Consider the following 57,136-nt stretch of genomic DNA (forward strand, 5'->3'; position numbering starts at 1 on the left):
TGGTGCGCCGCGGGGGCGCGGGTGCGGGGGGGTTCTCGGTGGGGAATGCGTTTCATGTAGTCCATTCCTGTGGCTTCGTTGACCTTAAGGAGTCCGACGTCCCGGGCGCGGACCTCATCGGCGTCACGGCCGACGGAGACCGCGTACAGGCGGTCGGCGCCGATGAGCCGGGAGTTGAGACCCCGTGCGTCCAGGTCCTCCCGGCGGACCCAGCACACCGCGAGGTCGAGGCTGCCCTCCGCGACCCGGGCGGCCTGTGTGTGCGAGGGCGCGACCCAGGGATCCACGTCCACACGAGCCACGGCCGAGGTCCGCGCGGCGAGGTCCGTGGGCAGCCAGCTGACGTAACCGAGCCGGACCGGCTCCGAGCCGGCGATCCGCGCCGCGCGGTGGCGTAGGTCGTCGGCGCTGTCCAGAAGGGCGCGGGCGTACGGGAGGAGCGCCGCTCCGGCCGGGGTGAGGCTGACCGAGCGGCGGTCCCGGTCGAACAGGCGCACACCGAGGTCGCGTTCCAACGCCTTGATCTGCTGGGACAAGGACGGACCCGCGATCAGGAGGCGGCCCGCGGCCCGCCCGAAGTTCAGCTCCTCGGCGACCGCCAGGAAGTACCGCACCTGACGCAATTCCACGCCGGTCATGCTACGCGTGGTGAGAGGCCTGACCTCCCAGTACGGGAAGGATCTTCGCTCTTCCCCCGAGGGGTGCCGGCGGGTGAGTCCCACAGAGGCGGCGCACGTGGCGCAGCCTCCGCTCCGGCTCACCTCGGTCATGCGGAGGGCGGGTTCCCTCGCACCCGGGAGGCCAACCGGCGGAGGATCTGCGCGGCGGGCGCGCCGTCGCGTGGCGGTAGCCCGTGCCTGCCCGCAGATTGATCCTCTCCGGATCGTTCGCCGCTGTTGCGGCGCCGTGCCTGGGGCTCGTCAGGTGGGGCGGGGCGGGGTGACCGTCCGTGGCCGGGCCGCTGTGCCGATCGGTGAGGTCGTCGCGCAGCGCTCGCGCCGGGCGGCCGGTGAACGCCCGCGTCATCACGGTCTGACGGCGTGCCGGGTCAGCAGCGCGGCACGGTACGGGACCGGGGTCCCGGCTTCGTCGGCGCGCGGCAGGACAGTGCCCACCCTGACCGCAGCGGCCCCGGCCGCAAGTGCCAACAAGGCGCTGGCCATCCCATAGGCGGCCCGGATCAGGGGCATCGTCGACGCCGTCGTCCACCTCGAGAACGCGGGCGCCGCTGCATGAAACCGGCCGAAAATCAGACGGCCACTTCGTCCGGACGGCGTGCGGAGAGCAGCGACAAGCAGTTGTCCCACAGGGCTTCGAGGTGCTGGGTGTTGTTGTAGAGCTTGGCGAACAACACCTGGCCCTCGAGCTGGGCGACCACCGACCGGGCGGCCTCCCGGGTGTCCCCGACGGTGACGTCACCGCGCTGCCGAGCTTCGGCGATGACCTTGTCGACCATCTCCACCTGGGCCTCGAAGATCTGCTGCAGGCGTTCGCGGATGGGCTCGGTCTGGTTGCTCAGCTCCAGGGTGAGGTTGCCGAACATGCAGCCGGAGACGGTCCCGCAGGTCTGCTGGCCTGTGCGCAGGTCGGCCTCGGTCTCCTCGAAGAGCCGGCGCAGCCGCAGCAGCGGCTCCGCATCGCTTTGCAGGGCCCGCACCCAGTCAGCGCGCTGGGCTTCCCAGTGCTCGTCCAGCACGGCCAGGGCGAGAGCCTCCTTGGACTCGAAGAAGTAGTAGAAGCTGCCCTTGGGCACGCCGGCGGCCTTGCAGATCTCAGCCACGCCCAACGCTGAGTAGCCGCGCAGCTCGATGAGCGACTGCGCGGCGGTGAGGATCTTCTCCCTCGCATCACTGGTGCGTCCCATGGCTCTGAGGATACGACCGATCGCCTATGATTAATAGACCGGTCGGCTAGTCGCCTTCTCAGGGTTGGGGGGACGGCCTTGGTGGTGTCCGCGGGTCTGCGGGCTCCTTCTCGCCCTCCCTGTCGGGGACCATCGGGTGATGGTTGCCGGTGGCGATCCTGGCGGCCATCGCGGCGAGCTGCGCGCAGGCCCGCGCGATCTCCTGCTGGGCCTGGGTTCGCTCGCTGATGACCGCCGCGAGGAGGAGCGCGGTCAGCGCGGCAGAACCGTTGAAGGCCTGCAAGGTGATCATCCTGGTGAGCAGGTCCTGACCGGCGAACGGACCCGATCTCTCGGTACCGGCGATGATCGCGAAGGTCGACACGGCCAGCGCGCAGAGCGCGGCCCCGGCCAGCTGGAAGCGGAAGGCCGCCCAGATGAGCAGCGGGAACCCGAGGAACAGCAGGGGCGTGTGACCGGTCACGAGGAATCCGACGCAGGCCGTGGCCGCCACGAGCAGCAGCCCCTCCGCCCACCGGTACGGCCGCACGCTCTTCGGCCGGTGTACCGAGCGGAGGACCAGCAGGACCGGCGTGACCACCAGGACGCCCATCGCGTCGCCGGTCCACCAGACCGACCACGTCGGCCAGAAGTCGCCGCGGCTCAGCACCCCGGCGAGGACCAGGGTCCCGCTGCCCGTCGTCGCGCTGACCAGCATCCCGGTGAACGCGCCGAGGAAGATCAGCGCGAGCGCGTCCCGCAGACGGTCCAGGTCTTCCCGGAACCCCGTACGGCGGAGCAGCAGGTAGGAGCAGACGGGCGCGAGGGTGTTCCCCGCCGCGATGGCGAGGACGGCCGGGAGCGACGGTCCCAGTGAGATGTTGACCAGGAACGCGCCGAGTGCGATACCCGGCCAGACCCGCGGGCCGCGCATGAGCAGGCTCGCCACCGCGATACCGCTCGGCGGCCACAGGGGGGTGACCTGGCCGCGCACCAGTTGCTGGAGCAGCCCAAGCCTGGCCGAGCCGTAGTACAGCGCGGCGATGACACAGATCTCCAGGAAGGCCGCCGGACCTCCGCGCCGGAGCCATTGATGCCGCGCGACAGACATCGGGCGACCTCCGATTTGACATCGCTCTGAAACCCATCATCCGCCGGATCCCCCGGATCCTCCACGGCAGGCCGACCGGCCCGGGAGCGGCACCGAGCGGGTTCCCCAGGGGGTCAGGCGGGCGGGGGTGCCCCAGGGGGTCAGGCGGGCGGGGTGCGCAGGGCGAGGATGGCCATGTCGTCGTGGCCGTCACTGGGGTGGCGGTCGGCCAGTGCCTGGACGAACTCCGGCAGGGGAAGGGCGGCATGGGCCTCGGCGAGACCGGCGAGTTCTCTCAGGCTCTCGTCGATGGGGTGGCCGGGGTGCTCGATCAGCCCGTCGGTGTAGAAGACGACGGTCGCCTCCGGGGGCAGGAGGCGGGAGTGGTCCGGGCGCGGCTGCTCGGTGTCGACACCGAGCGGCAGACCGGGCTCGGCGAGCAGATAGCTGACGTGGTGCTCACGGGTGATCAGCAGCGGCGGAACGTGGCCCGCGGTGCTCCAGCGCAGTCGCCACCCCGGTCCCTCCGGTTCGATGCGGGCCAGGGTGGTGGTCGTGACGCGATTGTTCGTGATCATCTCCAGTGTCCGGTCGAGCTGGGCGAGGACCGCGCCGGGCGGACTGTTCTGGTCGAACACGAGAGCGCGCAGCATGTTGCGCGTGGCGGCCATGGCGGCCGCGGCCTGCAGATCATGGCCGACCACGTCGCCGATGACGACCGCCACGACGTCGTCGGGCAGGGGGATGGCGTCGTACCAGTCCCCGCCGAGCTGACTCGGCTCGGCGGCGGGCCGGTAGATGGCGGCGGCGGTGAACGGCCGCAGATCGGGCAGAGTGGGCAGCAGGAGCCGCTGGAACTGCTCGGCTCCGAGGCGAATCCGTTCGAAAAGGCGGACGTTCTCGATCGCGATGCCGGCGGCGCCGGCCAGGGCGACGACGACGTTCTCGTCGTGCTCGTCGAAGGGCTGTCCGTCGTACCGCTCGGAGAGGTAGAGGTCGCCGTAGATCTCGCCGCGCACGCTGATGGCGACGCCGAGCAGGGTGCGCAGGCGCGGGTGGCCGGCCGGGAATCCGGTGGAGGAGGGATGGCCGGGGATGTCGTCGATCCGCAGGGGGTCGGGGTAGCGGATCAGGTGGCCGAGGACGCCCAGACCACGAGGCAGTCCGGCCGTGGCAAGAGCCTTGCGTTCCTGCTCGGACAGACCGGCCGTGATGAACTGCTCCAGTCGTTCCCCGGACTCGTCGAGCACGCCCAGGGCCCCGTAGCGGGCGCCCACCAGGTTCATGGCGGTCGTCACGATACGGTGCAGCACCGCGGGCAGTTCCACCTCACGGCTGATGGCCACCACCGCGTCCAGCAGGCCCTGCAGCCGGTCCATGGAGGACAGCAGGGCACGCAGCCGCTCGTCGATCCGGCCCAGCTCGGAGCGAAGACGTATGTGCAGGTCGGGGAGGTACGGCCGGCTCGGCTGTCTCCCCGCCTTGTCTCCCGCCATTCCGGCCTCCTGACACGACCCCGGTCCATGCGGGACGGCAGCGTCACTTCGATTGTGGCATCGGTGCCCTGGACGGGCGGTATGACGGCGGCCGGCACGACAGGAGAGAGGGCCTCGCCGGCGCTGCCGGCGAGGCCCTCTGCGATGATGCGGGCGGTTTCAGGCGGTTTGGACGTCCTGGCGTGACACGGCGAGGTAGCCGACCAGCGCGAGAATGGCCACCGTCCAGGCCAGCGTCACCGGGCCCAGGCCGAAGTCCAGGCCGCCGCGCCTGCCCGGCAGCGCGATCCAGTCGGCGAGGGAGGCGCCCAGCGGGCGGGTGATGACGTACGCGGTCCAGAACGCGGTGACCGCGCCCAGCAGGCCGGCGCGGTGGGCGACGGCCGGGACGCAGATCGCCACGGCGAACAGGACGGCCGAGCCCAGGTAGCCGAGGCCGATCGTCGCGGTGAGGTCGCCCGCGGCGGTGCCCAGCGCGAAGGTGGCGAGGACGGCCGCCCAGTAGAAGAGCTCGCGGCGCCGGGTGCGGATGGAGTGGATGGACAGGGTGCGCTCGGACTTGTACCAGAAGACGAAGACGGCGGCCAGGGCGATCATGAACAGCGGGGTGGACAGGGTGTACGGGACGCCGAGGACGACGTGGAACGCATCCGCGGCCATCGTGCCGAACACGCTGACCATGACGATCGCCGTCCAGTAGATCCAGGCAATGTACCGGCGGACGGCGAACTGGAGCACGAGCGAGGCGAGGAACGCAAGGCCGCCGAGGCCGACCGCGGGGATGTTGCCCAGCGTGCGGGCCAGGAAGTCGAAGGCGGTCTCGCCCATGCCGGTGGTGAGGACCTTGATGATCCAGAAGTAGACGGTGACCTCCGGCACCTTGTTCGCGCTCTCACGTATGCGCGCGCGTGCGTGCCCGCGGGGGCGGTCGTCCAGGACCTGCTCTGTGCTCATGGCCTGCACTTTCGCACGCCCAACTGACCTTGCCCCAGATGCCTTTGCCATTGTTTTGGGGCTTCTGGTGCAGATGTTGTCACAGGCCGCCGTGGGCCTGACCGCAACCTGAACGCGTCGGGGAAAGCCCTGGCCGACGGCCTGACCGGCCTGATAGACAGGCGGGTCAGACGGCCGCCGACGTCAGAAGCTCAGGCCCATGTGCGCGAGCGCCTGCTTCAGCAGCACCCCGTGCCCGCCCGGCATCTCGCTCTGCACCGCCGGGGAGGCGGCCTCCTGCGGGCTGAACCAGACGAGGTCCAGCGCGTCCTGCCGGGGGCGGCAGTCGCCGCTGACCGGGACGATGTAGGCGAGGGACACCGCGTGCTGGCGCGGGTCGTGGTACGGCGTGATGCCCGCCGTGGGGAAGTACTCCGCCACCGTGAACGGCTGCAGGGACGGCGGGACCCGGGGCAGCGCCACCGGGCCGAGGTCCTTCTCCAGGTGGCGCAGCAGGGCGTCGCGGACCCGCTCGTGGTGCAGGACGCGGCCGGACACCAGGGTCCGGCTGACCGTCCCGTCCGGGCCGATCCGCAGCAGCACACCGATGCTGGTGACTTCGCCGCTGTCGTCCACGCGCACGGGCACGGCCTCGACGTACAGGATCGGCATCCGGGCCCTGGCCATTTCCAGCTCGTCACTGCTCAGCCAGCCGGGCGTCGTCTCGGTGATGTCAGACATTGCTTGATCATACTTTCCGGGTGGGGAGTCCGCTGGGATCGCGGGCCGGGTCGGATACGGGCGGTCCGTAGAGGCGCAGCGCGTTGTCGCGGCCGGTCCAAGCCGCGATCCGCAGGGCGTCGGACAGGCTCAACTCGTCGGCGTCGACGCGCGTTTGGAGCAGACCGGCGAGCCCCTGCCGGAAGCACAGGGCGCCGAGGTGGTGGAATTCGGCCACCCCGTAGGCGTCGGAGCTGTAGAGCATCTTCCGGAACGGGGTGATCTCCAGCGCCTCCTCCAGCACCGCCCGGCAGCGGGCCGGGCCCGTGTGGTGCAGGGCGAGACCCACGTCCAGGTACACCTGCTCGAACACCGCGGCGAGGTAGGCGGCCTGGCGGTGGTACGGCCAGCAGTGCAGCAGCAGCACCGGGACCGTGCCGGACGTCAGCCGCAGCCAGTCGGTCAGCAGGGCCGGGTCGGCGTGGTGCAGCCGCAGGTCGGCGTCGCCGAAACCGGTGTGCAGCTGCAGCGGCAGACCGAGGTCCACGGCGGTCCACAGCAGGTGCCGTACCAGGACCGGATCGGTGAGCCGGCCGCCGTCCGCGAGCCAGCCCCGGGCGGCCCCGGTCACCTCGGCGTCCGCCGGGCGCGCCGGGTCCAGGGCGAAGCCGGTGCGGTAGGCGGCCACCGACTTCACCGCCACCACGCCCGGCCGGCGTACGGCGTCCTCGGCGGCGGCACGGAAACGGACCGCGTACTCACCCGGCTCGACGCCCCGCGCGGCCACCGCCTCCGCCACCTGCTCCAGGCGTACGACCTCGAACGCGGCGGCACCGGAGGCCTCCGCCAGCTCGGCCGGGGAGGTGAGCGGATGCGGGGCGTAGCCGGTGTCCACGAGGAACGCCCGTGCTGCCGCGGCCCGCAGGAAGCGACGGTTGACCTCCTGCGGGCCCAGTTCCGTGCGGCGGGCCACATAGTCGGCCGGCGGCGCGTGCCGGGGCAGGTCCAGCAGGGGCGCGCAGTGGCGGCGTACGGCCAGACCGGCCGGGGTGTCGAAGGGCGAGACGCCGGGCCAGGCCTCGCCCTCGGTCAGCAGCGAGGCGAACTCCGCGGGCGCGAGGCCGGCCGTCACGGCGCCGTGGCAGTGGTGGTCCACCAGCTCCAGCTCGGCGAGGGCCTCGTGGACGGGTCCCGGCGTCGCCATGGTCAGTACACCCAGCGGTAGGCCGCCGCCACCCGCGCGTCGTCCAAGCCGTCGACGGCCGCCGCCTCGCCGAGCCGTACGGCGGTCACCGCGTCCGCGAGCACCGGGCCCAGCGCCGCCCGCAGCACCTCGTCCGCCCGGAACTCCCGGGCGGCCTGGGACAGCGACTCGGGCAGCCGCCGTACGCCGAGAGCCGCCGCCTCGTCCGGGCCGTACCGGGCCGGGTCGCCGGTGATCTCCTCCGGGAGGGCGAGGGAGGACCCGATCCCGTCCAGACCGGCGGCGATGACGCAGCCGAGGGCGAGATAGGGGTTGGCGGCCAGGTCGACCGGCTTCACCTCCAGGTTGGCCTCCTGCTCGCGGCGGCCCGCCGAGCCGGTGATCACGCGCAGCGCCGTCTCGCGGGTCTCCCGGCCCCAGGCGGTGAACACTCCGGCCCACTGGGACGGTTTGAGCCGCAGATAGCTGGCGGGACTCGGCGCGGTGACCGCCGTCAGCGCGGGCAGGCGGGCCAGGATCCCGGCCGCGAAGGACTCCGCCTCGGGTGTCATGCCGTAGCGGCGCTCCCCGCCCGCGTGCAGGTTCACACCCTCGCGCCAGCAGGAGACGTGGACATGTCCGCCGTTGCCGACCCCTTCGGCGGACACCGCGGGCGAGAACGACACCCTGAGGCCGTGCCGCTGCGCGACCGCCCGGATGGTCTGCCGGACCAGCACACTGCGGTCGGCCGCCGCCACCGGGTCCAGGGCGCCCGCCGAGACCTCGAACTGCCCGGCCGCGTACTCGGGATGCAGCTGGTCGACGGGCACGCCCTGGGCGTCGAACGCGGCCAGCAGATCGGCGGTGTAGTCGCTCAGCTCGACCTGCCGGATCGCCCCGTACGCCGGTCCCGACACCGCCGGCACGAACTCCCCGGGGGGTGCCGAGCCGAACCCGACCGCCCACTCGACCTCGATCGCCGCCTTGAAGGCGAGGCCGTGCCGGTCGGCGGCGTCGGCGACGATCCGGCGCAGAAAGGTTCGGGCGCAGCCGGGGTGGCGCTCTCCCTCCTGGGTGATCCGGTCCACCGGCGCCCACGCCCAGCCGGGCTGCCCGGCCAGCTCCACCAGCCGGTCCAGGTCCGGGTAGAGCCTGAGGTCACCGTCCGGGGAGCCGAGGACGTCGGTGGTGACGATCGAGTCGCCCGCGAGGAAGGTGTCGAACACCGGGGACATGCCGACACCCCAGGACACGGCCGCCTCCAGCCGCGCCGTCGGAACCGTCTTCACCCGGCAGACACCCGCGGTGTCCACATAGGCCAGCACGATCCCGCGCACGCCCCGCGCGGCGAGGTCGGCGGTGAGTCCCGCGACCCGGCGCAGATCCTCCGGGCGCCCACCGGGCACGGGGTCGGCAAGGGCGGTCATACGTCCTCCTCGGCCATACGTCCTCCTCGGTGTCGGTCCCGCCTGCGTCCTGCTCGGCGTCGGTCCGTCCGTGCCGGCGTCAGGGTTTCACGGCCACGGCACCGAACTGCGGCACAGCGGCGGCGGATTCCGCCCCGGCGCGCCACTGCGAGCAGGGCACCAGACCCGGCTCGAGCAGTTCCAGGCCCTCGAGGAAGCCGGCGATCTCCGCGCGGCTGCGGGCGGTGATCGGCGGGGTGGCGTTGGCATTCCAGAACTCCATCGCGGCCCGGTTGCCCTCGCCGCCCACGTCACTGTCGTAGGTCGGGTGGGTGAGGACCAGGTGGCTGCCCGAGGGCAGCGCCGCCATGAGCCGCCGCACGATGTCCCGGGCCTCGCCGGTGTCCAGGACGAAGTTCAGGATGCCCAGCATCATCAGCGCGACCGGCCTGGTCAGGTCCAGGGTCTCGGCGGCGCGCAGCAGGATGCCGTCCGGGTCGCGGACATCGGCGTCGACGTAGTCGGTGACGCCCTCGGGTGAGCTGGTGAGCAGCGAGCGGGCGTGCACGAGCACGATCGGGTCGTTGTCGACGTACACGACCCGTGACTCCGGGGCGATCCGCTGCGCGATCTCGTGGGTGTTGTCGACCGTCGGCAGGCCGGTGCCCACGTCCAGGAACTGCCGCGTCCCGCGCTCGGCGGCCAGGAACCGCACCGCCCGGGCCAGGAACTCCCGGTCCGCGCGGGCCACCGCCCGGATCACCGGGAACATCCCGGCGACGCGATCACCGACCCGCTGGTCGACCTCGTAGTTGTCCTTGCCGCCGATCCAGTAGTTCCACACCCGGGCGTTGTGCGCCACGGAGGTGTCCAGTTTCTCCGGTCCGGCTGTCGGGGAGTGGCCCTCGGTCACGTCGCCGCCCTTCTCCGGTTCTCGGTTCTCCGTCGTCATTGTGCCGCCCGGTGATCGCGCTGTCCCGGGAAACGCGCACCGTGGGCGGTTCGGGCCCGCTCCGGGACGTTTCGGTCCATGAACAACCGGTTCCGGGACGTTTCGGCGCACAAGGAACCGGTTCCGGGACGTCGCGGCCCATGAGGAACACTGGACCGGTACGCCGTCCCCGACCGGAAGCAGGACATGCCCGCCACGCCCACGCCCCTCCTCGACACCCCCGGCCTGCCCGCGGGCCCCGCCGACATCCGGCTGATCGTCACCGACATGGACGGCACGCTGCTGGACGACGACAAGCGGATCCCCGACGGGCTGTGGCCGATGCTCGCCGAACTGCGCAGGCGGGGCGTGCTGTTCAGCCCGGCGAGCGGCCGTCAGTACGCCACGCTGGCCGAGCAGTTCGCCGAGGTCGCCGAGGGCATGGTGTTCATCGCGGAGAACGGCACCTACGTGGTCCGCGACGGCGTGGAGCTGAGCTCCGACACGATGGACAGGGCCGCCGCCGCCGGGGTGGCCCGTACGGTACGGCGGCTGGTCGCGGGCGGCGTGGACGCCGGCGCCGTGGTCTGCGGCAAGCGGGCGGCCTACGTCGAGCGGACCGACGAGGCGTTCCTGGCGGAGGTGCGCAAGTACTACGCCGTGCACCGCATCGTCGAGGACGTCACCGCCGTCGAGGACGACGTGATCAAGGTCGCCCTGTTCGACTTCGGGTCCGCCGAGAACTCCACCGCCCCGGCCCTCGCGGAGTTCACCGCCACCCACCAGGTCGTCGTCTCCGGCGAGCACTGGGTGGACGTGATGAACCACACCGCGAACAAGGGCACCGCGCTGCGCGGTCTGCAGCGGGCGCTCGGCATCACGCCGGCGCAGACCATGGTCTTCGGCGACTACTTCAACGACCTGGAGATGCTCGACGCCGCCGAGTGGTCCTTCGCGATGGCGGGCGCCCACCCGGAGGTCGTCCGCAGGGCCCGCCACCTCGCCCCGTCCAACAACGACAACGGCGTGCTGCGCACCATCGCCCACGTGCTCGGGATCAGCGTGTAGCGGTGTGCGCGACCCCGGCCGGTGCCGGCCGGCGAAGGACGCCGACTCCGCCGTACAGCGAGACCGGCCCCGCGCCGTCCGCGGCTCGCTCGCCGCGCCAGGCGTCGACCGGTACGACGCCCGGCTCCAGCAGGTCGAGTCCCTCGAAGAACGCGGCCACCTCGTGCCGGGAGCGGGCGACCAGGGTCACTCCGCCCGCCGCGTACGCGGCGATGCCCTTCCGGACGTTCTCCGGCTCGAAGTCGGCCGTCATCATCGACAGCACCAGGCAACTGCCCGGCGCCAGCGCCTCGACCAGGGTCGACACGACCTCGTGGGCGCCGTCCTCGTCGGCGACGAAGTGCAGCAGCGCGATCAGGGACAGGGCCACCGGACGGCCGAAGTCCAGGACGTGGGCGGCCTGTTCGAGAATGGCGTGCGGATCGCGGGCGTCGGCCTGCACATACTCCGTCACGCCCTCGGGGGTGCCGCGCAGCAGCGCGCCCGCGTGGGCCAGCACGATCGGGTCGTTGTCGACGTAGACCACCCGCGCGTCGGGCGCCACCGACTGCGCGATCTGGTGCAGGTTCGGCTCGGTCGGTATGCCGGTGCCGATGTCCAGGAACTGGCGGATGCCGGCCTCGGCGAGCGCGCGCGTGGCCCGGTGCATGAACGCCCGGTTGGCGCGGGCGGCCCGCGGCGCGCCGCCTCCGTCCACGGCCGCGATCTGCCGGCCGAGCCGCTCGTCGACGGGGTAGTTGTCCTTGCCGCCGAGGAACCAGTCGTACACCCTGGCCGGATGGGGCCGTGTGGTGTCGATCTCCTGCGCGGCCGGCTCGGTCCCCGTCACGTGCTGCTCCTTCACTCCCGCCGGGATGCGAGCAGCAGTCTGACACGATCATCCGGCGCGGCGCAGACAGTCTTGGGCCACCTCCTTGTCGAGTGCGGCCCGCACCAACGCGGCGGCCAGCACGGCCGGTTCGGTGTCCCCGGCGAGCTCGGTCAGCTTGCCCGCGTCCTTCGGCAGGCCGAGCCGCTGGGCCCCGGAGAGCGCCTTGTCGTCCAGGTAGGGCGCGATCTCGTGCCAGACGCGCTGGGCCTCGCGCAGGAAGATGTCGGCGCCGGCCGGGCCGATCCCCGGCTCCTCCTGGAGCAGTTGCCTGAGCTCGCCGGTGTCGCCGTGCGCCTCCTCGTGCAGCCGGCGCAGGTCGCCTGACCAGCGGTCCAGCAACAGCTCGGCACCGTCGCCGAGTTGGGTGGCGGTGCGCTCGTCGTAGCGCCGGTAGCCGCCGCGGCCGAGCGCGTCCACCCGCTGCTGCCAGTCCGCGTCGGCCATGCGGCGCGGGCTGTCGAGGTGGTCCTCGTGCAGGGCCTGCGCGGCGGCCACCGCGACCGAGGCGCGGATCCGGGCGCTGAGCAGCAGGGACAGCACGAGCAGCCGGTACAGCGGCTGCGGGGTGTTCGTCAGCCTGATGCCGGCCTCCTCGGCGTAGGTCTGCCCGTACTCCGACAGCAGCTCGCGCAGGACTCGTTCGTCGCGGTTCATGGCTACGGCTTGAGCGGGTCGTGGCCCAGTGTCATCAGCCGGTGCCGGCGGCGGGTGTCCTCCGGCGCCGTCTCCGGCTCCGGCTCGTCCTCCATGTCCACCAGGTCTCCGACCGTGTCGACGACCTGGTGCATCACGCGGACGTCGTCGTCGGTGAGATCCGTACGGCGCTTCTGGAGGATGGCGAGGACATGCTGCCCGGTCTCCGTGCCCGCCTGCTCGGGCAGCGGCTCGGTCTCCTCGTCGGCGTCCCGGACCCGCAGCCAGGCCGCGAGCTCCGCCGAGGTCATGTTCACCACGCGGTGGAAGTCCTCCCACAGCGCTTCGATTTCGAGGGAGTCGGCCATGGGTCGCCCCTTCCGTGCGGGGGTGTCGTACTAGCTGGAGGCGGTCGCGCGCGGCTGGTTCTCGGCCTCGAACATCCAGCGCTGCTTCTCCAGGTCGGCGGTGACGGAGATCAGCAGGTCCTGCGTGACGGGGTCGGGCTTCGCCGTGGCCGCGATCCGTTCGCGGAGCCGCCCGACGATCGCTTCGAGCGCCGACACCATCAGCTCCACGACCTCGGTGTCGCGCAGCCGGCCGTCCTTCGTGCCGGGCAGCGCGAAGGTCGCGGCGACGGTCTCGGGCCGGCCGTCCGGGGGCACGCCCAGCGCGGCGGCGCGCTCGGCGACCGTGTCGGAGTGGGCGCGGGCCGTCGCCACCACCTCGTCGAGCTGGAGGTGGATCGACCGGAACCGCGGTCCCACGATGTTCCAGTGCGCCTGCTTCCCGATCAGCGACAGTCCGAGCAGGTCCACCAGGGTCTCCTGCAGGGCGGTCCCGGTGACGCCGAGCGCCTCCTCGGGCAGCGTGCTCTTCATCACCGTCATGGTGCGTCCGTCCCCTTTCGTCGCTTGCGTACGGTCGTGTCCGCAAGGGCGGGTGCCCAGCGCTCAGGGGAGCAAACAGGCCTGATCAGAGGGGCAGTGACCGGTCCAGGAAGCGGATCACCTCGGCGAAGACCTCCTTCTTGTCCGTCTCGTGGAACACCTCGTGCCGCGCCCCGGCGAAGATCCGCTCGGTCAGCCGGGAACCGGCCAGCCGCTCCACGCCGACCCGGCTGCCGGGCAGCGGCACCAGCCGGTCGTCGTCCCCGTGCAGCCACAGCAGCGGCAGCGCCCCGATGTCACCGCCATGTTCGACGGTCCGCAGAGTGCGTGCGAACGCCTCCACCGTCGGCCGCTTCATCGGCCCGTGCCACACCAGCGGATCGGCCGCGTAGGCGGCGCCGACGGCCGGGTCCCTCGAGAGCGCGGCCGGGCTCACCGGGGTGTCCGGGATCTCCGGCAGGGCCAGCAGCCGCCCGGGCAGCTCCCAGGCGCCGATCACCGGCCCGGACAGGATCAGCGCGCTCAGCTCGGCGCCGTACCGCTGGGCGTACCGGGCCGCGATCAGCCCGCCCATCGAGTGGCCGATCAGGACCAGCGGCAGGCCGGGGTGCTCGGTCCGGGCGAGGTCCGCCACCGTGTGCACATCGGTGACCACGTCCTCGAAGTCCTCGATCAGCACCCGCTCCCCGGCCGACCTGCCGTGGCCGACGTGATCGGGCCCGTACACGGCCGCCCCGTGCCCGGTCAGTACCGCGGCCGGCTCGTCGTACCGGCGCGCGTGCTCGCCGTACCCGTGCACCACCAGGGCGAGGTACCGGGGCGCCGGGTGCGGCCACTCGTGTACGGCGACCGGTCCGTGGGTGCCGTCGACGCTGTGCTCGCGGACGTGGGGCATGTCTCCTCCGGGTGACGCGGTGAAGGTCCGGGAGGATCTTCCCAGCAGGCCGGTCGGCGGTCTATAGTCCAAAACTAGCAGTGCTAATTAAGTGTTCCCGAGTGTCACGTGTTCCCGTGTGGTCCGCTGATCGACAGTGCCGTCGATCGGTCGTAGGTCAGGAGTCGAAGCCGTGCGTCCCGTCCACTTCGCGGCCGCCCGCCGCACCCCCATCGGCAAGCTGCGTGGAGCCCTCTCGTCCGTTCGCCCCGACGACCTGGCGGCGACCGTGATCCGCCACGTGGTGGCCGACGTGCCCGCCCTCGACCCGGCCCGGGTCGACGACGTCTACTGGGGCGCGGCCAACCAGGCCGGCGAGGACAACCGCAACGTCGCCCGCATGGCCGCCCTGCTCGCCGGGCTGCCCGAGTCCGTGCCCGGCGCCACCGTCAACCGGCTGTGCGCCTCCGGCCTCGAAGCGGTCACCACCGCAGCCCGCACCATCGCCGCCGGGGAGGCCGACATCGTGATCGCGGGCGGCTCGGAGTCCATGAGCCGCGCCCCCTTCGTGCTGCCCCGCCCGGACGAGGCCCTGCCACAGCGCATCGAGACCCACGACACCCGGCTCGGCTGGCGCCTGGTCAACCCGGCGATGAAGGAGCTGCACGGCCTGCTGTCCATGGGGGAGACCGCCGAGGAGGTCGCCGAGCGGTACGGCATCTCCCGTGAGCGGCAGGACGAGTTCGCCCTGCGCAGCCACCAACTCGCCGCCGCCGCACGCAAGAACGGGCACTTCGACGACGAACTCCTGCCCGTGGAGCGGCCGGACGGCATCGTGGTCGAGCAGGACGAGTGCGTCCGCGAGGACACCTCGCTGGAGAAGCTGTCGAGGTTGAAGCCGGTCTTCCGGCAGGGCGGCACGGTCACCGCGGGCAACGCCTCGCCGATGAACGACGGCGCGGCCGGGCTGCTCCTGGTCAGCGAGGAGGCCCTGAACGAGCTGGGCCTGGAATCCCTGGGCCGCTATGTCGCCGGCGCCTCCGCCGGGGTTCATCCCGACGTGATGGGCATCGGCCCGGTCCCCGCCACCCGCAAGGCGCTCGCCCGGGCCGGCTGGGGCATCGCCGACCTCCAGGAGGCCGAGTTCAACGAGGCGTTCGCCGCGCAGGCCCTCGCCTGCGTCGACCAGCTCGGCATCGACCCCGGCCTGGTCAACCCCACCGGCGGCGCCATCGCCCTCGGGCATCCCCTCGGCTGCTCGGGCGCCCGCATCCTGACGACACTCCTGCACCGGATGCGGCGCACGGGCGCCGAGCGGGGTCTCGCGACCATGTGCGTGGGCGTGGGGCAGGGGAGCGCGGTCCTGGTCGAGCGGCACTAGCGCTCTTGCGACGGGGGGATCTGGTCAGTCGAGCCGCAGCTGGGAAACGGAGCAGTACTCCATGGCAACCTTGTCCGTCGCCGCCATCCTCGCCGAGAACGCCCGGCGTCGCCCCGACAGCACCGCGCTGGTCGAGGGGGACCTGCGGCTGTCCTTCGCGGAGGTGTGGCGCAGGGCCCTGGCCCGGGCGGGCGCGATCACCGGGCTCGGCGTACGCCCCGGTGACCGGGTGGCGCTGATGGCCCCGAACACCGCCGAGTTCCCGGTCGCCTACTACGCGATCGCCGCGGCGGGCGGAGTCGTCGTCCCCGTCCACCTCCTGCTGTCGGCCGGCGAGGTCGAGCACGTGCTCAGGGACAGCGGGGCGACGCTGCTGCTCGTGCACCCGGCCCAGGCGGCGACCGGCCGGGCGGCCGCCGAGGCCACCGGCGTCCAAGTGGCCGTCCTGGGCGAGGAGTTCGACAAGCTGGCCGCCGGCGCCGAGCCGCTGCCGTCGTACGTCACCCGCGCCGCCGACGACCCGGCGGTGATCTTCTACACGAGCGGGACGACCGGCGTGCCGAAGGGCGCCGTGCTCAGCCACTTCAACCTCGTGATGAACGCGACTGTCAACGCCTTCGACGCCAACGACATCCGCGCCGACGACATCGCCCTCGGCGCGCTGCCGCTGTTCCACGCCTTCGGGCAGACGGTGTCGCTCAACTCCACCTGGCGGGCGGGCGCCACGCTCGTGCTGCTGCCCCGCTTCGACGCGGCCCGCGCCATCGAACTGATGGTCAAGGAGGGGGTGAACACCTTCCACGGCGTGCCGACCATGTTCGTCGCCCTCGCCGCGGCCGCCCCGGACGCCGGCGCGCTGCCCGCCCTGCGCGTGTGCGTCTCCGGCGGGGCCTCGCTCCCGGTCGCCGTACTGGAGCGGTTCGAGGAGGCGTTCGGGGCGAAGATCTACGAGGGGTACGGGCTGTCGGAGACCTCGCCGACGGCCACCGTCAACCAGCCCGTGTTCGGCACCCGGGCCGGCACCATCGGCCACCCGCTGTGGGGCATCGACGTGGAGATCGCGCGGGCCGAGGTGGAGCGCCGCATCGAGCTGCTGCCGCCCGGTGAGCTCGGTGAGGTCGTCATCCGCGGCCACAACGTCTTCTCCGGCTACCTCGGTCGGCCCGAGGCCACCGCGGAGGCCCTGGTCGACGGCTGGTTCCGCACCGGTGACCTCGGCACCAAGGACGAGCAGGGCTTTTTGAGGATCGTCGACCGCAAGAAGGACGTCATCATCCGCGGCGGCTACAACGTGTACCCGAGGGAGGTCGAGGAGGTGCTGATGCGTCACCCCGGCATCGCCCAGGTCGCGGTCATCGGCCTGCCCGACGAACTGCACGGCGAGGAGGTCTGCGCCGTCGTCGTACCGGCACCGGGCACCGCCCCCGACGCCGCCGCGATCACCGAGTGGTCGAAGGAGCACCTCGGCCGGCACAAGTACCCGCGGCGCGTGGAGTTCACGGACTCCATGCCGCTCGGGCCCAGCATGAAGGTGCTCAAGCGGGAGCTGCGGGCGCAGTACGCGGAACGGCCATAGCGGGCGGAAGGGATCGCGGCGAGGGCCGCGGTGCGGCGCGGCGGGGGGCGCGGCGGGTCGGGACGGGGCCAACTGGCGAGACGGTCCTTACGCCGGAGCTTGTCCGTACATAACATCGGTCCCCGCATGAACACGATGACGCTCTGGCACATATCCGGCTGGGGGTTCGCGGCGCTCGCCTTCGCGGCCCTGCTCGTCGGCTTCTCCAAGACCGCGGTGAGCGGGGCCAACACGGTCAGCCTCGCGATCTTCGCCGCGGTCCTGCCCGCCCGCGCCTCCACCGGGATCCTGCTGCCCGTCCTGATCGCCGGTGACGTGCTCGCCGTCCTCACCTACCGGCGGCACGCCCACTGGCCCACCCTGTGGCGGCTGTTCCCGGCCGTCGCGGCCGGGGTGGTGGTCGGCACACTGTTCCTGGTGTGGGCCGACGACGGGATCGTACGGACCTCGATCGGCGCGATCCTGCTGCTGATGGCGGGGGTGACGGTGTGGCGGCGGCGCACCGCGGACGCCGGGGAGGCGCCGGAGCAGGTCACCTCGCGCGCCGGCCGCGCCAAAGCCCGCTCGTACGGCGTGCTCGGCGGGTTCACCACGATGGTCGCCAACGCGGGCGGCCCGGTGATGTCGATGTATCTGCTGTCCGCCGGCTTCCGGAAGCTGGGCTTCCTCGGCACCTCCGCCTTCTTCTTCCTCATCGTGAACGTGTCCAAGGTGCCCTTCAGCGCGGGCCTCGGTCTGATCGACGGGCGCTCGCTGCTCCTTGACGCGGCGCTCGCGGTGTTCGTCGTGCCCGGAGCGTTGTTCGGCAAGTGGGCTGTGAACAGGATCAACCAGCGACTCTTCGAACAACTCGTGATCGCGGCGACGATCGTGGGCGGAGTGCAACTGCTCCTGCGCTAGCTCTCGGTGTCCTGGGCGAGCCCCAGCAGGGCCGGCAGGTCCGCGAAGGAGTCCAGCACGTGGTCCGGTGTGCCGCTCGCGTGCTCAAGGGTCTCCGGCTGGAACTTCCCCGTCCTGACGAGCACACCCGTGATCCCGGCCCGCTGTGCCGCGAGGACGTCCGACTCGATGTCGTCGCCCACCATCAGCGCCCGGTCCGCGCTCACCCCCAGCCGGGCCAGCGCCGCCTCGAAGAACGCCGGGGACGGCTTGCCCGTGACCTCCGCCTCCACCCGAGCGGCCTTCTCCAGCCCCAGCAGGAACGCGCCCGAGTCCAGTTGCAGCCCCTCGTCGGTGCGCCAGTACAGGTTGCGGTGCATGGCGACCAGCCGGGCTCCGCGCTGGAGATGCCCGAAGGCCCGGTTGAGCGCCGTGTAGTCGAACTCGGGCCCGGCACCGCCGAGAACGACCACGTCCGGATGCTCCTCGACGAGGGTGAGGTCACCGAGGTCCTCCCCGATGTCTCCGCTGTTGAGAAGGGCACAGCGGGCGCCCGGGAAGTGTTCGGCGAGGTGGGCGGCCGTGACGGCGGGCGCGGTGAGGACGTCCTCGGCGCGCACGTCGAAACCGGCGCCGCTCAGCGTCTCGGCGATCGACGCCCGGGTCCGGGACGTCGTGTTGGTCACCAGCGCCACGCCGAGCCCCGCCGCGCGGATCGCGCGCAGCGCCTCCACCGCGCCCGGCAGCGGCTTCCAGGAGACGGTGAGCACACCGTCGATGTCGATCAGCACGGCACGCACGGATTCGATGACCTCCATGACCGAAGACCGTAGCGACCCGCACGGCGGACCGTCCCGTACGACCTCGTACGCTCACCCCTATGCCCGCGCACGTCCTGATCCTCGGCGGCACCACCGAGGCCCGCCGCCTCGCCGCCGACCTCGCCGCCCGGACCGGCGTCCGGGTGACCACGTCCCTGGCCGGCCGGGTCGCGCGGCCCGGAGCGGTGGCGGGCGAGGTGCGGACCGGCGGCTTCGGCGGTGCGGAGGGCCTGGCCGACTGGCTGCGCGCGCACCACGTCGACGCCCTGGTCGACGCCACCCACCCCTTCGCCGAGACGATCACGGCCAACGCGGTCCGGGCGGCGGCGGCCACGGACGTTCCCCTGGTCCTCCTGCGCCGCCCCGGCTGGCGGCCGGGCCCCGGCGACCGCTGGTACGACGTCCCGTCCCTGGCGGCGGCCGCCGGCGTGCTGCCCGGCCTGGGCCGCCGGATCTTCCTGAGCACCGGACGCCTGGGCCTCGCCGCGTTCGCTCACCTGACGGAACTGCACTTCGTCGTACGGTCGGTCGACCCGCCCGAGCCGCCCATGCCGCCGGACACCGAACTGGTCCTCGCACGCGGCCCGTTCACGGTCGCCGACGAGACGGAGCTGCTGCGCGCCCACCGCATCGAGTTGCTGGTGACCAAGGACAGCGGCGGGGAGGCCACGGCCGCGAAGCTGACGGCGGCGCGGGAACTGGGCCTGCCCGTGGTCGTCGTACGGCGCCCCCCGCTTCCGCAGGGCGTGGCGGCGGTCTCCGATGTGGCGGGCGTACTGGACCGGCTCGGGCTCAGCCCGGAGTGAGGACCGACCGGCACGGTCGCGCCGCCGCCAGCACGCCCGGCGCAGCTACTGATCCCCTGGGTTTCTGCGCAGCAGATACGTGTCCATGATCCAGCCCTTGCGTTCGCGTGCCTCGGCCCGCAGCCGCTCGATGCGCGGACCGGCCTCGGCGATCGGGCCGGAGACCAGCAGCTCGTCCGGAGTGCCGAGGTACGCGCCCCAGTAGATGTCGATGTCGTCCTCGGCGTACTTCCGGAAAGCCTGGTGCGCGTCCAGCATCACGACCACGTCGTCCACGCCCTCGGGGAACCCCTCGGCCAGCCGCCGCCCGGTGGTGATCTGCACCGGCCGGGCCACCCGGTTCAGGCCCGTGCGGTGCCGCGCGACCAGGGCGGAGACACTGCTGATGCCGGGTATCACGTCGTACGCGAACGCTACCGCGCCGCGCTCCAGCACCTCCTGCAGAATCCCGAGCGTGCTGTCGTACAACGCCGGGTCGCCCCACACCAGGAAGGCGCCGGTGCCGTCCTCGCCCAGCTCGTCGGCGATCAGCCGCTCGTAGATCCCGGCGCGGGCGCTGCGCCAGTCCTCCACCGCCGGCGAGTACGCCGACCCGCCCGCCTTCCGGTCCCGCTCCGGGTCACGGGCCTCCACCACCCGGTAGGACCCCTCGGGCAGATGCGCGTCCAGCATGTCCCGGCGGAGCTGGGTGAGATCGCTCTTCACCTCGCCCTTGTCGAGCAGGAAGAACACGTCCGTGCTCCGCAGCGCCTTGACCGCCTGCAGGGTCAGCTGGTCGGGGTCGCCCGCGCCGATACCGATGACATGAATCTTTCGCACGCCCCGAGTCTGCCGCATGCCACTGACAGCGGGAGACGGGCCCGTCAGGAAAGGAGCCGGGGCGCCTCCTCCCCGGCGTCCACCGGCCGGTCCCGGGCCCCGCTCTCCACCCGCCCCGCCAGCTCCCGCGCCCACCGGACGAGCCCGGCGAGGTCGATCCCGTACGGCCGGTCCTCGCCCTGCCCGCTCTCCCATTCCGCGAGCGCACCCGCGCCCCGCCGCAGCAGCCGGGCCCCGCCGACGGCGTTCCCGCGCGCCGCGTGGGTGAGGCCCACCGCCAGCTGGGCGAGCCCCCGCCACAGCGTGCGCTCCTCCTCGGGCCCCGACTTCCAGGCGTCCTCGAACACCTCGTGCGCGTGGAACGGCCGCCCGGCGTCCAGCAGCGCCTGCGCCTCCGTGACCGTCTCCTGCGGCTGCCGCACGACACCCTCCGGCTGCCGGGGGACGCCCTCCGCGCCGTAGGGCAGCGGCCGGCCGAGCCCGTCCCGGGGCCGCGCGTTGCGTGCCCGCCCGTCCGGGTCCCGGTCCCTGGCATCCGATGCGCCCGCGTTCGTCATACAACCGATTGTCCCCGGCTCACCCCCGGCCCTCTTCGGCCCACCCCCGAAGGTGGGGTAAAGTGCTGTTCGCGCGATCACGCGGGTCACCGCGAGTGAGCGCAACGGGACGTGGCGCAGCTTGGTAGCGCACTTGACTGGGGGTCAAGGGGTCGCAGGTTCAAATCCTGTCGTCCCGACGGGAGCATCGCTCCAAAGTCGCAGATGAGGGCCCTGTTTCACCACGGTGAGGCAGGGCCCTTGATCGTTCCTGCCAGCTGTCGTGTCACATTTCGTCACAGATGCCTGATGATCACCAGAATGCCCCGGGCCACACCCTCAAGATGGCCGGGGCATTCTGCGAGAAGGAGCGAGTTCGCTCAGCACAGCACATAGTGACCGTGGCAGTCGCGTCCGCGATGTTCACGGACTGGTGCCCGGGCCGGGGGTAAGCGGATCCAGTCGAGCCCTGTGTCAGAAGTGTCCCGAAGACACCACTGGTACTGAAGGTGTACTGGCCGTTCCCACGGCAATCAAAGCGGAACGGACGAGCGGTGTTGATCCCGTTCAGAGGCACATCGACTGAAAACCTGCCGGCCTCGATGACGTCCTGTCCTTTGTGGATCTCGAAGTGTCCTGTGATCCGGCAGCGGCTTGCGTTCCAACCGATGGTCTGGCCCGCGTAGCACTTGGCGTCGATCTCGCCGTGGGGCCCACTGTAGTTGCCGACGCAGATCTTCCAATCAGCCGCAGTCCAGTTGTCCGAACTGCGGTTGTCGGTCTTCGGGCTGCATGCTTCCACCGACCGAGCCGCGACGGCCGAGGCCGGGGAGGCACCGAGCGCCACAGTGAAGAAACCCGCCAACAGCGTGCCTCCCCGAACTTCTCCGATCCTGGGGGTCGGGATGGACGTACACCCGCTTGGTGAAAGACAGGTCGCTGTGCCCGGCCCAGGCTGACACGACCGTGTCGGGCACACCGTTGTTGGCCATCCAGGACAGGCAGGCGTGGCGAGCATCGTAGAGACGGACTCGGCGGACGCCTGCCTCCTCCATGAGCTTCTGCGCTTCGCGCCGTAGCTTGTCTGTCTTAAACGGTCGGCCCCACTCGTCGACCACGACATAGCCGGAGTCCTCATAGGCCTCGCCGGCCTTGGCCTTCTCCTGCTCCTGGAGCGCGGCGAAGGTCTGGAGTGCAGTATGTACGGGCTTGGGCAACGGCAGCACTCGCTTGCCGTTTTGCGTCTTGGGCTGCTTCTCAACGACCTTATTTCGCAGGCCCTGCTCCTGGGTCCGGTCGTAGACGATGGTCCGAGTGTTGCCCACAGCGATGGTTCCTGAACCTGTGAGGTCCACGTCCTCCTTCCAGCGGGCCCCACATACCTCAGCGGGCCGCTCGGCGATGAGGGTGAGCAGCATAACGCCGAATAGGCGATGATCCTTGCTGGCCTCGATAAAGGCCTTCACCTCGGTCTCATCTGTTCGGCAACGTTACGAACGATCCAGCTTCGACGCACTGCCAGGTTGATCGCACAACAAATGTCTGGCGACGGGATTTCGAGGCTGTTGAGCTGCTTCAGGCCTATTCGGTGACCTGTAGGAACCCTGCGCGTCAAGGGCTACGCAAGCCGCCTCCGTACCTCCGCCGGCCCTTGACCCGAGAGGGAAGACCGCACGACACCGTCAATTAAGGGACGACTTCGGCGAACTCCACGTCTTCCTGGGCCCCGGCTTCGTCCTGACGGTCCGTCACGCGGACGCCCCCGACCTCTCCGCCGTACGCCGGCGCATGGAGGAGACGGTTGAACTTCACACACATGCCGGAGCTGCGCCGGGCGTTCGGGTATCCGTTCGCCATCGCGCTGATGGGCGTGGTGTGCGTGAGCCTGTACGTCGTCTTCAAGCGCCGCGACTGGCTCTGAGCCGTCCGCCGCCCGGCACATGGCTCGTACCCACCCGTGTTCATGGCGTGTTCTGTGCGTCACTTGATCGGCACAGTTTCAGCACCTGCCCCGCCGTACGATCGACCGCCCGTCAAGTGCGTGACCGTCGAAAGGCAAGAGCCCCCGGCATGGCGTACACAGCTCAAGAGCAACAAACCGCGTCCCTGGCAGATCTGTCGTTCGAGGCTTTCGGTGTGATGACGGCTCGGCGCGGGGCCGAGCAGGTGCCTCTCGGTCCCCCACGGCACCGGGCCGTGCTGGGACTGCTGCTGATCCGGCTGGGCCAGGTGGTGCCCGCCGATCAGCTCGTCGACGAACTGTGGGGCGACAGCCTCCCCAGACGCCCGCAGGCCACCCTGCAGACGTACCTGTCCCACCTGCGGCGGGTGCTGATCGGACAGCACGGGCCGATCGCCCCGCTGCGCTACCAGGCCCCCGGGTACGTCCTGACGGTGGAGCCGGGCACGTTCGACCTGTCCCGGTTCGAGAGCCTCGTCTCGCGGGGGCAGCGCCATGTGGCCGACGGCCGGCTCCAGGACGCCCGCGACGTGTTCGACCAGGCGCTGCGGTTATGGCGGGCCGACCCCTTCCTGGACCTCGCGGCCTACACCCCGCTCGCGGAGGAGGCGGCGCGCCTGAGCCTCCTGCGGACCACCGCCGTCGCGGCCCACGCCGACACGCTGCTCGCGCTCGGCGAGGCCGGTGACGCCGTCGCGCTGCTGCGCCGCGAGGTGTCCCTCCAGCCCACCGACGAACGCCTGGTCGGCAGCCTCATGACGGGCCTGTACCGCCTGGGCCGGCAGGCCGAGGCGCTCCAGCTGTACGACCGGACGCGCGCCTACCTCTCCGAGGAACTCGGGGTCGCCCCGGCCCGCGAGCTCCAGCGCGTCCACCTCGCCCTGCTGCGCCACGAACTCGACGACCAGGCGCCCGCCCCGGCCGCCGTCGAGGTACGCGTCCGGCCCGGCACCGTGGCCGAGCGGGAGGCGGAGGGGCCCGCGCCGGCGGACGGTCCGGCGGCCGTCCCCGAGGCCGGACAGCGGGGTACGGCACCGGCGGCCTGGTCCGCCTTCCCCTGCCGCGACGACGCCCTCGACGCTCTGCGGTCGTCCATCACCGGTGCCCTGCGCGGCAGCGGGCACACCACCGCCGTCGTCGGCGAGGCGGGCGTCGGCAAGACCGAGCTGGTGGCGCGGGCCACGGACCAGGCACGGCCGCCGCACCCGCAGGCGGAGGTGATCCGCGTCAACTGCCGCGGCAGCGAGGGGATGCCCGTCGGCTGGGTGTGGCAGCAGGTGCTGCGCCGGCTCGAAGTCCCGTACGGGGTGTCCTTCGACGGCCTGCGCCAGCAGTGCGTCGAACGCCACCCGGTGACAACGCTGTCGGGGCACCCCGCCGACCCGATGGACTTCCTCACCCAGGACGCGCTGTGCGAGGCGATCCTCCAGTGCGCCGACGACAGCCCGCTCCTGCTCGTCCTCGAAGACGTGCACCGGGCGGACCGGCTCACCCTCGGCGTGCTCGGCCTGCTCAGCAACCGCACGCAGGGGCGACCCGTCAGCGTGGTGATCACGGTCCGCGAACCCGGTCTCGGGGCCGGGCCCGAGACCGACGGCCCGCTCGTCGACCTCCTGGCCGACTCCCGCACCAAGGTCGTGCACCTGGACAACCTCACCGAGGACCATGTTCGGGCCGCGGTCACGGCCCAGGCCGGGCCCGGCGTCGACGCGTCCGTCGTACGGGCGCTGTACGAGCGCAGCGCCGGCAACCCCTACCTCCTCGACCAGTTGCTCGCCGACGCCGGCGGGGCGCGGCGCCTGCGCGATCCCCGTGCGGCCGACGTCGTGCGCGCCGGGATCCCGACGGGCGTCCGCAGCATGCTGCGCCGGCGGTTCGCCGGGCTGCCCCCGCGCGTCCTGCACCTCCTCCAGTGCTCCGCCGTGCTCGGCGGCGAGGCGGCGCTGGCCTCGCTGACCGCCATGCTGGACGACGGCGGCGCCGGCCACGACGTACTGGAGGAGGTCCTGCGGACCGGGCTCATGCGCAGCGACCCCGACGACCCGCACCGGCTCGTCTTCCGCTACGGCCTCATCCGCGACGTCCTCCTGGCGGAGATGCGCCGCCAGGAGCGGGCGGCCCTGCACGCGCGCGCCGTCGGTGTGCTCGGCGCCCGCCACGGCGGCTCTCCCGAGGCGAGCGAGCAGATGGCCGAGCACGCCTGGCAGGCCGCGCTGGCCCTGCCGGCCGAGGACGTGCTGCCGCACCTCAGGCGCGCCGGCGAACAGGCCATCGGCGACGGCGACTACCGGCGTGCGCAGACCTGGTTCGAGCACGCTCACACCCTGCTGGCCGCCGCGCCCCGGGACGGTGACACGGCGTCGGAGCAGACGCTGGACCTGCGCACTCAACTCCTCTCCACGGCGACCGTCACCCGCGGCTACAGCGACCACGAGGTGGCGGCCGAGGCTGAGCGCATCCGGAAGCTGTCCGCCGCCACGGCGGGCCGGACCATCGAGGAGGGCGCCATGCTGCTGCGGCAGTTCGTGGCCGAACTGGTCACCGGCCGGCCCGCCGAGGGCGCCCGGCAGGCGGAGCAGCTGCGCGCCCTCGCCGAGCGGTCCGGCGCCCTGGAGATCCGGTTCTACGAGCGGATCGCCCGCGGACTGCTCCTGTTGCCGAGCGAGACCGGCGACGCGCTCACCGCCCTGACCGAGGCCGAGCGGGTGGCCGAGAAGCTGACCCCCGAACAGCGGGAGGGCATAACCCTCCGCTCCCAGCACGGCCCGCGGTTCATGGCCATGAACCACCGCGTCCTCACCCTGTGGCTGCTCGGCGCCACCGACGAGGCGCGCGCGCTGTGCGAGGAGCTGCTCGTGGCCACCGGCCGGGACGGCACGCCGGTCGACCAGGCGAGCGCGTACTACTTCCACTCCCTGATAGCGGCCCTGGACGAGGACCCCCACGGGGCGGCGGCCTCCAGCGGCCGGGGCCTGGACATCGCCCGCGCCCACGGGCTGAGCCACTGGACCCCCATGCTCCGGGTGTGCCGGAGCTGGGCGCTCCAGCAGACCGGCGAGGCCGCCGCGCTCGACAGCCTGGAGTCGGCGATCGCCGAGCTGCGCGAGCGGCGCCTGCTCATCCGGCTGCCGCTCCACCTGGGCCTGCTGGCCCACGCCCAGCACAGCAGCGGGGCGGTCGAGGACGCCCGGCGGACGCTGCGGTCGTCGGCCGCGGAGGTCAGGTCCCGGGGGGAGTTCGCCTATGTGAGCCGCACTCTGCCGTTCACCCGGCTGTGTCCCCTGATGTCCGCTTCGTAGCGGCCGGGTCGCCGGTTCCCTCGCCGCTCAGCCGGCGGCGGGCCTGACCGGCCTCGGGGTGGCCGAGTCCGTCGAGGATCCGCACCGCCTCCCGCCACAGGGGCAGGGCGGCGGCGCGGTTTCCCCGGGCCTCGTGGGTGTCTCCCATGTGCAGAAGGGTGTCGGCCTCCAGGTAGCGGTCGTTCATGTGCTGGTAGAGCTTCAGGGCGCGCTCGTAGCAGCAGAGGGCCTCCTCGTGGTGGCCCATGTGGTGGTGGGCGTACCCGAGGCTGTCCCAGGCCGCGGCCTCGCCGTTGGTGTCGCCGCTCCCCTGGTGCAGGGCCACCGCCTGGGCGCACACGGCCACGGCCTGCTCGTAGGCGCCGTTCAGGATGTGGGTCCATCCCGTCTCGTTGAGGACGAGCGCCCGTCCGGTGAGGTTGCCGGCCGCCCGGTACAGGTCGAGGGCCTGCGCGTAGTGGCGCAGGGCCGCCTCGTGGTCCTCGCGGACGTTGGCCAGGAAGGCCAGCGACCGGTGCGTGCGGGCCTGGCCGCCCTGATCGCCGAGTCCGGTGAACAGGGCCATCGCCTCCTGGAGTTCGCTGTCGGCCCGGTCGTCCTGGGTGAGGCGCCCGTACGCGAATCCCAGGGCCCGGCGGGCCTTCGCCTCGCGGCGCCGGTCCTGGAGCGCGAGGGCGGCGTCCACGGCGATGGACTGGATGTCGATCTGGTCCTGCCAGCGGCCCCTGCGGTCCAGGTACAGCTCCAGGGTCTGGGCCAGCAGCCAGGCGCGGTCCGGGTAGCCCGTGCTCCCGGCCCGCTCCACGGTGGCCAGCAGCACGGGCAGTTCCCGCTCCAGCCAGGCCGCGGCCGAGGCCGGGTCCGTGAGGGGCTCCAGTTCGACGCCCGGTTCCGCGGGGGCGTCGGGTGCGGCGTCGATGCGGTCGGGCGTCAGCGCGGTCGTGGCGGCGTGGGCGCCGTGGACGTAGTGGTCGAGCAGCCGCCGTACGGCCGCTGCGCGCGTGTCGGCGTCGTCGTGGTCCTGGAGCTGCTCGGACGCGTAGATCTTGAGCATGTCGTGGAAGACGAAGCGGTTCGGCAGCGGCCGGATCATCAGGTGGGCGTCGGCGAGCCTGGCCAGCAGCGTCGTGGTCCGGCGCGGCGGCAGCGCGGCCAGGCTCGCCGCGGCCGAGGCGGACAGATCCGGTCCGGGGTGCAGGGACAGCAGCCGCAGGAGCCTGGCCGCCTCGGGGCCGAGGCCGTCGAGGGACCAGGAGAAGACGGTGCGCAGGTCGGTGTAGGGGTCGTCGTCGGCGAAGGCGTCGAGGCTGTCGTGGCCGGCCCGGAGTTCGGCGGCTATGGAGGCGAGGGAGAAGCCGGGCAGGGTGGCCGCGCGCGCCGCGATGACCGCGAGGGCGAGGGGCAGGCGGTGGCAGAACTCCACGATCGCGTCGACGGCCTCGGGTTCGGCGGCGGTGCGGTCCTGGCCCAGGTGGCGCGCGAGGACCTCACGGGACTCCGCCTCGCTGAGCGGGCCGAGGATCAGGGGGGCGGCTCCGTGGGTGGCGACGAGGCCGCGCAGCTGGGTGCGGCTGGTGATGACGACGAGGCAGGTGCTGCTGCCCGGCAGCAGGGGGCGTACGTGCTGCGAGTCGCGCGCGTTGTCGAGGACGATCAGAACCCGGCGGTCCGCGAGGATGCTCCGGTAGAGGGCCATCTGGGAGTCGAGGTCGGCGGGCAGGTGGCGGGCGGAGACGCCGAGGGCGATGAGGAACGAGCGCAGGGCCTCCGCGGCGGTGACGCAGGGTCCGCTCGCGTCGAAGCCGCGGAGGTTGACGTAGAGCTGGCCGTCGGGGAACCGGGGCGCGAGGCGGTGGGCGAGGTGCACGGCGAGGGCCGTCTTGCCCACGCCGGCCATTCCCTCGATGGTGTTGATCACCGCCGAGCTGGTCGCGGAGGCTTCGTCGAGCTTGTCGAGGGCGCTGGTGATCCGGGCCAGTTCGTCCCGGCGGCCGACGAAGGTGCGCAGGTCCAGCGGGAGTTGGGTGGGACGGACCACAGCCGGCGCGTTCGGCGGCGCGGGGTTCTCCGCAGGCGGGGCTTCCCGGCGCTCGTCCTTCGGTGTCGCGGCCTGTTCCGAGCTGCGCAGCAGGCTCGCGTGGGCGAGGCGGAGCTCGCGGCCCGGCTCGATACCGAGCTCGTTCCTCAGCCGCAGGCTCATCTCCTGGAACAGGCCGACCGCCTCCGCCTGACGCCCCGTCCGGGCGAGCGCCTGGATCAGCCGGGCGTGCACCGCCTCGTCCAGTGGGTACTGTGCGACCGCCCGGTGCAGCAGGGGCAGGACCGGGGCGGGTGTGCCCAGCGCCAGCATCAGGTCGGCGCCCTCGCGCAGGGCCGCCAGGTGTTCGCTGTCGACGGCGGAGAACAGGGGGTGAACCCGGATGTCCGGGGAGACTCCCTGCGCTGCTTCTCCGCGCCAGAGGGAGAGGGCCTGGGTGTAGAGCTCGGCGGCGGCGCTCACCTTGCCGTCGTCGTCGGCGTCGCGGGCGCGGGCGAGAAGTTCACGGAAGCGCAGCAGGTCGAGGGTGGTGGCGTCGGCGTCGATGCCGTACCCCCCGGCGCGGCGCACCAGCAGGGCGCCCGGGGCGCGGGGCGGGAGGTCGGGCTCCAGCAGTTTCCGCAAGGAGCCGATGTGGCGGTGGACGACGTTCACGGCGCTGTTCGGAGGGTCGCCGTGCCACAGGACGTCGACGATCCGGCTCAGGCCGACGGTCTGTCCGGCGTGCAGCAGGAGCAACGCCAGCAAGGCGCGCTGCTTCGGTGGTCCGAGGGGTAACTCGGCGCCTCTTCGCCACACTTTGACCGACCCCAGGACCGCGAACCGCACGTGATGATCCTGGTCTTCTCTCATCTTCACTGGTCCCGGTAGGAGGATCCTGAACGCTCCAACCCTAAAGGCTGTCCCGCAATGATCAACTGAGTCGATCGTTCAGCATCGGGCACGGCCGCCTCCGGCGGTCTGTCCGGCGAGCGCGAGGTTGTGCAGGCGGGCTGTGCCAAGCATGGCGTGATGAACACCGTCTCCCCTCAAGCGGCAGTCGCGGAGGATCTTCCGGTTCTTCACGCGGGCGAAGGCGTGCTCGACACGAGCACGGACCTTGCGGTGTGAGCGGTTGTGCTCCTCTTTCCAGGCCGGGAGTTCCGCCTGGCCGGGCTCGTGACGCTGCGGGATCCCCAGGCCAGTGCCACGGGAACCGCCGTGCGCGATCACCGTGGTGTCGCCGACGGCTGCCTTCGCTCCGGACAACTCCCACGCCCTGCAGTCGTTGATGAGCACGGTGTCCTTGCGGAAGTGTCTGCGCGTCCGCAGGGCGAGCAGCGGTGCGAGGCGGTTGATGATGCGGTCGGCCGCGGACTTCGAGATTCCGAACAGCGGCGCCGGCCGGCGTGGCGTCAAGTCGGTTCGCCAGTACGCCGCGACCAGCAGGAGGCGGTCCTCCAGGGGCAAGCTCCATGGCCGACCACGCCGGACCGCGTCCGCTCCCGCGCGGCGCATGGCGTTCACCAGTTTGCCGAAGCGGCGCGGGCTCAGCCCGGTGAACGGACGTATCCAGGACGGCTTGACGCCGTGATCACACCTGCCACGAGAAGATCGTCCCACCGCGTTGCGAACTGACCGATACGGAGGCGCATGTGGAGACGGACTTGGTGAGTCGTCTGGAAGAGGCGGCGGATCGTTTCGTGATCCCCCTGCGTATGAACGAAGGGTTCGATGAGCAGGCGCTCCTTCAGCTACAGGAGCAGATCGATCGCTGCGGGACGGCGTGGAGGAAGGAAGCCCACGTACCGAAGCGTGCGGCGTTGATCCTCGCCGAACTCCACCCAACGATCGAGGCTTGCGCCTGGCTGTACGAAGGGAACATGCGTCAGCGGATCCAGGAGGCAGGAGTGATGGTGTCTGAGGCAGTGATCGCTGCTCTGGACTGAGCGCCTCCCACGCCGTCGAGATACGTACGTGCAGCAGGCGCTGGGGACGAGCCCAGTGTTGCGGGACAACTCTTGGTTCGTGATCTTCCTCGCCGTGCGGCCCGTCAACGAGGGTGTCTGGTCCGGGACGGGTGGTCGTAGCGCCGTTCGTTGTAACTGAGCATGTCGAGGAGGCCCCGGGCGGTGAGCCGCTGCCGGTTCCCGGCCCGATCGCGCGCCCGGGGAATCGGCACCCCTGCGGGGTCGGCCCAGGTGAGCCGGCCACGGTCGTCGATGCGGGCCCGGCAGCGGTTCGCGTTGTCCTGGTGCAGGCAGAACGGGATGTCGAGGTGCCCGAGGGTGAACGCGCGGACGAGCGCCTTTCCGACATCGCTGCCGAGGGTCAGCGTGTGCGTGATGATCGCCTGGGCCTCCTCGTAGATCCCGGAGTCCGGAATTCCGGCCGGTTCGGCCACCGCCTCCCGCTCGGCCGCCCTCGCGGCGCGTTCCAGGGCGTCGACGTTCTCCGTGATCGACGGGATTCTGCTGGCCTCCACCGCGGTCTTGACGATCAGCCGCTCGGTCCCGGATCTGGCGGCGAGCCTCGCACTCGCTTCGAGCAGCCCGTACGCCCCCTGTCGGCTGCGGGGATAAACGCCCATGTAGGTGTACAGGACGGCGTGCCAGTCGGTGTCTCCGAGCCATTCCTTCGCCAGGGCGCGCAGGGCGTGGATCGCCTCGATGTCCTGTTGCTGATTCGTCTGCTGGGCGTAGCTGACGGAAATGTCCCGCAGTCCGTGTTCGCGGAAGAACAAGCCTTCCAGAATGCTCAGGGAGATCAGCAGGCTCGGCGGGCACAACTGTCCCAGCATGCAGCCGCCGAAACTCTCCAGATGCACCGGTTTGCTGATTCCCGCGAGCATCTCGCAGCATTCCGCCCAGGCGTCGACGGCTTGCGCCAGAGGGACGCGGCTGTACGGCAGACAGTAGGAGACAGGGCCGCCTTCGGTGGCGTCGGCGCCGGCCGCCACCAGTCCCTCGAACAACTCGCGGGGCAACGCCGAGCCGTGCCTCACCTGCACCGGGAAATCGTCGCCCGCGATCCCGGCGAGCACCTCGCGGGTCACCGCCGCGCCGTGGGCCACCAGCGGGAACCCGTTGAGGTCCGCGCCCTTCTCCAGAGCGAGAAGGGCCGAGGCGTGATCGTTCACCCGTGTGTAGCTGTCGACGGTGATGGTGCCCACCGTGGCCGCGTCGACGTTCCTGACCGCATCGAGTCCCGCGCGCATCTGCTCGACCGTGCCGAACCCCATGCGCGGCTGGACGACCACTTTCCCTTCGCTCGACGCCCGCCGGACGAACCGGGTGAAGCGTCCGGGTCCGGTAGGAGGTGCCATCAGGTACTCCGGATTTCCGTGGAGGCGACGCGTTTCGGCGCGGGCGGGCCCAGTCCGAGGCAGTCGAGGAACCGGTCGAGATCGGCGTCCGCCTCGAACACCGCGTCGAAGCCGTTCGCGACCAGTTCCGCCCGGGACCCTGCGTGCCGGGAACCGTGGACGCCGAGCTTTCCGCCGATGACGACTTTCATGGAGGCGAGCCCCGAATGCCCGCGAATCTTTCTGATCAGCCGTAGGCCGTCGATATGGCCGTGCCCGTTGACCGTGCTGATGACCAAGGCGTCCGGACGGATTCTGAGGCATTCGGACATGACCAGTTCGTCCGGAGTGCACGCGCCGAGGTTGACCACCTGTCCGCCGTTCTCCTCAAGCAATAACTGGAGAAAAACGAGGTTCCACATGTGGGAATCCGACGAAACGCTGGTCACGACGAATGTCCTTCCGTTTCCACGGGAAACAGAATTCACGGGCGGTTCATCTCGGCCGCTGCCAGGAACGCGTCATTGTCCTCCGCGGTTCCTGTCGTCACGCGCACGCCGTCACCCGGATAGGGCCGTACGTCGACTCCGGCCGACGCGCACGCGGCGGCGAACTCCTGGGCACGAGCGCCGAGCGGCAGCCAGAGGAAGTTCGCCTCCGAGGGCGGCACGTCGAATCCCAGGGCGAGCAGCGCGGCGCGGACGCGGTCCCGTTCGGCGGCCGTGTCCTGGACGCGGCCGAGGAGCTCCTTCTCCGCCGCCAGCGACGCGACGGCGGCGGCCTGGGCGACGTCGCTGACGCTCAACGGCATGACCATGCGCTGGACGCGGGAGATCAGGCCGGGCTCCGCGAGCAGGTAGCCGACGCGCAGGCCGGCGAGGCCGTACGCCTTGGAGAAGGTGCGCGCGACGATCAGGTTCGGCCACGAGGTGAGCAGGCGGGCACCGAGGCCGGGGTCCCGCGCGTATTCGCAGTACGCCTCGTCGAGCACGACCAGGCACGTGCGCGGGACGGCGTCGAGGAACCGCAGGAGGTCGGCCTCGCCCGACGCGGTGCCGGTGGGGTTGTTGGGGTTGCAGAGCAGCACCAGGCGGGTGTGCTCGTCGACCGCCGCGGCCAGGGCGTCGAGGTCGTGCCCGTCCTCGGCCAGCGGGACGCGTACCGTGCGGAATCCGGCGAGGTCCGCGAGCACCTCGTAGCCGTCGAAGGACGGCCACGAGTAGGCGACGGCTGCTCCCGGTTCGGCGGTCACCGTGAGCAGTGCCTGGAGGAGCGTGATCGATCCGGCGCCCACCGCGACGCGGTCCGGGGAGAGGTCGTAGTGCCGGGCGAGTGCGGCGCGCAGCTCTCCGCAGGCCGGGTCCGGGTACCGGTTGGCCTCGGTGGCGGCGCGGGTGATCGCGTTCAGCACGGACTCGGGGGGCTGGAACGGGGTTTCGTTGCGGGCGAGTTGGTGGGCGGGGGCGGGGTGGTCCGGGGGGAAGCCGTCCTCGCCGCCGAGCAGCCGGGCGAGTCCGGCGTCCTGGGGAGCTCCCCCTCCGGTGCGCTTCTCCAGGAACTCGGCGATGTCCGCCAGCGTCTTGAGGCCGAACAGGTCCTCGTCGGCGATGGTGACGCCGAGGCGCTGGCTGAGCGCCAGGGAGAGTTCGAAGGTGGCGAGGGAGTCCAGGCCCGCGTCCTCGCGGCTCGCGTCCGGGGACACCTGGTCGGCCTCCACGTCCAGCTCCTCGATCATGATCGTCTTCAGCAGTTCGTACACGGGTCCTCCGGTCCGATCGCCGGGCCGCTACGCGTCGGCCGGCTTCCTTCGGGGCGTCTTCCAGCGCTCGGGCACCGCGTTGGTCCGGTGCTCCCAGACGACGTTGTCGTCCCACCACTCCTCGATCCGCCGCAGCTCCGCCCCGGTGTCCGGCTCGGTGAGCCGGAAGACCATCTCGGCGACGGGCCGGCCGAGTCCGGGGGAGCTGCCGTAGAGGCGTCCGACGTCGCCGCAGGGCCGGTAGCTCACCGTCCCCGGCAGCGGGCACGTGTCGGGCAGCGCGCGCAGGACTCCCTTGGCCGGCGGGAACCAGACGAAGCCGAGCCGTTCGCCGGTCGGGCGGATCTCGACCTGGTCACCGCGTCCGGCCTGGCCGAGCAGGCTCGCGCCGTAGAAGTTCATACCCAGCACGGCTTCGTGGACGTCGGTGACGAGGGCCGCGCCCGCCCGGCAGGCGATCTCGCAGACGACCACGCGGTCGTCGGCGGTGTGGAACAGTTCGAGGTGGAAGGCGCACAGGTCGGGTACGGCGGGCAGCGCGGCCACGACCTGCCGCGCGGTGCTGCGCAGCCGCTCGGACAGGGGGTGCTCGTCGGGCATCATCCCCGTCATGGTCGGGGCGTCGTAGGCGACCGAGAACCAGTCGGAGTACAGGTTGCGGGAGGGCACCGCCAGCACCACCTCGCCGTCCTTCATGAGGCCGTTGACGTGGTAGAAGTCGCCCTCGACCCAGGCTTCGGCCAGCCGGGGGGTTCCGGTGGCACGCTCCGGGAGAGCGCGCAGGTCCTCTTCGTCCATCAGGACCACGGTGCCGTTCGACGCACCGGAGTCGAGTTCCTTGACGACGACCGGGAAGCCGACCTTCCACGTGAACTCGGCGAGTTCGTCGTTGGACCGGAACTTGCGCATGGGGGCGACGTCGATGCCCGCCGCCGCCAGGGTCGACTTCATGACGTGCTTGTCCCGGTACGCCGTGGCCGAGGCGAGGCTCTGGCCGGGCAGGCCGAGCTCGGCCCGCATGCGCGCCGCGCGCAGCACCTCGCGCTCGCCGAGCGACAGGATCCGGCGTACGCCGAACCGCCGGGCGAGGTCCAGGAGTTCGGCGTCCGGCAGCTCCCAGAGGTCGGGCACCACCTCCAGGTGGAGGAAGCGCTGAGCGTACGCGGCGATGTCGGCGGAGGGGATGTCCGCTCTCGTGGTCACCACGACCAGCTCCCGCGCGGCGTCGGGGAACCACTCGTGCAGGCGCGAGACGATCTCCTTGGTGTTCAGCAGGAGAAACGGCCCCTGTTCGGCCTTCATGTGCATCCATTCGATCAGTCGTCGTTTCACGGTCTTCCAGGCCGGTCGGGGAAGCCGGCCGCGCACGCGTCAGGCGTCCGTGCCGAAGTAGCGGTCCCCGAAGTCCCCGATGCCGGGCAGCATCCACGCGTCCTCGGTCAGCCGCTCCTCGATGGCGGAGGTCACGATCCGCACCCGCGGGTACTGCTCGCTGACGGCGGTGATGCCCTCGGGGACGGTGATGAAGTTGACGAAGACGATGTTCTCCTCGGGCACGCCGAGGTCCGTCAGCACCCGCAGCGCCGCCAGCGCGGTCCCGCCGGTCGCCATGACCGGGTCGAGCAGCAGGACGTGCCGCCGGGCGATGTCGGCGGGCAGGGCGGTGTAGTAGAGGCGGGCCTCCTTGGTCGTCTCGTCCCGCTGGATGAGGATCTTCCCGATCCTGATCCCCGGGCAGACGTCCCGCAGTTCGCCCTCCATGCTCTCCCCGGCGCGCACCACGGTGACCCCGCACAGCCCGGAGGCGAAGCGCAGCCCCTGGTAGGCGGCGCCGGTCGGGGTGCGGACCTCGTGCGGCTCGAAGGGCAGCAGGTCCATGCCCGCCTCGATCAGCAGGCGGATGATCCGGCGCGCGTAGCGGACGAAGTCCTCGCGGCGGGCGTCCCGGTCGCGGATCGCGGTGTGCAGGGCGCGCAGTTGGTCGGTCTGGGGCAGCAGACGGACGTTGGTGCCGAGGTACTTGTCGATCGAGGGGGCGGTCGGCGCGGTCATGGGGCAGCTCTCCTCAGGCCCTCGGAAGGAATTTCACGGGAAGCGAGTCGAACCCCCACAGCAGGTTCGAGCGCAGGCGGCGGACCTGGCCGGCGAGTTCGGCGACCTCGACCCGCGCCAGGATTTCCTCGAACATCACCGTGAGTTCGAGCTTGGCGAGCGAGGAGCCGATGCAGTAGTGGTTGCCCTGGATGAAGCCCAGGTGGCGGTTGGGTTCGCGCTCGATGTCGAAGCGGTCGGGGTCGTCGAAGACCTTCTCGTCGCGGTTGGCCGAGGGCAGCCACGCGACGACGTGGTCCCCGGCGCTGATCAGCTCGCCGCCGAACTCGACGTCCTCGGTCGCGGTGCGCAGCGCGTGCATGACGGGCGAGGTGTAGCGCACGATCTCCTGGATCGCCGAGGGCATGAGGGCGGGCTCGTCGCGCAGGCGGTGCCACTGGTTCGGGTTGTCGATGAGGGCGAGCAGTCCGCCGACGGTGGCGTGCCGGGTCGTCTCGTTGCCGCCGGAGACCAGGGCGTCGCAGTTGTAGAGGATCTCCTGGTCGGTCAGCGGGGCGCCGTCGATCTCGCCGCACACCAGGGCGCTCATGAGGTCGTCCTTCGGCTCCCGCCTGCGCTGCGCGGCGAGGTCCTGGAAGTGGAGCAGGATCTCGGTGTGGGCCTGGATCTTGCGCGCCTCCTCGGCCTCGTCGAGGGCGGTGGAGCTCCAGGCGAAGCGGGTGCGCTCGACCATGAAGTCCCAGTCGGCGGGCGCGACGCCGAGCATGTCGCAGATGACCGAGACCGGCAGTTTCTGGGCGACGCGCGTGAACTCGCACTCCCCTGCGGCCAGCGCCTCGTCGATGGCCTTGGCGGCCGTCTTGCGCATGGTGGCCTCCAGCCGGCTCACCATGCGCGGGGTGAACGCCGAGCTCACGACCTTGCGGATCTTGTCGTGCCGGGGCGGGTCGGTGATGTTGAGCATCTTGCCGGCCGCGGCGGCGAGGACCTGCGGGTCGGAGTCGAGGCGCATCCCGTTCTGGGAGCTGAACACGCGGGGGTCGGTCAGCATGTCCGTGCACAGGCCGTGGGTCATCACCGCCCAGAAGTGCTCCCCGCCCGCCCGCTCGTTGCGGTAGACGGGGTGTTCGGCGCGCAGCCGCGACCAGACCGGTCCGGGGTCGGAGTCCCGGTACAGGAGCGGGTCGGACAGGTCAACGTTCATCAGCTCTCCCGGTGTCGATCGTGGTGGCGGGACGGAGAACCTCGCGCAGGGCGTGCAGGACGTCGTCCGGGTGTTCTCCCAGGTAGAAGTGGCCGCCGGGGAAGGTGCGGAGCGTGAAGCGGCCCCGGGTCGCGTCGGCCCAGGCGCCCGCGTCGCCGACGCCGACCGCCGCGTCCTGGCGGCCCACGAACGCGGTGACGTCGGTCCGCAGGGGCGGGCCGCCGGCGCGCGGGACGTAGGACTGGACGATGCGGTAGTCGTCGCGGACCGCCGGCAGGAAGGCCGAGCGCATGTCCGGGTCGTCCAGCAGGCCCGCGTTGCCGGAGCCCAGCTCCTTGAGGAGGGCCACGAGCCGGTCGTCGTCCAGGAGGTGGGCGCCTTCCTGTCCGGCGAAGGGGCGCACCCGGTGGGGGGCGCCGCATCCCGAGACCACGAGGTGGCGTACGGCGCCGCCCCGGCCGCCGGCCGTGAGGCGGCGCAGGACCTCGTAGCCGACGACGGCGCCCATGCTGTGCCCGAAGAAGACGGCGGGCCGGTCGAGGAGTCCGCGCAGCTCCTCGGTGATCTGGTCGGCGAGGGTGTGCAGGTCGGGCGGGAACTCCTCCCGGATCCGGTTCTCGCGGCCCGGGTACTGGACGGCCCACACCTCGGCCCCGGCGAGGTCCCGGCCGCCCCAGTCCCGGAAGTAGCTGGCCGCGCCCCCGGCGTGCGGGAAGCACACGAACCGGGCCGGGGCCGACGGCTCCGGCGGCCCGAAGGTGCGCAGCCAGGGGCTGTCGGGCCGCGCGGCGGCGATCTGTCGCGGTGCCACCGCCGGTCAGCTCCGCCCGGCGCGGTCCGCCGCGCCGTCGCCGGTCGCCCGGGTGACGGCTTCGGCGAGTCCGGCGATGGTCGGGGACTCGAACAGCACGCGGGCCGTCATGGCGACGTCGAACCGGGCGCGGATGCGGGCGATGAGGCTCGCGGCGAGCAGGGAGTGTCCGCCCACCTGGAAGAAGTCGGCGTCGACGCTGATGCCGCGGCGGCCGAGGATGTCCTCCCAGATGTCCGCCAGGACCGCTTCCACGGGGGTGCGCGGCGCGATGTGGACGGCCTCGCCGTCGTCGTCGGGTTCGAGGGCGAGCAGGGCGGTCCGGTCGATCTTCCCGTTGGGGGTCATGGGGAAGGCGTCCAGGACGTGGACGGCCGTCGGGATCATGTACCAGGGCAGCCGGCTCCGCAGGTGGGCGATCAGTTCGGCGGCCGTCGGTGCGGTCCGCTCGTCGGCGGTCACGAAGCACACGAGGGCGCTGTCGGGGCCGTCGCCGGTCACCTGGGCGACGGACGACCGGACGTCCGGGTGCTCGGCGAGCACGGTCTCGATCTCGCCGAGTTCGATGCGGTAGCCGCGCAGTTTCACCTGGTGGTCCCGGCGGCCGAGGAACTCCAGGCAGCCGTCGGCGTCCGCGCGCACCAGGTCCCCGGTGCGGTAGAGCCGGCTGCCGGGCACGCCGGAGAAGGGGTCGGGCAGGAACCGCTCGGCGGTGGTCCGCGGCGCGTTGAGGTAGCCGACGGCCACGCCCGCCCCGCCGATGAACAGCTCGCCCGGCGTTCCCGCCGGGACCGGCCGCAGGGCGTCGTCGAGGACGTGCGTGCGGACGTTGTCGATGGGGCGGCCGATCGGGACGGAGTCGTACTCGCCGGCCTCCCAGTCGGCGCCCGGCTCGTGGACCGTCGTGGTGATGGTGCCCTCGGTGGGGCCGTAGACGTTGAACCAGCGGATGTCCTCGCCGACCCGTTTCTTCCAGGTCAGCAGCGCCTGGCGGGCCGCCTTCTCGCCGGCCACGATCATCGTGCGCAGCGCGGACTCCGTGGCCAGCCGCAGCAGGCAGTCCTCCTCCGCGACCCAGCTGTGCCAGAAGGCCGTGGGCACGCTCAGGAAGGTCGTGCCGGTGTCGATGACCTGCTGGGTCAGGGCCCGGAACGTCTGGCGCAGGGGGTCGCTGCCGAGGACGAGGGCCGCGCCGTGCAGGAGCGGCGGGAAGATTTCCTCGGCGGCGGCGTCGAAGCTCAGCGGCCTGCACTGCAGGACGCGGTCGCCGGGGGCGAACGCGAAGTGCCGGGTCACGGCGGCGCTGTGGTTCGCCAGGGAGCGGTGCGTCACCAGGACGCCCTTGGGGCGGCCCGTGGAGCCGGAGGTGTGGATGACGTAGGCGGCGTCCGACGGCAGCGGGACGGGGCTGTCCGGCGCGGGCGCGGTGGGCAGGGCGTCGATGTCCTGCCGGTGCTGGTCGAGGCAGACGATCTCGCCGTCGTAGTCCGGGAAGAGCGGGCGGAGCGGCTCCTGGGTCAGGAGCAGGCGTGCACCCGTGTCGGACAGGACGTACCGCAGCCGCTCGACCGGGTACTCGGGGTCGAGGGGCACGTAGGCGGCGCCGGTCTTCAGGACGCCGAGCAGGGCCGTGATCATCTGCGGCGACCGCTCGACGCACAGGCCCACGAACGCGCCGGGCCCGACGCCGCGCTGCCGCAGGTGTGCGGCCAACTTGCTGGAATCGTCGTCGAGTTGACGGTACGTCAGCTCCAGGTCCCGCCAGATCAGGGCCGGCGCCTCGGGGGTGCGCGCGGCCTGGGCGGCGAACAGGTCGTGCAGGCAGGCGCCCGCGTCCTTCCCGGCGTCCGGGAGTCTCGCGGGCCGGATGTCCCGCCAGTGGGCGCCGATGTACTCCAGGCACTCCCGGCGGCTCGCCGCCCGGTGCGCGACGCGCCAGCCCGGCGGTACGTCGAGGCCGCCGGCCCACAGAGCGTGCCGGTTCTCGCTGTTCACCAGGACCAGAGAGACACCGTTGTCGTCATGAATCGGGTTGACCACGGCTCGCAGTCCCCTTCGGATGCTAAAGGTGCGGCGTACGGACTGGCGTTGTAGCGGGGGAAGCCCCCCGGGGTGGTGCCCGCACAGCATGTCGCCGCGTCCCTGCGAGGACCTCGCCGCCTCGCTTGCCCCGCCCGCGGCGGCGACCGGTCAGCGCGACGGCGAGCCGTCGGCAAGGCCCCGGTTCCAGGCTGGGCCGCGTAGGGACCACCGCGGCCGGCCTCCGCGGGCGGTCCCGGGGCGGATCACGCCGCACCTTGACGGAAAGGCGACCGTACATGCAAGCAACTGGACGGCTGTCCGTATCGGTCCTCGGCGCCGGACTCATCGGTATGGACCTGGTGACCAAGATCATGCGCTCGGACTGTCTCGACCTGCGGCTCGTCGCGGGGCGGCACGACGCCGCCGAGCTGCGGCGGGCGGCCCGGCGCGGGCTGCCGGTGGCGACCGGGGGCATCCAGTCCCTCGTCGACGCCGAGGAGGACTTCGACGTGGTGTTCGACGCCACCAACGCGTCGTTCCACGCCGAGCACGCGGAGAGGCTCGCGGCGTCCGGGGCGATGATCGTCGACCTGACGCCCAGCAGGGTCGGGCAGATGATCGTCCCGTCCGTCAACCGGGAGGACATCGGCTCCCACCGCGACATCAGTATGGTGACCTGCGGCGGGCAGGCGTGCGTACCGATCCTGCACGCGATCGCGAGAGTGCACGAGATCGACTGCGTCGAGGTCGTGACCACGGCCGCCACCCTGAGCGTGGGCCGCGCCTCGCGCCTGAACCTCGACGAGTACGTGCAGACCACGCAGGACGCGATCCGCTGGTTCACCGGCGTCGAGGACGTGAAGGCGCTCGTCAACATCAGCCCCGCCCGGCCCGCGGCCACCTTCAGGGTCGCCATGTACCTGCGGGGCCGGGACCTCACCACCGACTCGGTGCGCGCGCTGGTGACGAGAGCGGCTGACGAGATCCGTACGTACGTCAAGGGATTCGGCGTCAGCGTGTGCACCGTCAACGACTCCACGGCCTTCGTCTCCGTGGAGGTCACCTCGTCCGGCGACCGGCTGCCGCACTACGCCGGGAATCTCGACATCATCAATTCCGCCGCGATCCAGGCCGCCGAGTGTTACGCGGCGGACCGGCTCGCACTGGCAGGCAGGGAGACGGCATGAGCCAGGAAGCGGGCAGGCCGGTCCAGATCCACGACCCGACGCTGCGCGACGGCCAGCACGCCGTGCGGCACAGCCTCGGCGCGGAGCAGTTCCGCGCCTATCTGAAGGCCGCGGACGCCGCGGCCGTCCCGGTCGTCGAGGTCGGCCACGGCAACGGGCTGGCCGCCTCGTCCCTCCAGGTCGGCCGGGCCCGGCTGAGCGACGACGAGATGATGTCGATCGCCCGGGAGACCCTGACGACCAGCAAGCTCGGGGTCCTCATGTTCCCGGGCTGGGCCACCACCCAGGACATCAAGAACGCCCTCGCGTACGAGGTCGACCTGGTGCGCATCGCGACGCACTGCACCGAGGCCAGCGTCGCCGAGCGGCACCTCGGCTTCCTGCGCGACGAGGGCGTGGAGGCGCACGGCATCCTCCTGATGACGCACATGGCGAGCCCCGACCAGCTCGCCGAGGAGTGCGCGCGCCTGGTCGGGTACGGCGCCACCGGCGTGGGCATCCTCGACTCCTCGGGGCACTTCCTGCCCTCGGACGTCACGGCCCGCATCGAGGCCATCTGCGCCGCCGTCGACGTGCCGGTGATGTTCCACGGGCACAACAACCTCGGCATGGCCGTGGCGAACTCGATCGCGGCGGCTCAGGCGGGGGCCGGCATCCTCGACGCGTGTGCCCGGGGCTTCGGCGCCGGCGCCGGCAACACCCAGCTGGAGGTCCTGGTGCCGGTGCTGGAACGGCTGGGGTTCCGGACGGGCATCGACCTGTACCGGCTCCTGGACGCCGCGGACATCGCCGGGCGGGAGCTGATGCCGGCGCCGCCCACCATCGACTCCGTCTCCATCGTCAGCGGGCTGGCCGGCGTGTTCTCCGGGTTCAAGAAACCGGTGCTCGACATCGCAGCGCGGGAAGGGGTCGACCCGCGCGACGTCTTCTTCGAACTCGGCAGGCGTCAGGTGGTCGCGGGCCAGGAGGACCTGATCGTGGAGGTGGCGCTGGCCCTGCGCGCCGCCCGGGACGGGGGAAGCCCGGCGGGCCGTGGGACCGGCTCATGCTGACCGTGAACGAGAACTCCCGGTACTTCGTGCCGGCCCCCGCTGTGGGAAGCATCCTCGGGGAGGCCGAGCTGGCCGCGCTGGGCGAGGTCGTCCGCTCCGGCGAGAGCCTCTCGCAAGGGCGGTGGCGGGACGCGTTCGAGCGGGCGATGCGCGAGCACGTCGGCAGCCGGTACGCGATGACCGTCACCAGCGGCACCGTCGCCGTCGCGCTCGCCGTGCACCTGCTGGACCTCGCCCCCGGTGACGAGGTCATCGTGACCCCGCAGACCTTCAAGGCGACCGCCGACCCCTTGCTGGCCCACGATGTGACGGTCCGTTTCTGCGACGTGGAGCCGGACACCCTGAACGTGGACGTCGACTCGTTCGAGTCGCTGATCACCCCGCGGACCCGGGCCCTGATCCTGGTCCACTACGGCGGCCGGCCGGCCCGCATGGACGAGATCATGCGGGTGGCCCGCCGGCACGGCGTCCGGGTGATCGAGGACTGCGCGCACGCGCTGGGTGCCCTCTACCGCGGCCGGCGGCCCGGCGTGCTCGGCGACATCGGGTGCTTCAGCTTCCACTCCAGCAAGAACATCACGACGCTCGGCGAGGGCGGGATGCTCACCTTCGACGACCCCGAGTGGGCCGAGCGCGTCGACCGCATCCGCTCCAACGCCGCCGACGGGGCCCTCGTGCCGTCACCGCTGCTCGCCGGGCCGTACAAGCGCTCGGAGCCCTGGATGATGTGGGCGGGGGACTCGTACGAGAAGGAGTGCCTGCGCATCCGCCATCCCGGGAGCAACGCCACCCTCAGCGAGGCCGGGGCGGCCGTCGGGCTCGTCCAGCTGGAGCGTCTCGGGGAGCTGGCCGGGCGGCGGCGGTGGATCGCCGGGCGCCTCGCCCAGACCCTGGCCGAGTTCCCGCACGTGCGGCTGGCCGACGTGCCCGAGGACATCCACCACCCCTACCACCTGTTCACGTTCTTCGTCCGGCCGGGGCAGGGGGTGAGCCGCGAGGAGGTGATCCACGCCCTCGAAGACGCCGGGGTCCAGATGCAGGTGCGCTACTTCCCCCTGCATCTGCGCCCCGAGTGGCGGGGCCGGGGCCACCGGCTCGGCGAGTGTCCGGTCACCGAGCGGATCTGGTTCCACGAGCAGGTCAACCTGCCCTGCTACCCGTCGATGACCGACGGCCAGGTCGAGCACCTGGTGCTGGCCCTGAAATCAGCGCTCACCGGACGGCGGGACAACGGCGAGGGCGGCACGTCGAGTTACGAGGAGGCCCGGGCATGACGGAGTCCTATGACGTGGTGGTCGTGGGAGGCGGGCCCGTCGGCCTGGCCGCCGCCTGGCAGGTCGCCGAGCGCGGCCGGCGGGTCCTGGTCCTGGAGCGGCACACGTTCTTCAACGAGTCCGTGGGCACCAGCGGCGCCGAGCGGCACTGGCGGCTCCAGTACACGCAGGAGGACCTGTTCCGCCTGACGCTGGAGACCCTTCCGCTGTGGCGCGCGCTGGAGAGCCGCTGCGAGCGCCGCCTCATCCACGAGATCGGCAGCCTCTGGTTCGGGGACGTCGACGTCGTCACCAACGAGGGCCAGATATCGGGGACCGCCGAGATGATGGACAAGCTCTCGGTGCGCTACGAGTGGCTCAAGGCCACCGACATCGAGCGGCGGTTCGGCTTCCGCGGCCTGCCCCGGGACTATGAGGGGTTCCTCCAGCCCGACGGCGGGACCATCGACGTCAGGGGGACGCTGGCGGCGCTCTTCACCCTCGCCCAGGCGGCCGGCAGTGTCCTGCGCGCCGGTGAGACGGCGACGGAACTCGTGCCGGACGCGGACGGCGTGAGCGTCACCACCGACCGGGGCACCTACCGCGCCGGCAAGGTCGTACTGGCCTGCGGCCCCTACACCAACGACCTGCTGGAGCCGCTGGGGGCGCGCCTGGCGTACTCGGTGTACGAGATGGCCATCGCGGCCTACCGGCAGGCCCGGCCGGTGGACGAGGCGCCGTTCTGGTTCGCCTTCCAGCAGCCGACGCCGCAGGACACCAACCTGTTCTACGGGTTCGGCCACAACCCGTGGGCGCCCGGGGAGTTCGTGCGCTGCGGGCCGATCTTCGAGGTGGACCCGCTCGGCCACCCGTCGGCGGCCACCGGCGTCGCCGACCGGCGCCAGATGGACCGGCTCTCGGGCTGGCTGCGGGACCATCTGCCCACCGTCGATCCCGACCCGGTGCGGACCTCGACCTGCCTGGCCGTGCTGCCCACGGACCCCGAACGGCAGTTCTTCCTCGGCACTGCGCGAGACCTGATGACGCACGGGGACAAGCTCGTCGTCTACGGGGCGGGCTGGGCGTTCAAGTTCGTCCCGCTGTTCGGCCGGATCTGCGCCGACCTGGCCGTGGACGACTCCACCGCGTACGACATCTCACGGCTCGCCCCGCAGTCGGCTGTCTGACGTGGCCGCGAGAAAGGAAGGTGACAGGGCGTGAGTTCATTCCGTCCCGAGGATCCCGGCCTCCCGAGGATTCCGCCGGATCGCGCGCGGGAGTACCGCGACCGCGGGTGGTGGCGTCCCGAGCGAGTCGACCGGCTGGTGCTGCGGCACGTGGACGAGGATCCCGAGAAAGATGCCGTCCGCGGCCCCGGCGGTCGGCTGACCCGGCGCGAGCTGGCGGACGCCGTCGCCGGCGCCGCCGCCCGGCTGTCCGCCCTGGGGATCGCGCGCGGGGACCGTGTCCTGGTCCAGCTCCCCAACGACCTGGAGCTGGTCGTCCTGCCGCTGGCGCTGATGCGGCTGGGCGCCCACCCGGTCATGGCGGTACCCACGCTGCGCCGCCGCGAGCTGCTGGCGGCCGTGGCGGCCACCCGGCCCACGGCCGTGGCCGTACCGCGCCGCTGGCAGCGCTTCGACCATGTCGCGCTGGCGAGGGAGCTGCGGGAGAGCTGCCCGGGCATCCGGCACATCCTGGTCGCCGACCGCACCTCGGACACGGTTCCGGAAGACACCGAGGACCTGGTCGAGCTGTGCCGTCCGGACCCCGGGGCAAGTCCCCTGCCCGACCTGGGGCCGCCGCTGGCCGACGAGCCCGCCGTCTTCCTGCTGTCCAGCGGGACCACCGGCCCGCCGAAGGCGATCGCGCGCGCCCACGAGGGCTACGGCTACATGATCCGCACGGCCGCCCGGTGGGCCGGGCTGTCGCCGGACACGGTCTACCTCGCCGTCATGTCGGGGGCGCACGGATTCGTCCTCAACTGCCCCGGCATCTTCGGCGTCCTGGCCTTCGGCGGCCGGGTGGTCCTGGGCTCGCCGGGAGATCCCGGCGCGGCGCTCGACCTCGTCGACCGGGAGGGGGTGACGCACACGACGCTGGTACCCGCGCTGGTCACCCAGTGGCTGAACGAGGTCCGGCAGCGGGGCCGCGGGCCGACGTCGCTGCGCGTGATGCAGGCCGGCGGCGCCCGTCTGGAGCCCGCCCCGGCGGCCGAGGCGCACCAGCTGCTCGGCTGCACGGTGCAGCAGTGCTACGGCATGAGCGAGGGGCTGCTGACCTACACCGCACTGGACGACCCCGCTGACATCATCACCCACACCCAGGGGCGCCCGGCCTCACCCGGCGACGAGATCCGCATCGTGGCCGAGGACGGCACCGCGGTGACCCCCGGCGAGACGGGGGAGCTGCTGACCAGGGGCCCCTACACGGTCGCCGGGTACTACGCGGCACCGGAGGCCGACGCGCGCGCCTTCACCGACGACGGCTTCTACCGCACCGGCGACCTGGCACGCCTCCACCCCTCGGGCGGGCTGGTGGTGGAGGGCCGGATCGGCGACGTCATCAACCGCGGCGGGGAGAAGATCTCCGCCGGGGAGATCGAATCGCTGCTCGCCGAGCACCCCTTGCTGCGGGCGGTCGCGGCGGTCGCGATGCCGCACCCGGTGTGGGGGCAGACGGTCTGCGTCTTCGCCGTCCCCTCCGACCCGGAGAAACAGCCGACGCTGCTGGGCCTGCGCCGCTTCCTCACCGAGCACGGAATCGCCACGTACAAACTGCCCGAGGAATTAAGGGTGGTGGACGCCCTCCCGATGATCGGCGTCGGCAAGATCAACCGGGTCGCGCTCCGCGAGGCGGCAGCGGACCGGCAGGCCCGAGAGGAACGGGAACCCATCCCATGACCGAGACACTCGACCACGACATTCCGTCGTTCCCGATGGCCCGCGAGTGCCCCATGCACCCGCCCGCCGAGTACCGCAAGCTGCGCGGGCAGGAGCCGGTCAGCCGGGTCCGGATGCCCGACGGGCAGGTGGCCTGGCTGGTCACCAAGCACGAGCTGGCCCGCAGACTGCTCGCCGACCCGCGGGTCAGCGCCGACCGCCTGCACCCGGCGTTCCCGGGCCGGCTGACCGCCGAGCAGCGCGCGGCGGCCGAGCGCGTGCGCCGGCTCAGCACCCGGCGGTCCATGATCCACCTGGACGGGGCCGAGCACGGGGCCCACCGCAAGATCCTGACCGGCGAGTTCTCGCTGCGCCGGATCGCCGCGCTGCGCCCGCGCGTCCAGGAGATCGTCGACCGGAGCATCGACGAGTTGCTGGCCGCGCCGCAGCCCGCCGACCTCGTCGAGCACGTGTCGCAGGCGGTGCCGTCGCTGGTGATCTGCGAGCTGCTGGGCGTGCCCCACGAGCAGCGCCGCGACTTCCACGAGTGGGCGGGCATGCTGGTCAGCCGGTCCGTGTCGATACGGGAGCGCGCCGCGGCCTCCGACTCGCTCAACGACTTCCTGGAGGACCTCGTCACCGAGAAGGAGCGGGGCGAGCCCACCGACGACCTGATCGGCCGGCTCATCGCGCGCAACCGGCAGACACCGGTCATGACGCACGACGAGATCGTCGGCACCGCCGTCATGCTGCTGATCGCCGGGCACCAGACCACCGCGAACATGATCTCGCTGGGCGTGGTCGCGCTGCTGGAGAACCCGGAGCACAGGGCGCGGATCGTGGCCGAACCCGCGCTGCTGCCCCTGGCGATCGAGGAGATGCTGCGCTACTTCAGCGTCGTGGAGAACGCGCCCGCCCGGGTCGCCACCGAGGACATCGAGATCGGCGGCGTCACGATCCGCAAGGACGAGGGCATCGTCGTGTCCGGCCTGGCCGCCGACTGGGACGACGAGGTCTTCGAGCACCCGGACCGGCTCGACTTCGAGCGCGGCGCGCGCCACCACGTCGCCTTCGGGTACGGGGTCCACCAGTGCCTCGGGCAGAACCTGGCCCGGGTGGAGCTGGAGGTCGTGTTCGAGACGCTGCTGCGGCGGGTGCCGGACCTGTCGCTGGCCGTGCCGGCCAAGGAGCTGCCGTACAAGGACGACGCCGGGATCTACGGCATCTACCGGGTGCCGGTGCACTGCTGAGGGAAGGGGCACGCCCGTGCACATCACCACGGACAGGGAGCGGTGCGTCGGCGCCGCCCAGTGCGTCCTGGCGGCGCCCGCCGTCTTCGACCAGGACGAGGAGGGGCTGGTCGCGCCGCTGACGGTGGATCCGGCCGGGGCGGACGGGCCGGCCGTCCGTCAGGCGGTCCACCTGTGCCCGTCGTCGGCCATCCGGATCGACGAGGAGTGACCGGGAGGAGCGAGGGGATCCACCGACGGAAGCCGCCGTCCGAGACAGCTCGGGCGGCGGCTTCCGTCGGTGTTTGGCTGTCGGTGCCCGGCCGGGGTTCGCCGGCTACTCGAAGAAGCCCATGACGACCGACCGCCGCACCAGGCCCCGCCCCGCGCTGACCGGCGCCATCTGGTGCCAGGACGAGGGCGACGCCGAGTAGAACCAGGCGGTGCCTCCCGTCGGGGGCATCGTCGAGGCGGGGCCGGCCGACCTGTCCGGGCCGGACCAGTACTCCTGTTCTCCGCCGCCGTCGGCCGGCCAGTGCTCGTTGGTGTGCAGTTCGAAGGCGAGTCTCTTGTGCTGTTTGCCGACGCTGAGGTCCTCGAAGTCGCCGTCGTAGTGGTGGTAGATCTCGGCCCGGCGGTGGAGCCCGGTGGTGTTCACCCCGGTCTCGCGGCGCAGCCAGTCGGTGAACTCGTCGGACAGCAGGTCGGTGACCAGTTCGCGCCAGGGCGCCGCCAGAGGGAGGTCATCGGGGGTGAGGCCGGTCTTGTTGTCGGCGAACGGCAGCACGGACGAGCGGTAGCGGCGCCGTACGTCACCGGTCGAGGTGTCGATCCGCTGGAACAGGCCCGCGTCCGGCGCGGTGGCGCCGAGGTCGGCCAGGTCGCGCGCGCAGATCAGACCGGCGCCGCGGAAGTGCCTGAAGGGGTGGTCCCACGTTTCGAGCCGGACGTCCAGGTTGATCAAGACTCACACCTCTCAGCGGCCGGCGTGTGCACCGGTTCGGGTATCAGGGCTGCCCCGCCAGTCTCACCGCCGCGCTTGCCGTGTGATGGCGCGCCGGTTTGCGAAGACCTTGCCGATCCCCGGCAGCGGCCGGGCAGCGAACCGACAAGGGGTCGGCAGGGGCCCGCGTACAGGCTGTGGCCAGGTCGGGCCCCGGCCGTCCCGGGACCCCCGCATCGACCCGAAGGAGACACCGTGGTGCTGACGCTCGACTCGGCGCTGGAGGAACGTACCCAGCCGTTCCAGCTCTTCCGCGGCCGTGACCTGCTCGACGACGGGCAGCTGAAGGAGTTGCTCGCGACCATGCCGACCGCCGACGTCGCGAAGATCGCGGTCGAGGACCCCAAGCACGAGAAGCAGTACCGGATGAACCTCGTGGACCTCATCGTCCTGGAGAAGGAAGCCCCGGTCTTCCCCCGCCTGCCCGCGATCTGGCGCGACCTCGTGGAGGACCTGCGGGGCGCCGAGTTCACCGCCTGGCTGGAGAAGTCGACCGGGATCGCGCTGGCCGGCCTGCAACGCAGCATCGGCCTCTACACCCACCGCAACGGCGACTACCTGTCGGTGCACAAGGACAAGCCGACCAAGGCGATCACCGTGATCCTCTACCTGAACCGTGACTGGCCCATCGAGGCGGGCGGGCAGTTCCAGATCTTCGCGTCCCCCAAGGCGGGCCCCACGGAGGAGATCAGCCCGGTCGGCGGCCAACTGCTCGCCTTCCCGCCCACCGACAAGTCGTGGCACGCGGTCTCGAAGATCGAGCACCCGGAGGGGACCGAGCGGATCACGGTCCAGATCGAGTACTGGCTGACCACCGGGCTCGCGGGCTCCGCGTACCGGCCGCAGAGCTGACCGTCCGGCGCCCGGCACCGAAAGGACCCCCCATGGGAAAGATTGTGGACGAACCCCGGAAGATCCTCGTGATCTGGCCGCCGCAGGTGCTCAGCTACTTCAACGCGGGGCACCACCTCGCGCTTTACCAGGTCGCCGGTCACCTGCGCGCCGTCTACCCGGGCGCCCAGGTGACCGCCATCGACGCCAGTGTCGAGCGGCTGACGTGGAAGGACCTCGGCAGCAGGCTCTTCCAGGAGCGGTACGACGTGATCGCCGTGATGAACGAGTTCGACGGCATCGACGGACTGCGCCGGCTCGTCTCCTACGCGCGGGCGCTGAACCCGGACGCCCCGATCGTCACGTTCGGCAGGCTGTCCGGGGTCAACCCCCGCTTCTTCGAGCGCTTCGACATCGACGCGATCGTGGAGACCGGCGACTTCGAGGCCGGTGTCGGCGCCGCGATCGAGACCTTCCGGGGCCGTGCGTCGGACGCGGCGGGGGTGCACCTGCGGCGCGACGGCTCCTGGGCCGCTCCGAAGCGCCGCGGTGACCTGCTTCCGGCTGAGGACTGGTACCTGCCGACGCCCGACGAGATCCCGTACGGGCACTACGACGCCCTCTACTTCGACGACGCGAACAAGTTCTGCGGCATCCCGCGCCGCCGCGAACTGGTCGTCCCGGCGGCTCGCGGGTGCCCGGTCGGCTGCTCCTACTGCGAGGTGCCGCTGATCTACACGAGGAAGGAACGGCGGCTCACGGTCGAGCGGACGCTCCGGTACATCGAGGAGTCGTTCGCCGCGGCGCCGTTCGAGTACGTGGCGTTCTACGCGCCGACGTTCACGCTGGACAAGAAGTGGATTGAGGAGCTCTGCCGGGAGCTGACCGGCCGGGGGTCCCCGTACCCGTGGAAGTGCGCGACGACGATCCACCACCTCAGCGAGGGGATGATCCGGTCGATGGGGGCGGCCGGCTGCGTCCGGATCAGCGTCGGTCTGGAGACGCTCGACCCGCAGGAGGGCGCGTTGCTGCCCCGGCCGAAGCAGAAGTCCGCGATGGACCTCGACCGGCTCTCGGCCTGGTGCAAGGAGTCGGGCATCGAGCTGAACTGCTTCGTCATCGTCGGACTGCCCGGCACCACGATCGAGGGTGCCGAGCGGACCATCGAGGCCGTCCAGGAGCGCGGGGGCCGGGCCCGGCCGACCGTGTACGCCCCCTGGGAGCTCGCGGGCCCCGACCTCCTCGATCACGAGATGGCCGCGTTCAACCGGCAGTTGTTCGTGCCGGGCACCCACGCGCTGACCGACGAGGAGCTGGCCCGGGGCTACGACATCGTCTTCGGCAGCCAGCCGGACGTCACGCAGGTGTTCGAGAACATCCCCGCCCGCGCCGCCGGCCCGGCCCTGCGCCCGGCATGAGGGACGAGACGCTCGTGACGGCGCGGGAAGGGGCGGGCTCCCCCTTCCTGCGGGAGAGCGCCGGCCGGTTCCGCAGCCGGCGCGTCCGGGTCCCCGACGAGATCAACCTCAAGAACTGCGGGCTGCTCGACAGCCGGGCGGCGGCGGTGCACCGGGCCACGCTGGATCGGTTCGACCCGAACGACGTGCTGACCTACCCCATCCTCCAGCCGGTCTACGGCATGCTGGCCGACCGGTTCGGGGTGGACGTCGACTCGCTCGTGCTCACCGCGGGCAGCGATCCGGGGCTGAACCTGCTGACCCGGGCGTTCCCGGAGGTGTCGCGGATCGTCCTGCACCAGCCGAACTTCGACGGCTGGGCGAAGTTCGCGGCGATCTCGGGCTGTGTCCTCGACCCGGTCGCCCCGGACCCGGAGACCGGCCTGTTCGACCTCCGTGACCTGGCGCGGCGGCTGCGCGCGGGTGCGCCGGCGTTCGTCGTCGTCACCACCCCTCACAGCTTCACCGGGCAGGTGCACGGTGCGGAGGAGCTGGCCGAGCTGGCGGACGCCGTGGCGGAGCACGGCAGTCTCCTGGTCGTGGACACCGCCTACCTGGCGTTCACCGAGGGCGGCGAGGAGCTGGTGCGCGGGCTCGCCGGTCTGCGGCACGTCGTCCGCGTCAACACGTTCTCCAAGTGCTATGGCCTGTCGGGTGCCCGGATCGCGGTGACGGTCGCGCACCCGGCGACCGCCCGGCACCTGTTCGACCTGGACCCGGAGGGCTCGGTCTCCGCTCTGGCGGTCGCGCTGCTGCGGCGTTCGCTGGAGGAGCAGGCCGTCTTCACCGGGATCTGGGCCGACGTGCGACGGCTGCGGGAGCGGTTCGCGGCCGAGGTCGAGCGCGCGGTGCCCGGCTGGCGCGCCCGGCCGAGCGGCGGGAACTTCGTGACCTGGGACGTCCCCGACCCGACGGCCGCCGAGGCCGCGAGCCGGCACCTCCTGGAGCGGGGGATCGTCGTACGGGACCTGTCGGGCGCGCCGGGGCTGCCGGCCGCCGTCCGTATCGCGGTCGCGAACGAGGCCGTCGTCCGTCAGGTCGTCGCCGCCCTGAGCGACCGGTACCGCGAAGGGATGGCATGAACACCCGGAGGATCATGGTCCCGGGCCTGCCCAACGTGCGTGACCTGGGCGGGCTGCGCGGTCCCGGCGGGGGGTACCTGCGGCGGGGGCTCCTCGTCCGGGGGCCGGCGCCGTCGCCGGAGACGGCGCCGGCGCTGGGCGGGCTGGGCATCCGTACCGTCGTCGACCTGCGCCTGGAGGAGGAACGCCGGCAGTACCGGGGGCCCGAGTGCACGGGCGCGACCGTGCTGCCTCGGCCCGTGGCCGGCGACATGAGCCGTATCCGGGGCAATGTGCGGCCCCGGCCCAGCGACTACCTCGCGAACTACCGCGACATGCTGACCAGGGCGGCGCCGGTCGCGGCGGAGATCGTGGACCTGCTCGCCGACGGGGCGGAGGTCCCCGTCTACATCTGCTGCGCGATGGGCAAGGACCGCACCGGCGTGGTCAGCGCCCTGGTCCTGCGGGCGCTCGGGGTGCGGACGGCGGACGTCGCCCGGGACTACGCCCTGACCGCCCGCGCCTACCGCGCCCTGCGCGGCGCCGACGCCCGCCCGGGCTGGACCCGCGAGGACACCCTCGCGCAACTGCGGCTGCGGACCTCCACGCCGGCGGCGACGATGCGCTCGCTGATCGCCGGGATCGAAGCCGAACACGGCAGCGTCGCCCGGCTGCTCACGCTCCACGGCCTCCGGGAGGAGACCCGGCTGCGCACGGTCGCCGGCGCGTTCACCCACCCCGTCCACCTGTGAGGAAGAAGACGTGTCCCTCGTCGACATCGAGACCATCAGCGGGGCCGAGCTGGAACAGGACCCGTTCGGCCACGCCGTGATCCCCCGCTCGTTCGTCACGGACGCCGTCGCCGAGAGCCTGCGCGGCGAGTTCAGCGACGACGGCTTCGAGGAGTCCGAGCGCACGGACCTGAACCGGTCCGACAAGCAGTACCGGATGTTCAACCGCAACCTCGTCACCGCCGGCGCGGTCGACGAGGGCCAGGTGCGCACGCTCCCCGCGAACTGGCGGCAGCTCGTCGCGGACGTCGTCTCCCGGCCCTACCGCGAGGCGCTGTCCGCGCTCACCGGCGTGGACCTGGAACGGTGCCTGGTCGAGGCCCGCATGACCCGCTACGCCCGGGGCTGCTGGATCGAGCCGCACACCGACCGCCCGGACAAGGCGGTGACCCACCTCTTCTACTTCAACGACGGGTGGGACCCGCGGTGGAGCGGTGACCTGCGGCTGCTGCGCAGCGCCGACATGGACGACTGCGCGAAGCGGGTGGCGCCGACCACCGGGACGTCCGTCGTGCTCGTCCGCTCGGACCGGTCCTGGCACGGCGTCCCGCCGGTCGCCGACACCTGCCCCGTGGACCGGCGGGCGCTGCTCGTGCACTTCGTCCGCCCGTGACCCCGTTCCGGATCGGCCGGGGGCGGGAGACGCCCGGGAAGCGCACCTACCTGGTGGCGCTGACCGTCGACTGCGTGGGCAACGGCCTGTGGACGCCGGTCGCGTTGATCTTCTTCACCCGGGGGCAGCACCTCCCCCTGGCGCACGTCGGTGCCGCGCTGACGGTCGGCGGGCTCCTCGGCCTGCTGGCGGGGCCGGTGAACGGCCTGCTGGTGGACCGGTGGGGCCCGGCGAACGGCGCGGCCCTGAGCTACGCCGTGCGCACCGGGGTGTTCGCGCTGTTCCCCTTCGTCTCCGCGACTTGGCAGGTCGGCGTGCTCGCCGTCGTCGCGGTCGGCGCGGACCGGCTGTTCTGGACGGCCAGCACCCCGCTGCTGGCCCGGCTGGTCCCGGCCGAGGCGCTCCTCGGCGTGCTGAGCACGGCGAGCGTGCTGAAGGTCGGCGGGTGGGCGGCGGGCGGCGCGATGGGCGCGGCCGCCGGGAGCCTGCTGATCGACAGCGGTACGGGACTGCACCTGGTCGCGTACGCCAACGGCCTCACCTACGCGGCGGCCATGGGCCTGGTGCTCACGGTGCGCCGGCACGTCCGGCCGTCCCCCGGGGCCGAGCCCTCGGCCGACGGGCGGGCGTGGCGGTGGCGCGACCTGCGGGACGACCCCGGGTTCCTGCGGCTGTGCCTGCTGACGCTGTTGCTGGCGTTCGTCTCCGACTGCCTGACGACGATGCTCCCGGTGGTTGCCGTCGTGGTGCTGGGGCAGCCGTCGTGGGTGCCGGGGGTGGTGATCGCCGTCGCCTGCGTGGCGATGGCCGTGGCCCGGCGGCCCGCGGTCGCCTACGCGCAGCGCGTCTCCGCCCCGCCGGCGTTGCGCCTGGCGGCCTGCTTCTTCACCCTGGCGGCCCTGGTCATGGCACCGTCCGGCTGGACGGGGCCGGCCACCACCGCGGTCGTCCTCGGCGCGGCGCTGATCGGCACGCTCGGCGACGCGCTGTTCGCCCCCGTCGTCACCACGACGGCGAACGCCGCCGCGCCGCCCGGTCTGGAGGGCCGCTACAACGCGACGTTCCAGACGTCCTTCGGGATCGCGGGCGCCGTCGCCCCGGCGGCCGGGACGGTGCTGCTGGCCCACGGGACCGCCGTCCTGTGGCTCGGCCTGGCCGTCGTCTGCGCGGGGACGGCCCTGTCGGCCGGGTTCCTCACGCGGCCGACGCGGCCGGTGGCGCCCGGGCAGGCACCGATGCGGCGGATCGTCGTCGGCGGGATCTCCGGCGCGGGCAAGACCACGCTGGCCGCCGCCCTCGCCGGGGCGCTGGACATCCGGCACATCGAGATGGACGCGCTCTACCACGGGCCCGGGTGGACCCACCGCGCGGAGTTCGCGGACGACGTGGAGCGCGCCACGCGGGCACCGGCGTGGATCTGCGACGCCCAGTACCACTGGGTCGTCGGCGACCTGCTCGGCGAGCGCGCCGACACGTTCGTCTGGCTCGACCTGCCCCGCCGGACCGTCATGCGCCGCGTTCTGCGGCGCTCGGTGGTCCGCGCCGCCACCGGCCGGGAGCTGTGGCACGGCAACCGGGAGACCTGGCGGTCGATGCTGCGCAACCCGCGCCACCCGCTGCGCTGGGCCTGGTCCCAGCACGCCACCCGGCGGGCCGAGACGGCCGCTTTCCTCGGCCTGCACCCCGGCCTCGCCGTCGTCCACCTGACCAGTGCGAGTCAAGCGCGGCAGTGGCTGCGTTCGATCGAGCACCGGCCCCTTTCGCCCGTCCCCTCACCACTCAGCGCAGGAGGTACCCCCATGCAGGACCGTCGGCGAGAACCCGCTCCCCCGGGCGAGCCGCTGCTGGAGATCCACGGCGGGAACCGGCTCTCCGGGTCCGTCCGCACCTCCGGGTTCAAGCACTCCCTGGTCACCACGGTGGCCGCCGCGGCCACCGCGAGCGCGCCGGTGCGCATCGGGAACTGCCCGGACATCGTCGAGACGACGGTGCTGGGCGAGATCTTCCGCGCGGCGGGCGCGCACGCGCACTACGACGGGCCGGCCGAGACGTTCACCGTCGACGCGTCCGCCTGGGACCGCGCGGAGCTGCCGGCCGATCTCGTCGGCCGCATCCACGGCTCGCTCTACCTGCTGCCCGCCCTCGTCTCGCGCAACGGCGTGGCCCGGCTGCCCGCGAGCGGCGGCTGCACGATCGGCGAAGGCCCGCGCGGCAGGCCAGTCGAGCACATGCTGGACGTGATGGGGCGGTTCGGGGTCACCACCCGGCTGACGGCGGACGGCTCCGTGGACCTCACCGCGCAGCGGCTCACGCCGTGCACCATCGACATGCTCGACTACACGCGCAACAAGGCGCTCATGAGCGGGCCCTGCTACAGCGGTGCGGTCAAGACCGCGCTGCTGATGGGCGCGGTCACGCAGGGGACGACCACGCTGCACCACCCGTACCTCAAGCCCGACGTGACCGACATGGTCACCGTGCTCCGTGACCTCGGCGCCGACATCGAGTTCGCCGGGCCCGAGACGTGGGTGATCCACGGGCGGGGCCCTCAGGCGCTGGACCGGCCCGCCGACGTCACGCTGATCCCCGACCTGATCGAGGTGGTCACCTGGATCTGCGCCGGCGTCCTGCTGGCGGACGAGCCGCTGCGGATCACCGGCCCGGGCATCGACCGCGCGGTCCACGCGCTCGCGCCCGAGTTCGACCTGCTGGACCGCATGGGGGTGCGCGTCGACGTCGGCGCCGACGAGGTGACCGCGCACCCGCTGGCGAAGCCGTTGCGGCCGGTGGAGTTCACCGCCATGTCGCGCGGCGTGTTCAGCGACAACCAGCCCTTCTTCGCCCTGCTGGCGGCGTACGCCGAAGGCCCCACCCACATCAGGGAGGCCGTCTGGGAGCACCGCTTCGGCTTCGCCCCGGAGCTGGAGGCGCTCGGCATGCGGACGGCGGTCGACGACACGGTCCTGCGCGTCGACGGCCCCTGCCCGCCGTACCGGCCCGGCACCGACCTCCACGCCACCGACCTGCGGGCCGCCGCGGTCCTGCTGCTCGCCGCGCTCGCGGTACCGGGCCGGACCACGCTGCGCAGCCACCACCACCTGGCCCGCGGTTACCGCGACCTGGTCGAGGACCTGGTGAAGCTGGGCGCCGACATCCGGCACACGACGGCGCCCGACGTCCGGCCGAAGCTCACGGCGGGGGCCGGTGCGGACCCGGCCTGACGTCCTGAGCCGCGACCGCGACGGGGCCCTGCTGGAGTAAGGAGGCCCTGGGCGCGCTCGCCACCACCGCCCGTCCGGGCGGGCGCGCCCCAGCCTCATGAGTCCAGGAACCGCTCCTCCACGTACTCGCCGGGCGCCGGGGTCGGGGGGACGTACGCGAGCGCCGACGCACGGTGTTCCGTGTACGGGTGCAGGTCGTCCCTCGTCGTGAGACGTTCCTGGACCCGGGTGAAGAGGGTGGGGTCGCGCATGTAGGCGAGGAAGAGGAGGCCCTGGTCGGCGGGTCCGTTGTCGTACGTGTAGCCCCGGCGGAGCATGCGCGCGCCGCCGTCGTAGCGGGGGCTGGCGGCGCGGACGTGGGCGTGCAGGGGGGTCGTGTAGCGGCCTTCGGGGGTTTTGGAGAAGACGTCCACGTCGTCGTGTTCGTGCCGGCGTCCAAGGGGCGCGCCGGAGTCCCGGTGCCGGCCGATCGTCTGTTCCTGGACGGTGAGGCAGAGGCTCGTGAACTCCTTCACCTTCAGGTGGATACGGCGGACCACGAGGTACGTCGCGTCGTCCGCCCAGACCCGGCGTTCGCACTCCTCGAGGTGGGGTTCTCCGTGCCGTCCTTGAATCCGAGGAGGTTGCGGGGGGTCTGGCCGGGGGGGTGTCGGGGGAAGGTGGGCGGGCTGGCGCCAGCGGGTACGGAGGGTGCCGGTGGCCTCGGTGAGGAGGGTGCAGGCCTTGGCGGTGAGGGCCTCGGGGGTGGTCGCGCAGAGCTGGAGGACCAGGTCGGGGGTCTTGTGGGTGAGGTCGTCGCCGGGGAACGGGGGAAGTTCCCGAAGCGGCTCGGGGGCTGTACGGCCCAGGCACGCGGGGAAACCGGGGCCGAACCCAAGGGTCCCGGTGAGCGCGGGGTTCTCGGGGTGCTGGAGGAGGGGGCCAGCGGGTAAGGGTTCGGACGAGGGCCTCGGTGGCCGCTCTGCCGGTCAGGTGGGGGGACTGTAAAGACGCTTGAACCCGTTAGCGGCCAGCAGAGGGGATAACGGGTGTCGCAGCAGGCCAGTCCTCGGGGAACGTTCCTGAAGGTTGCCGACTCGGTTAGGGCTCTGATCGAGGACAACTTGGAGATGACGGAACTGCCTTCCCTAGCTGAGGTCATGCGCGAACACGGTGTCTCGCGCGGCGTCGCCATCCGCGACCTCAGGCGGAAAGTCGCGAGATCTCACGCCGTGACCGGCCGCGGCGAACCGGCCTCCTGACCCGTCGGCAACCCTTGGACGTGCGTAACGGATGCCTGGTCGGCGATGACGTAAGTGTCTCCTCCTCCAACTGGGTGGAGGGCTCGGTGACGTTGGCTTGGGGACCAGCTCCGGGGACCAGTGTCCGGTGC

General features: G+C 72.0%; 48 protein-coding genes, 1 tRNA gene and 4 pseudogenes. 22 read left to right on the top strand and 31 right to left on the bottom strand.

From position 1 onward, the window contains the following. The 9 genes from ABT288_RS18555 to ABT288_RS18595 form a co-directional block, all read right to left on the bottom strand. Positions 1–638, bottom strand: a 638-nt coding sequence (locus ABT288_RS18555) for a LysR family transcriptional regulator (RefSeq protein WP_351608612.1), incomplete at its 3' end; no start/stop codon positions are given. A 611-nt stretch (positions 639–1,249) separates the two neighbouring features. Then, positions 1,250–1,864, bottom strand: coding sequence for a TetR/AcrR family transcriptional regulator (locus tag ABT288_RS18560; RefSeq protein ID WP_351608615.1), 615 nt, complete (start codon positions 1,862–1,864; stop codon positions 1,250–1,252). 58 nt (positions 1,865–1,922) lie between these two features. Beyond that, positions 1,923–2,954, bottom strand: coding sequence for an MASE1 domain-containing protein (locus tag ABT288_RS18565; protein WP_351608618.1), 1,032 nt, complete (start codon positions 2,952–2,954; stop codon positions 1,923–1,925). A 140-nt stretch (positions 2,955–3,094) separates the two neighbouring features. After that, positions 3,095–4,429 carry a PP2C family protein-serine/threonine phosphatase gene (locus ABT288_RS18570; RefSeq protein ID WP_351608621.1) on the bottom strand — a complete coding sequence of 445 codons (1,335 nt, stop codon included), beginning with the start codon at positions 4,427–4,429 and terminating at the stop codon, positions 3,095–3,097. 159 nt (positions 4,430–4,588) lie between these two features. Continuing rightward, entirely contained in the window at positions 4,589–5,383 is a 795-nt protein-coding gene (locus ABT288_RS18575) for a COG4705 family protein (protein WP_351608624.1), read from the bottom strand. 183 nt (positions 5,384–5,566) lie between these two features. Continuing rightward, on the bottom strand, positions 5,567–6,103 hold the full coding sequence (locus ABT288_RS18580; RefSeq protein ID WP_351608627.1) for an NUDIX hydrolase family protein: 537 nt from the start codon (positions 6,101–6,103) through the stop codon (positions 5,567–5,569). Between the two features lie 7 nt (positions 6,104–6,110). Beyond that, positions 6,111–7,286 (bottom strand): amidohydrolase family protein, encoded by a 1,176-nt coding sequence (locus tag ABT288_RS18585; RefSeq protein ID WP_351608629.1) that lies wholly within the window; start codon positions 7,284–7,286, stop codon positions 6,111–6,113. A 2-nt stretch (positions 7,287–7,288) separates the two neighbouring features. Next, positions 7,289–8,692 carry a glutamine synthetase family protein gene (locus ABT288_RS18590; protein WP_351608631.1) on the bottom strand — a complete coding sequence of 468 codons (1,404 nt, stop codon included), beginning with the start codon at positions 8,690–8,692 and terminating at the stop codon, positions 7,289–7,291. A 79-nt stretch (positions 8,693–8,771) separates the two neighbouring features. Further along, complete coding sequence (locus ABT288_RS18595; RefSeq protein WP_351608783.1) at positions 8,772–9,584, bottom strand: SAM-dependent methyltransferase; 813 nt, start codon at positions 9,582–9,584, stop codon at positions 8,772–8,774. 225 nt (positions 9,585–9,809) lie between these two features. On the opposite strand from ABT288_RS18595, the gene ABT288_RS18600 reads away from it, so the two are divergent. Further along, positions 9,810–10,670 (top strand): Cof-type HAD-IIB family hydrolase, encoded by an 861-nt coding sequence (locus ABT288_RS18600; protein ID WP_351608633.1) that lies wholly within the window; start codon positions 9,810–9,812, stop codon positions 10,668–10,670. Here ABT288_RS18600 and ABT288_RS18605 read toward each other — a convergent pair. The 5 genes from ABT288_RS18605 to ABT288_RS18625 all read right to left on the bottom strand — a co-directional run bounded on the left by ABT288_RS18605 (position 10,660) and on the right by ABT288_RS18625 (position 13,959). Continuing rightward, positions 10,660–11,499 carry an SAM-dependent methyltransferase gene (locus ABT288_RS18605; protein WP_351608635.1) on the bottom strand — a complete coding sequence of 280 codons (840 nt, stop codon included), beginning with the start codon at positions 11,497–11,499 and terminating at the stop codon, positions 10,660–10,662. The genes ABT288_RS18600 and ABT288_RS18605 overlap by 11 nt on opposite strands. A gap of 48 nt (positions 11,500–11,547) precedes the next feature. Beyond that, on the bottom strand, positions 11,548–12,195 hold the full coding sequence (locus tag ABT288_RS18610) for an endonuclease (protein WP_351608638.1): 648 nt from the start codon (positions 12,193–12,195) through the stop codon (positions 11,548–11,550). 2 nt (positions 12,196–12,197) lie between these two features. After that, positions 12,198–12,542, bottom strand: coding sequence for a DUF3140 domain-containing protein (locus ABT288_RS18615; protein ID WP_351608640.1), 345 nt, complete (start codon positions 12,540–12,542; stop codon positions 12,198–12,200). Positions 12,543–12,572: 30 nt separating this feature from the next. Continuing rightward, entirely contained in the window at positions 12,573–13,064 is a 492-nt protein-coding gene (locus tag ABT288_RS18620; protein ID WP_351608643.1) for a Dps family protein, read from the bottom strand. An 85-nt stretch (positions 13,065–13,149) separates the two neighbouring features. Then, on the bottom strand, positions 13,150–13,959 hold the full coding sequence (locus tag ABT288_RS18625; RefSeq protein ID WP_351608646.1) for an alpha/beta hydrolase: 810 nt from the start codon (positions 13,957–13,959) through the stop codon (positions 13,150–13,152). Positions 13,960–14,131: 172 nt separating this feature from the next. On the opposite strand from ABT288_RS18625, the gene ABT288_RS18630 reads away from it, so the two are divergent. The 3 genes from ABT288_RS18630 (at position 14,132) to ABT288_RS18640 (ending at position 17,795) form a co-directional block, all read left to right on the top strand. Beyond that, positions 14,132–15,319, top strand: a complete 1,188-nt coding sequence (locus tag ABT288_RS18630; protein WP_351608648.1) for a thiolase family protein — start codon at positions 14,132–14,134, stop codon at positions 15,317–15,319. A 61-nt stretch (positions 15,320–15,380) separates the two neighbouring features. Then, complete coding sequence (locus ABT288_RS18635; RefSeq protein WP_351608650.1) at positions 15,381–16,895, top strand: long-chain-fatty-acid--CoA ligase; 1,515 nt, start codon at positions 15,381–15,383, stop codon at positions 16,893–16,895. Between the two features lie 126 nt (positions 16,896–17,021). Then, the gene (locus ABT288_RS18640; RefSeq protein WP_351608651.1) at positions 17,022–17,795 is read left to right on the top strand and encodes a sulfite exporter TauE/SafE family protein; all 774 of its coding nucleotides are present in this window, start codon (positions 17,022–17,024) and stop codon (positions 17,793–17,795) included. On the opposite strand, the gene ABT288_RS18645 is transcribed toward ABT288_RS18640, so the two are convergent. Then, complete coding sequence (locus tag ABT288_RS18645; protein ID WP_351608786.1) at positions 17,792–18,583, bottom strand: TIGR01458 family HAD-type hydrolase; 792 nt, start codon at positions 18,581–18,583, stop codon at positions 17,792–17,794. The genes ABT288_RS18640 and ABT288_RS18645 overlap by 4 nt on opposite strands. A 71-nt stretch (positions 18,584–18,654) precedes the next feature. Between ABT288_RS18645 and ABT288_RS18650 the strand changes: the two genes are divergently transcribed. Beyond that, the gene (locus ABT288_RS18650) at positions 18,655–19,401 is read left to right on the top strand and encodes a cobalt-precorrin-6A reductase (protein WP_351608653.1); all 747 of its coding nucleotides are present in this window, start codon (positions 18,655–18,657) and stop codon (positions 19,399–19,401) included. Positions 19,402–19,446: 45 nt separating this feature from the next. Here the strand turns inward: ABT288_RS18650 and cobF are convergent, their stop codons facing one another. Both cobF and ABT288_RS18660 read right to left on the bottom strand, forming a co-directional pair. Further along, the gene (cobF, locus tag ABT288_RS18655) at positions 19,447–20,220 is read right to left on the bottom strand and encodes a precorrin-6A synthase (deacetylating) (protein WP_351608655.1); all 774 of its coding nucleotides are present in this window, start codon (positions 20,218–20,220) and stop codon (positions 19,447–19,449) included. 44 nt (positions 20,221–20,264) lie between these two features. Beyond that, positions 20,265–20,777 carry a DUF309 domain-containing protein gene (locus ABT288_RS18660; RefSeq protein ID WP_351608658.1) on the bottom strand — a complete coding sequence of 171 codons (513 nt, stop codon included), beginning with the start codon at positions 20,775–20,777 and terminating at the stop codon, positions 20,265–20,267. Positions 20,778–20,882: 105 nt separating this feature from the next. On the opposite strand from ABT288_RS18660, the gene ABT288_RS18665 reads away from it, so the two are divergent. After that, positions 20,883–20,956, top strand: a tRNA-Pro gene (locus ABT288_RS18665). A 543-nt stretch (positions 20,957–21,499) separates the two neighbouring features. Here the strand turns inward: ABT288_RS18665 and ABT288_RS18670 are convergent. Then, positions 21,500–22,225: pseudogene (locus ABT288_RS18670) on the bottom strand (site-specific integrase); the annotation flags it as partial. Positions 22,226–22,557: 332 nt separating this feature from the next. Here ABT288_RS18670 and ABT288_RS18675 point away from each other — a divergent pair. Both ABT288_RS18675 and ABT288_RS18680 read left to right on the top strand, forming a co-directional pair. Next, a pseudogene (locus ABT288_RS18675) lies at positions 22,558–22,677 on the top strand (CorA family divalent cation transporter); the annotation flags it as partial. A gap of 218 nt (positions 22,678–22,895) precedes the next feature. Next, positions 22,896–26,015, top strand: coding sequence for an ATP-binding protein (locus tag ABT288_RS18680; protein ID WP_351608660.1), 3,120 nt, complete (start codon positions 22,896–22,898; stop codon positions 26,013–26,015). Here ABT288_RS18680 and ABT288_RS18685 read toward each other — a convergent pair. Then, entirely contained in the window at positions 25,981–28,905 is a 2,925-nt protein-coding gene (locus ABT288_RS18685) for an AfsR/SARP family transcriptional regulator (RefSeq protein WP_351608663.1), read from the bottom strand. The genes ABT288_RS18680 and ABT288_RS18685 overlap by 35 nt on opposite strands. A gap of 78 nt (positions 28,906–28,983) precedes the next feature. Continuing rightward, a pseudogene (locus ABT288_RS18690) lies at positions 28,984–29,639 on the bottom strand (transposase family protein). Positions 29,640–29,687: 48 nt separating this feature from the next. Between ABT288_RS18690 and ABT288_RS18695 the strand changes: the two are divergent. Further along, positions 29,688–29,981: a hypothetical protein gene (locus ABT288_RS18695; RefSeq protein ID WP_351608666.1), complete on the top strand. Its 294-nt coding sequence runs from the start codon at positions 29,688–29,690 to the stop codon at positions 29,979–29,981. Between the two features lie 104 nt (positions 29,982–30,085). Here ABT288_RS18695 and ABT288_RS18700 read toward each other — a convergent pair whose 3' ends face one another. Genes ABT288_RS18700 through ABT288_RS18735 form a run of 8 tightly spaced genes read right to left on the bottom strand, consistent with a single transcriptional unit; the run spans position 30,086 to position 39,202 of the window. Continuing rightward, positions 30,086–31,357, bottom strand: coding sequence for a methylaspartate mutase (locus ABT288_RS18700; protein WP_351608668.1), 1,272 nt, complete (start codon positions 31,355–31,357; stop codon positions 30,086–30,088). After that, on the bottom strand, positions 31,357–31,785 hold the full coding sequence (locus tag ABT288_RS18705) for a cobalamin B12-binding domain-containing protein (RefSeq protein WP_351608671.1): 429 nt from the start codon (positions 31,783–31,785) through the stop codon (positions 31,357–31,359). The genes ABT288_RS18700 and ABT288_RS18705 overlap by 1 nt, the downstream gene beginning before the upstream one ends. A 35-nt stretch (positions 31,786–31,820) precedes the next feature. After that, positions 31,821–33,095 carry a histidinol-phosphate transaminase gene (locus tag ABT288_RS18710; protein WP_351608674.1) on the bottom strand — a complete coding sequence of 425 codons (1,275 nt, stop codon included), beginning with the start codon at positions 33,093–33,095 and terminating at the stop codon, positions 31,821–31,823. 27 nt (positions 33,096–33,122) lie between these two features. Next, positions 33,123–34,427, bottom strand: a complete 1,305-nt coding sequence (locus ABT288_RS18715; RefSeq protein WP_351608677.1) for an ATP-grasp domain-containing protein — start codon at positions 34,425–34,427, stop codon at positions 33,123–33,125. Between the two features lie 39 nt (positions 34,428–34,466). Beyond that, positions 34,467–35,147, bottom strand: coding sequence for a uracil phosphoribosyltransferase (upp, locus tag ABT288_RS18720; RefSeq protein WP_351608680.1), 681 nt, complete (start codon positions 35,145–35,147; stop codon positions 34,467–34,469). 13 nt (positions 35,148–35,160) lie between these two features. After that, positions 35,161–36,351: a cytochrome P450 gene (locus ABT288_RS18725; RefSeq protein WP_351608683.1), complete on the bottom strand. Its 1,191-nt coding sequence runs from the start codon at positions 36,349–36,351 to the stop codon at positions 35,161–35,163. Further along, positions 36,341–37,162 carry a thioesterase II family protein gene (locus ABT288_RS18730; RefSeq protein WP_351608686.1) on the bottom strand — a complete coding sequence of 274 codons (822 nt, stop codon included), beginning with the start codon at positions 37,160–37,162 and terminating at the stop codon, positions 36,341–36,343. Before ABT288_RS18730 ends, ABT288_RS18725 begins: the two co-directional genes overlap by 11 nt. Positions 37,163–37,168: 6 nt before the next feature. Further along, positions 37,169–39,202 (bottom strand): amino acid adenylation domain-containing protein, encoded by a 2,034-nt coding sequence (locus ABT288_RS18735; RefSeq protein WP_351608689.1) that lies wholly within the window; start codon positions 39,200–39,202, stop codon positions 37,169–37,171. A 278-nt stretch (positions 39,203–39,480) separates the two neighbouring features. Between ABT288_RS18735 and ABT288_RS18740 the strand changes: the two genes are divergently transcribed. Genes ABT288_RS18740 through ABT288_RS18770 form a run of 7 tightly spaced genes read left to right on the top strand, consistent with a single transcriptional unit; the run spans position 39,481 to position 47,019 of the window. Then, positions 39,481–40,371, top strand: coding sequence for an acetaldehyde dehydrogenase (acetylating) (locus ABT288_RS18740; RefSeq protein ID WP_351608692.1), 891 nt, complete (start codon positions 39,481–39,483; stop codon positions 40,369–40,371). Then, complete coding sequence (gene dmpG / locus ABT288_RS18745; protein WP_351608695.1) at positions 40,368–41,423, top strand: 4-hydroxy-2-oxovalerate aldolase; 1,056 nt, start codon at positions 40,368–40,370, stop codon at positions 41,421–41,423. The genes ABT288_RS18740 and dmpG overlap by 4 nt, the downstream gene beginning before the upstream one ends. Then, positions 41,417–42,697 carry a DegT/DnrJ/EryC1/StrS aminotransferase family protein gene (locus ABT288_RS18750; protein WP_351608698.1) on the top strand — a complete coding sequence of 427 codons (1,281 nt, stop codon included), beginning with the start codon at positions 41,417–41,419 and terminating at the stop codon, positions 42,695–42,697. The genes dmpG and ABT288_RS18750 overlap by 7 nt, the downstream gene beginning before the upstream one ends. Next, complete coding sequence (locus ABT288_RS18755; RefSeq protein ID WP_351608701.1) at positions 42,694–43,863, top strand: FAD-dependent oxidoreductase; 1,170 nt, start codon at positions 42,694–42,696, stop codon at positions 43,861–43,863. Before ABT288_RS18750 ends, ABT288_RS18755 begins: the two co-directional genes overlap by 4 nt. 30 nt (positions 43,864–43,893) lie before the next feature. Further along, positions 43,894–45,579, top strand: a complete 1,686-nt coding sequence (locus ABT288_RS18760; RefSeq protein WP_351608704.1) for an AMP-binding protein — start codon at positions 43,894–43,896, stop codon at positions 45,577–45,579. After that, positions 45,576–46,808, top strand: coding sequence for a cytochrome P450 (locus ABT288_RS18765; protein ID WP_351608707.1), 1,233 nt, complete (start codon positions 45,576–45,578; stop codon positions 46,806–46,808). The genes ABT288_RS18760 and ABT288_RS18765 overlap by 4 nt, the downstream gene beginning before the upstream one ends. 16 nt (positions 46,809–46,824) lie before the next feature. Then, positions 46,825–47,019 (top strand): ferredoxin, encoded by a 195-nt coding sequence (locus ABT288_RS18770; protein ID WP_351608710.1) that lies wholly within the window; start codon positions 46,825–46,827, stop codon positions 47,017–47,019. Between the two features lie 105 nt (positions 47,020–47,124). Here ABT288_RS18770 and ABT288_RS18775 read toward each other — a convergent pair whose 3' ends face one another. Next, positions 47,125–47,751, bottom strand: a complete 627-nt coding sequence (locus ABT288_RS18775; protein WP_351608712.1) for a 2OG-Fe(II) oxygenase — start codon at positions 47,749–47,751, stop codon at positions 47,125–47,127. A 234-nt stretch (positions 47,752–47,985) separates the two neighbouring features. Between ABT288_RS18775 and ABT288_RS18780 the strand changes: the two genes are divergently transcribed. From ABT288_RS18780 to ABT288_RS18805, 6 genes are read left to right on the top strand one after another with little or no spacing between them, the layout of a single operon-like run. Then, on the top strand, positions 47,986–48,642 hold the full coding sequence (locus tag ABT288_RS18780; RefSeq protein WP_351608715.1) for a 2OG-Fe(II) oxygenase: 657 nt from the start codon (positions 47,986–47,988) through the stop codon (positions 48,640–48,642). A gap of 32 nt (positions 48,643–48,674) precedes the next feature. Further along, positions 48,675–50,039, top strand: a complete 1,365-nt coding sequence (locus tag ABT288_RS18785; RefSeq protein ID WP_351608718.1) for a B12-binding domain-containing radical SAM protein — start codon at positions 48,675–48,677, stop codon at positions 50,037–50,039. Continuing rightward, positions 50,036–51,160 carry an aminotransferase class I/II-fold pyridoxal phosphate-dependent enzyme gene (locus ABT288_RS18790; RefSeq protein WP_351608721.1) on the top strand — a complete coding sequence of 375 codons (1,125 nt, stop codon included), beginning with the start codon at positions 50,036–50,038 and terminating at the stop codon, positions 51,158–51,160. Before ABT288_RS18785 ends, ABT288_RS18790 begins: the two co-directional genes overlap by 4 nt. Continuing rightward, positions 51,157–51,891, top strand: coding sequence for a tyrosine-protein phosphatase (locus ABT288_RS18795; RefSeq protein WP_351608723.1), 735 nt, complete (start codon positions 51,157–51,159; stop codon positions 51,889–51,891). Before ABT288_RS18790 ends, ABT288_RS18795 begins: the two co-directional genes overlap by 4 nt. 10 nt (positions 51,892–51,901) lie before the next feature. Next, entirely contained in the window at positions 51,902–52,543 is a 642-nt protein-coding gene (locus ABT288_RS18800) for a prolyl hydroxylase family protein (protein WP_351608726.1), read from the top strand. Next, positions 52,540–55,764: a carboxyvinyltransferase gene (locus ABT288_RS18805; RefSeq protein ID WP_351608728.1), complete on the top strand. Its 3,225-nt coding sequence runs from the start codon at positions 52,540–52,542 to the stop codon at positions 55,762–55,764. Before ABT288_RS18800 ends, ABT288_RS18805 begins: the two co-directional genes overlap by 4 nt. 95 nt (positions 55,765–55,859) lie before the next feature. Here ABT288_RS18805 and ABT288_RS18810 read toward each other — a convergent pair whose 3' ends face one another. Together ABT288_RS18810 and ABT288_RS18815 are read right to left on the bottom strand one after the other, a co-directional pair. Further along, positions 55,860–56,378, bottom strand: a complete 519-nt coding sequence (locus tag ABT288_RS18810) for a Dyp-type peroxidase (protein WP_351608789.1) — start codon at positions 56,376–56,378, stop codon at positions 55,860–55,862. 66 nt (positions 56,379–56,444) lie between these two features. Further along, a pseudogene (locus ABT288_RS18815) lies at positions 56,445–56,648 on the bottom strand (Dyp-type peroxidase domain-containing protein); the annotation flags it as partial. Positions 56,649–57,136 lie beyond the last annotated feature (488 nt).

It is taken from the genome of Streptomyces sp. NPDC001093, assembly GCF_040298985.1.
GTDB lineage: Bacteria > Actinomycetota > Actinomycetes > Streptomycetales > Streptomycetaceae > Streptomyces.

What these genes read in the sequence shown, in the direction of transcription:
- ABT288_RS18560 (WP_351608615.1), bottom strand. Translation starts at nt 1,864, where the DNA reads ATGGGACGCACCAGTGATGCGAGGGAGAAGATCCTCACCGCCGCGCAG.
- ABT288_RS18565 (WP_351608618.1), bottom strand. Translation starts at nt 2,954, where the DNA reads ATGTCTGTCGCGCGGCATCAATGGCTCCGGCGCGGAGGTCCGGCGGCC.
- ABT288_RS18570 (WP_351608621.1), bottom strand. Translation starts at nt 4,429, where the DNA reads ATGGCGGGAGACAAGGCGGGGAGACAGCCGAGCCGGCCGTACCTCCCC.
- ABT288_RS18575 (WP_351608624.1), bottom strand. Translation starts at nt 5,383, where the DNA reads ATGAGCACAGAGCAGGTCCTGGACGACCGCCCCCGCGGGCACGCACGC.
- ABT288_RS18580 (WP_351608627.1), bottom strand. Translation starts at nt 6,103, where the DNA reads ATGTCTGACATCACCGAGACGACGCCCGGCTGGCTGAGCAGTGACGAG.
- ABT288_RS18585 (WP_351608629.1), bottom strand. Translation starts at nt 7,286, where the DNA reads ATGGCGACGCCGGGACCCGTCCACGAGGCCCTCGCCGAGCTGGAGCTG.
- ABT288_RS18590 (WP_351608631.1), bottom strand. Translation starts at nt 8,692, where the DNA reads ATGACCGCCCTTGCCGACCCCGTGCCCGGTGGGCGCCCGGAGGATCTG.
- ABT288_RS18600 (WP_351608633.1), top strand. Translation starts at nt 9,810, where the DNA reads ATGCCCGCCACGCCCACGCCCCTCCTCGACACCCCCGGCCTGCCCGCG.
- ABT288_RS18610 (WP_351608638.1), bottom strand. Translation starts at nt 12,195, where the DNA reads ATGAACCGCGACGAACGAGTCCTGCGCGAGCTGCTGTCGGAGTACGGG.
- ABT288_RS18615 (WP_351608640.1), bottom strand. Translation starts at nt 12,542, where the DNA reads ATGGCCGACTCCCTCGAAATCGAAGCGCTGTGGGAGGACTTCCACCGC.
- ABT288_RS18620 (WP_351608643.1), bottom strand. Translation starts at nt 13,064, where the DNA reads ATGACGGTGATGAAGAGCACGCTGCCCGAGGAGGCGCTCGGCGTCACC.
- ABT288_RS18625 (WP_351608646.1), bottom strand. Translation starts at nt 13,959, where the DNA reads ATGCCCCACGTCCGCGAGCACAGCGTCGACGGCACCCACGGACCGGTC.
- ABT288_RS18635 (WP_351608650.1), top strand. Translation starts at nt 15,381, where the DNA reads ATGGCAACCTTGTCCGTCGCCGCCATCCTCGCCGAGAACGCCCGGCGT.
- ABT288_RS18640 (WP_351608651.1), top strand. Translation starts at nt 17,022, where the DNA reads ATGAACACGATGACGCTCTGGCACATATCCGGCTGGGGGTTCGCGGCG.
- ABT288_RS18650 (WP_351608653.1), top strand. Translation starts at nt 18,655, where the DNA reads ATGCCCGCGCACGTCCTGATCCTCGGCGGCACCACCGAGGCCCGCCGC.
- ABT288_RS18660 (WP_351608658.1), bottom strand. Translation starts at nt 20,777, where the DNA reads ATGACGAACGCGGGCGCATCGGATGCCAGGGACCGGGACCCGGACGGG.
- ABT288_RS18680 (WP_351608660.1), top strand. Translation starts at nt 22,896, where the DNA reads ATGACGGCTCGGCGCGGGGCCGAGCAGGTGCCTCTCGGTCCCCCACGG.
- ABT288_RS18685 (WP_351608663.1), bottom strand. Translation starts at nt 28,905, where the DNA reads ATGAGAGAAGACCAGGATCATCACGTGCGGTTCGCGGTCCTGGGGTCG.
- ABT288_RS18700 (WP_351608668.1), bottom strand. Translation starts at nt 31,357, where the DNA reads ATGGCACCTCCTACCGGACCCGGACGCTTCACCCGGTTCGTCCGGCGG.
- upp (WP_351608680.1), bottom strand. Translation starts at nt 35,147, where the DNA reads ATGACCGCGCCGACCGCCCCCTCGATCGACAAGTACCTCGGCACCAAC.
- ABT288_RS18725 (WP_351608683.1), bottom strand. Translation starts at nt 36,351, where the DNA reads ATGAACGTTGACCTGTCCGACCCGCTCCTGTACCGGGACTCCGACCCC.
- ABT288_RS18740 (WP_351608692.1), top strand. Translation starts at nt 39,481, where the DNA reads ATGCAAGCAACTGGACGGCTGTCCGTATCGGTCCTCGGCGCCGGACTC.
- dmpG (WP_351608695.1), top strand. Translation starts at nt 40,368, where the DNA reads ATGAGCCAGGAAGCGGGCAGGCCGGTCCAGATCCACGACCCGACGCTG.
- ABT288_RS18750 (WP_351608698.1), top strand. Translation starts at nt 41,417, where the DNA reads ATGCTGACCGTGAACGAGAACTCCCGGTACTTCGTGCCGGCCCCCGCT.
- ABT288_RS18755 (WP_351608701.1), top strand. Translation starts at nt 42,694, where the DNA reads ATGACGGAGTCCTATGACGTGGTGGTCGTGGGAGGCGGGCCCGTCGGC.
- ABT288_RS18765 (WP_351608707.1), top strand. Translation starts at nt 45,576, where the DNA reads ATGACCGAGACACTCGACCACGACATTCCGTCGTTCCCGATGGCCCGC.
- ABT288_RS18785 (WP_351608718.1), top strand. Translation starts at nt 48,675, where the DNA reads ATGGGAAAGATTGTGGACGAACCCCGGAAGATCCTCGTGATCTGGCCG.
- ABT288_RS18790 (WP_351608721.1), top strand. Translation starts at nt 50,036, where the DNA reads ATGAGGGACGAGACGCTCGTGACGGCGCGGGAAGGGGCGGGCTCCCCC.
- ABT288_RS18795 (WP_351608723.1), top strand. Translation starts at nt 51,157, where the DNA reads ATGAACACCCGGAGGATCATGGTCCCGGGCCTGCCCAACGTGCGTGAC.